The organism is Pseudomonas sp. PDM16, assembly GCF_014851865.1.
GTDB lineage: Bacteria > Pseudomonadota > Gammaproteobacteria > Pseudomonadales > Pseudomonadaceae > Aquipseudomonas.
The window spans coordinates 337539-393847 of record NZ_JACVAM010000005.1 but is presented as its reverse complement, the minus strand read 5'-3'; the positions used below and the strand labels follow the sequence as shown (position 1 = coordinate 393847).

Here is a 56309-nt window from a genome sequence, read left to right as displayed (position 1 = left end):
CGGCGGTGGTCGACCTGGCGGCCATGCGGGCCGCCATGGCCCAGGCCGGTGGTGATCCACAGAAGATCAACCCGCTGTCGCCGGTAGACCTGGTGATCGACCACTCGGTGATGGTCGACAAGTACGCCTCACCCGCCGCTTTCACCCAGAACGTCGACATCGAAATGCAACGCAACGGCGAGCGCTACGCCTTCCTTCGCTGGGGGCAAAACGCCTTCGCCAACTTCAGCGTGGTGCCGCCGGGTACCGGTATCTGCCACCAGGTCAACCTTGAGTACCTGGCGCGCACCGTGTGGACCAAGGATGAAGACGGCGCCACCTTCGCCTTCCCCGACACATTGGTGGGTACCGACTCGCACACCACCATGGTCAACGGCCTCGGCGTGCTCGGCTGGGGCGTGGGCGGCATCGAAGCCGAAGCAGCCATGCTCGGCCAGCCGGTGTCGATGCTGATTCCCGAGGTGATCGGCTTCAAGCTCAGCGGCAAGCTGCGCGAAGGCATCACCGCCACCGACCTGGTGCTCACGGTCACCCAGATGCTGCGCAAGAAAGGCGTGGTGGGCAAATTCGTCGAGTTCTATGGCGACGGCCTGGCCGATCTGCCGCTGGCTGACCGCGCCACCATCGCCAACATGGCCCCGGAATACGGTGCTACCTGCGGCTTCTTCCCCGTAGACGACATCACCCTTGGTTACCTGCGTCTGTCCGGTCGCCCGGAAGACAGCGTGCAGTTGGTGGAGGCCTATGCCAAGACCCAGGGCCTGTGGCGCGTGGCCGGCCACGAACCGGCATTCACTGACAGCCTGGCGCTGGACCTGGGCGAAGTCGAAGCCAGCCTGGCCGGCCCCAAGCGCCCGCAGGACCGCGTACTGCTTTCCAACGTGCCGCACGCCTTCGACGAGCTGACCGACCTGCAGCTCAAGCCGCCAGCCCAGGAGGAAGGCCGCCTGCTCAGCGAGGGTGGCGGTGGCGTGGCCGTCAGCAATGCGGCCCAGGTCGGCGAGGCCGAATACCACTATGAAGGTGTCACCCATCGGCTGCAGCATGGTGCCGTGGTGATCGCCGCCATCACCTCCTGCACCAACACCTCCAACCCGAGCGTGATGATGGCCGCCGGGCTGCTGGCGAAGAAGGCGGTGGAAAAAGGCCTGCAACGCAGGCCCTGGGTGAAGAGCTCACTGGCGCCCGGCTCGAAGGTGGTCACCGAGTACTTCAAGGCTGCCGGGCTGACGCCCTACCTCGACCAACTCGGTTTCGATCTGGTCGGCTATGGCTGCACCACCTGCATCGGCAACTCGGGCCCCCTGCTCGACCCGATCGAAAAGGCCATCCAGCAGAGCGACCTGACGGTGGCCTCGGTGCTCTCCGGCAACCGCAACTTCGAGGGCCGCGTGCACCCGCTGGTGAAGACCAACTGGCTGGCCTCGCCACCGCTGGTAGTGGCCTATGCCCTGGCCGGCAGCGTGCGGGTCAACCTCACAGAGGACCCGCTCGGCACCGGCAAGGATGGCCAGCCGGTGTACCTGCGCGACATATGGCCGAGCCAGCAGGAGATCGCCGAGGCGGTCGCCAAGGTCGATACCGCCATGTTCCGTCGCGAGTATGCCGAAGTGTTCGCCGGTGACGCCCAGTGGCAGGCCATCTCCGTACCCCAGGCGGCCACCTACGAATGGCAAGCGGATTCTACCTACATCCAGCACCCGCCGTTCTTCGAGAACATCGCCGGGGCGCCGCCACATATCGGTGACATCAAAGATGCCCGGGTGCTCGCCCTGCTTGGTGACTCGGTGACCACCGACCACATCTCCCCCGCCGGCAACATCAAGCAGGAAAGCCCTGCCGGCCGTTACCTGAGCGAGCACGGCGTGGCGCCGGTGGACTTCAACTCCTACGGCTCGCGGCGCGGCAACCACGAAGTGATGATGCGCGGCACCTTCGCCAACATCCGCATCCGCAACGAGATGCTCGGCGGCGAGGAAGGTGGCAACACCCTGCACCTGCCCGGTGGCGACAAGCTGGCGATCTACGATGCGGCCATGCGCTACCAGGCCGAGGGTGTGCCGCTGGTGATCTTCGCCGGCAAGGAATACGGCACCGGCTCGTCCCGCGACTGGGCGGCCAAAGGCACCAACCTGCTCGGGGTGAAGGCGGTGATCGCCGAGAGCTTCGAACGCATCCACCGCTCCAACCTGGTGGGCATGGGCGTGCTGCCGCTGCAGTTCAAGAACGGCCAGGATCGCAAGAGCCTGGGCCTCACCGGTCGCGAGAAAGTCGACATCAGCGGCCTGGACAATGTCGAGTTGCGCCCACACATGACCTTGACCCTGGATATCCAGAGCGAGGACGGCAAGCAGCAGAAGGTCGAGGTGCTCTGCCGCATCGACACGCAGAATGAAGTGGAGTACTTCAAAGCCGGCGGCATCCTGCACTACGTGCTGCGCCAGTTGCTCAAGGAATAGCTGCCGGAAGCATGAAAAAGGGGCGCCAGAGGCGCCCCTTTTTCATTACGCAGGCATCGCTTGACGATCAGCCAACCGTGGCCGACTGCACCTGGGTGCGACCGTAAACATCCTCCAGACGCTCGATATCGTCCTCACCCAGATAGCTGCCGGACTGCACCTCGATGATCTCCAGCGGGATCTTGCCGGGGTTGGCCAGACGATGCACCGAGGCAATCGGGATGTAGGTCGACTGGTTCTCGGTGAGCAGGAAGGTCTTGTCGTCACAGGTCACCTGAGCGGTGCCGGACACCACGATCCAGTGCTCGGCGCGGTGGTGGTGCATCTGCAGCGACAGCTGCGCACCTGGGCGCACGGTAATGTGCTTGACCTGGTGGCGATTACCGTTGTCCACCGAGTCATAGCTGCCCCAGGGACGGTAAACAGCGCAGTGACTCTGGGTTTCCTGACGGCCCTGAGCATCCAGGGTGTTGACCAGCTTCTTGACGTCCTGCACAGCGTTCTTGTTGGCGATCATGACCGCGTCCTTGGTCTCGACCACCACCACGTCGTCCATGCCGATCAGGGTCACCAGCTTGGACGTGCCATGCACGAAGCTGTTGTGGCTGCAGTGAGTGACCACGTCGCCCTTGAGCACGTTGCCGTCGCTGTCCTTCTCGTGCACGTCCCACAGCGAAGACCAACTGCCCACATCGTTCCAGCCGGCGGCCAGAGGTACCACGCAGGCGCGGGTAGTCTTCTCCATCACGGCGTAGTCGATGGAGTTGTCCGGGCAGCACTCGAAAGTACCGGCGTCGATGGTCACCACGCCTGCAGCAGACTGGCTGCGCTCCATGGCAAGCACGCAGGTGTCGTAGATATCCGGCTCGTGGCTGCGCAACTCGTCCAGGTAGCGGCTGGCCCGGAACAAGAACATGCCGCTGTTCCAGTAGTAGCCGCCGCTGCGCACGAATTCGGCAGCACGCTCATGGTCCGGCTTCTCGACGAACTGCTGAACGCGGAATGCACCCGGCACTAGGTCATCGCCATCCTCGCTACGCGCTGCCTTGATGTAGCCAAAACCGGTTTCCGGGCTGTTGGCGGGAATGCCGAACAGCACCATCTCTCCCTCCTCGGCGGCGACGCGTGCCAGCTCCAACGCCTTGCGCAGGGCCAGTTCGTCGTCGATCACATGGTCGGCCGGCAGCACCAGCATCAGCTCATCACGCCCCTCGGCGACCATCTGCAGGGCAGCCATGGCCACCGCTGGCGCGGTGTTGCGGCCGAATGGCTCGAGCAACATGCCCTGGGTGGAAACACCTATCTTGTCGAGCTGCTCGTTGACGATGAAGCGGTGCTCGAGGTTGCACACCACGGTAGGCTTCTGCATGCCATCGAAGCTCAGGCGCTGCAGGGTCTGCTGGAACAGGGATAGCTCACCGGTGAGGGCGAGGAACTGCTTGGGGTACATCTTGCGGGACAGCGGCCAGAGGCGCGAGCCGCTACCACCAGAGAGGATTACCGGGATCATGTAGTCATTCTCCATTCAATGTCTCTGTTGTTCCCGTGCCAGGCATTCGCCCGGCCGGGCATGTACATCAGGACCAAACTCAAGGCAGTTGCCCGGAAAACAGCTGGGTCAGGTCACCACCGAGCCGGTAGGTGCTCAGTGGCTCGAGGGAACGCCGCCACGCATCGGTGCCTTTAGAGCACCGGTACAACGCGCAGTAAGGCTCCAGCCAGGCGAACCGGCTGCTCTGCTGCAGATCGACTTCTTGCTGCTCGAAGCCGGTTTTTTCTTGGAATACCTTCGGGTCATTCAGGCCTGCCTCCAGCTTGTGGATCAGGCGCTGCAGCGCACCGTCATCCTCGCCGCGCAGATCCAGGCCATTGGCGTTGGCGAAGGCGGACACCATCAGCAGCGGCGCGACGCTGTAGTTGTGGTAGGACAGCGCACGGGTCTCGCGTACCAGCTCACGTGGCAGGTAACCGTCATCGGTGATCTGATCGACGCCGCGCCGGTACTGCTCAACCGACCAGTCGAACAGATCGCGCCGATCGAGGATCACGGCGCTGGCCATCACCGACCAGGCCGCCCAGTAGTTGTGGTTGTTGCTGCGCTCCTTGGGGTACGCATTCCAGTCGCTCACCACCTTGTCGGCGAGCTTGCCGAACCAGGCCTCCACCTTGCGGCTCTGCTCGGTGTGCGAGGCCAGTGGCTGCGAGGTGGAGAACTTCAGCTGCAGGTAGGCTCCTGCCAGACTGCCCAGTGTCCATTTGCGCACCGACATGCCGGTGTGGTTGTGCTCGTCGTTGAGCAGTGCGCCGGCATCGGCCCAGTTCTCCAGCCAGGCCATGGTGCAGTTCACTTCCTGCGGGCGACCATATTTGAAGTAGCGACCCACCATTCGATTGACGCCCTTCTCCATCTCACGCATGTCATCGGTCAGCTTGAGATAGCGTTTCTCTGCGGCCGGGTTGAGCTTGTCGCGCGCCTTGTCCGAGCCCTGGTACTTGCTGGGGAAATCCAGCGCACCGGTGTAGGCCGGCGGCGGCACTTCGCACTCGCGCGGCTTGCCCTGTGCCTCGGGCGCGGCGCGGTAGTAACCGGTGGGAGCCACCAGCGTCGAAGACCCGCCCGCCCCGCCATTGTCGGTGGGCGAGCAGCCCGCCAGCAGTGCGCTGAGCACTGCGGCGGTCAGGGTCAGACGCCTTGGCATCTCCCCAATCACTCGGCGCCCGCCGGGCGCTGCACCCACACCGGGGTCAGGCTGGAGCCACTGCCGGTAACGTACAGAGCGGCCACTTCGCCACGCTCAAGCACCAGCTGGTTCAGGTCGCTGACCTTCTTGTCACCGGCGAACAGAGCCAGGCGCACCTTGACCGGATTGATTTCACGGTCGCCACGTGCCTTGCCAGCCACGGCCGGGACCACTTCGGTCTTGCCGTCGGCAGTCTTCAGGCTGACCGCGGTGTCGGACAGGTTCTGAATGCGCACCAGAGCCTTCTGACGGTTCTTGAAGGTCGGGTCCTCTACCAGATTCAGCTCACCGCTGGGCATCTGCACCAGGGTGTAGTACTGGTTGGCCTTGAGGTTCACCGGCAAGTTCTTGCCTGCGGCGCTCGCGCTGTAGCTGCCGGCGGGCAGGAAGGAGAAATCACTGCTGGCGCGCGGCGCAACGTCCTTGATGCTGACCGAGCCAAGGCTCAGGTCAAGCTCCGATGAGCCGGCGTTGTAGGCCCGGACGAAGGCCGAGCCGGCCGGCGCGGTCGGGCCGTAAAGGCCGCCTTCGTCGGCATGGGCGCTATTGATTGCGACGCTGAGGCTCAGGCAGCCCAGTCCCAGAGCCAGCTTGCGAAGGGTGGTTTGCATGGTCATCTTCCTTTTGTGGGTACTCATTGGGCCGCCACGGGTTTGGCGGAGCCTTTCACGGCCAGATGCTCGGCCGGTTCCTGGCCGGAGCCCAGCTGGGCCAGCCATTGCGGATCGAATTCACTGAGGTCGCTGGACAGGGTCAGGTAGCGCTCCGGTACCTCCCACAGCACCAGCTTGAGGTCACGGGTTTCTTCCTCCCCCTTGGCCAGCAGGCGCAGCATCGGCACCAGAGGGCCGTGGCCGTCTTCGGCGTAGTTGTAGAGATCGGAGCCCAACGCCTGGCGCAACGCGCCGACGAAGTTCCATTTCGGGTTGGCGCTGTAGCTGGTGCCGACCAGGGCCACCTGCGGGGCGCTGTCGCCGAACAGGTCGTCGCCACCACCCTCGCCACTCTGCTCGGTCAGCCGTTTCTCCAGCGGCTCCTTGGCTGGTTGCATGGCGGCGAAGTACGGGTCCAGCGGCAGGTAGCTCAGCAGGTCTCCCTTATGGGTTTCGCTACCGACCTTGCGGGTGTCGTAGCTCAGCTCACCCTGCTGCCACAGCTTGCGCTGCAGCAGGTCTTCAGCCACGGCGCGGGCGGCCAGCTCGGCGCCCAGCGGGGTCCAGTGGGTATCGGTACGCAGGAACACCAGGCCCTGGGATTTGCCATCCTCGAGCACATCGAACAAATCGGCGCCCTGCAGGCCGAGCTGGTCGAGTCGCTCACGCGCCTGGTCGTACAGCGCCTGCTGTTGGGCTACCGGACGCTGCTCGGCGACGAATTCCGGGTACAAACGCGCTTTGGCCGGCAACAGCACGACCTGCAACTGGATCCCGCGGCGTTGCAATTCGTCGCGAACACCGCTGATCAGCTTCCAGTTGTCCTCAACCTGGTTCGGCTTGATCGCCGGCTTGAACTCCTCACTGGTGAACAGCCAGCCATCACGGCCGATCACCACACCCGGTCGTCCTTCGCCGAACAGCCCATATTCCAGAGCGGCCCAGGCATTGGTGCCGAGCTCCTTGACCGGGAAACCCTTGTCATAGTGCTTCTCGATGGCGTGGGTCAGCTTGCCATTGAGGAAAGTGGTCTCCGACGCTGCCGAGAAGCGAAACAGATTCGGCATGGAGGCCAGCGACAGTGCCACGAGCGTCAGCATGAAGATGCCGCTGTAGAGGATGTGAATGGTGCGCATATCGGCTCCTCCTCAGAACTGGAAATACAGGAAGGGTGAAAAGCTTTGCGCCGACAGTTTCAGGACCGAGGCGACAAACAGCAGCAGGACCAGAATCCGCCCAAGCGCCACCGCATAGGCCGGAGCGACACCGGCGGCTACCGCGGTGGCGCCGCCCAGCGGTGCCAGGGTGCCCTCCTCGCCAGCCTTGGCCTGGGGTGCGCGACTGGCCAGGGGATTGGCGTAGAACTGGCGGATGCCGAAGAAAGCGATCACACCGTAGGCCAGTACCAGGGTGCCGATCTGCAGGCTGGTCAGCTGAGCCAGGGTGAGATCGGACAGACGCCAGTCCGAGAACTCGAACATGGCCGCGTACATGCGCCAGGCGACGTCGAGGTTCTCGGCCCTGAAGATCACCCAGCCAATCACCACCAGCAGGAAGGTGAAGGCCCACTTGAGCGGGTTGATGGTGCGCGGCGCGGCGTCGGTGCCAAGCGCGCGCTCGATGGCCAGCCACATGCCGTGCCACGCCCCCCAGATCACGTAGGTGAAGTTGGCGCCGTGCCACAGGCCGCCGAGGAGCATGGTCAGGAACAGGTTGCGGTATGTGGAGAACGTACTGCCGCGATTGCCGCCCAGGCTGATGTAGAGGTAGTCGCGCAGCCAGGTGGACAGGCTGATGTGCCAGCGCCGCCAGAACTCGGTGATCGACTGGCTGATGTAGGGCTGATTGAAGTTCTCCATGAAGCGGAAGCCCATCATCAGGCCCAGGCCGATGGCCATGCTGCTGTAGCCGGCGAAGTCGAAGTACAGCTGCGCGGTATAGGCCACCGCGCCCAGCCATGCCTCGCCCGTGGTCGGGTCGGACAGCGCGAAGCAATGGTCGGCGATGGGCGCCACGCTGTCGGCGATGAACACCTTCATGATGAAGCCCTGCATGAAGCGCGTGCAGCCCTCGGCGAACTTGTCCACCGTGTGGGTGCGGTGGTTGAACTGGTCCACCAGGTCGCGGAAGCGCAGCACCGGGCCGGCGATCAGGTGCGGGAAGATCGCCACGAAGGCCGCGAAGTCGATCAGGTTATGCGTCGCCGGCGTATCGCCGCGGTACACATCGATGATGTAGCTGATCGACTCGAACACGTAGAACGAGATGCCGATCGGCAACAGGATGTGGGTCAGCACGAAGGGGTCCATGCCGAACGAGCTGACCACCATGTTGAAGCTTTCGACCCCGAAGTTGGCGTACTTGAAGTAGCCCAGCACACAGAGGTCGACCACCACGCCGACTATCAGCCAGCGCTGGGCCTTCTTGGTTCGCACCCCGGCCTCACCGATGCGCAGACCGATCCAGTAGTTGAATACGGTGACGGCGATGAACAGGGTGAGGAAGTCCACCCGCCACCAGGCGTAGAAGATGTAGCTGGCAATCAGCAGCAGCAGATTGCGATGGCGATTCCCGCTCAGGTAATAGAGGCCGAGAAAGAGCGGCAGGAACAGGAACAGGAACACGTTGGACGAGAAAACCATCCTAGCTTCTCCAGAAAAGAGGTTGACCCAGGGCGTGCATCAGTTGCTCGCCACTCGCTGACTGCCGTCGTGGCGGCGGCACACGGTCGCCTCCACGGTGAGCCCTTCGGGCATGTTCTCCGGTGCGTCCACCTCGAGTCCCATCAGGGTCAGGTCGCGCCAGTCGCCTTCATCACGCAGTTCGAAGAGGTAACGACCGCCGGTATCGATGCGGTCGCTCTGCTCCAGGTCGAAGCGCTCCTTACGCCCGCTGAAGTACCAGACGGTGGACTTGGTTTCGTGGATGCTCGGGTCGCTGAAGCGCAGGTCGATCATGTGGTCGGCGCTGCGCAACTCCTTCAGGCCACTGGTACCGTTGAGGAACACCTGGGTGCTGCCCGGCCCCAGCTTGGCCTTGCCGGTGAGCAGTACGGGCTGGCCGGCGCAACCGTTGTCGACCATGGGCACGGCCTGGCGGTAGAAGTCGCGCAGGGACATGTCGTAGTGGGTAGCGAACTCCCAGACGACCACCTTTGGCGGCTTCTTCTGAAACTCCTCGCTGGCCAGCAACTGCAGCATGGCGCTCTCGTAGCCGCCGCCGGTGACCGCCATGTTCAGCACCTGCACGCCGCTGTACTGCTCCAGGTAGCCGGCGAAGTTGTAGGCAACGCCACTGTTACTGGTGCCGACCAACACCACCTCCGGAGTGGACTCGTCGCCGAACAGGCTATCGCCGGAGCTTTCGTCCGCAGGCTCGGTGGCAAAGCGGTCAACGTACTCGGTGTCGTAGGTGTTGTTGCAGATCTTGCCGGCCGCCTCGCCCGAGCTGCCCGGACTGCCGAGGATGCCCACACGTTTGGTGACGAACTCCTTCTTCGGCATGTCGGCGTAGGCAGGTATCTGCTTCAGCACCTCTGCGGTCAGCCTGGCTGCATCCTTGGCGCCACGAGGGGTCCAGTGGTGGTCGTCCTTGAAGAAGAAGTCGGTCTGCTTGCCCTGCTCATCGAACAACGGCGAATAGTCGGCAGCCCAGATACCGGCCTTGCGGAAGTTTTCGATTGTCTTGATGTAGTTGGTTCGGGCGGTTTCGTAATCGAACTTGGCATGCCACTCGGGCGTCAGCTTGTTGCGTACCACCAGCCCCTTGGTGGGTTGGAATACGATCAGCAGCTCGGTACCACGCGCCTTGAGAGCGTCACGAAAACGCTTCAGCTGGGCATACCCTTCGGGCGTGGTGCCGATGTCGGTACGCAAGTCGTTCTTGGTGCGGAACAACCAGCCGTCACGACCGTCGATGAGCGTGCTGTGGAAGTCGAGCTCCTTGGTGTTGTAGCTGCCGGGGTTTGCCGCCGCCGGACACAGGCCATCGATCAGCTCGATCTCGTACTGGGGAAACTGCACTGCCATCGCCGAAGATGCGGACAGCAGCAGACCCAGCGCCAGGCTGCTGCGAGCGCTCAGGGATACTTTCATCGTTTGGCCTCCATGTCCGTGCCGAGGTAGTCGATCAACACGGGTTTGCCCTGCCGCACCATCAGATCGAGGATCTTGTCCTGATAGGGACCGAGAATCCCCGGCAGGGTGATGCCAGCGCTCTTGGTCGGAGAAAGCATCTCCACGCGGTACAACTCCAGACTCAGGGGCGAGTCCACCCCCATCGGCCCGGAGGCGTTGGCGACCAGCTTGCCGCCGACGATCAGCATGGAGATGCTGGTCTCGAAGGGGTCGAGCAGGAGGTCGCGGTCGGTATTGCTGAGATCCTTCACGTGGCCGTAAACACCCAGCTTGCCGTTGGTCACCACCAGGTTCTCGTACAGCTTGACGTTCATGCTGTTGCGGACACGGATGCCGTGGCGCTCGTTGTTGTAGGCCTTGTTGCCCCACAACAGGTTGTTGCCGCTCTCGTAGATGGTCACTCCGTCGGACTTGTTGCGGTACGTCTCGTTGTAGGCGAGGACGTTGTTCACGCTGCTGCGGTCGATGACGATGCCCGAGAGCTGGTTGTCGTATGAGCGGTTATTGAAGATCCAGCTGTCGTTGACCTCGCGAGAGATGATGATCCCGTGCTTCTCGCGAGTGCCGTAGGCGGTGTTCTCGGCGATGATCAGGCGGCGCGAGCGATCATGCGGGTCGATGCCGTAGACCAGGTTATTGCGGTAGGTATTGCCTCGGATGACCACGTCGTCGGCTTCGTAGCAATAGAAGCCGTACCACATGTCATCGAACATGGAGTTGAGCAGCCACCCGGTAGGATGGCCGCGTCCCATCTTCGGGTGCATCGACGGGCTGTACTGGGAGATGGAGAAGCCGTAAGACTTGCTCTTGGTGTAGCCGAGGCTGGAAATCGTCGAGTTGACGATGTAGGTCTCGGTTCCACCCCAGGCATTGATGAACGGACGGAACTCGCCCTTCTTCTCGAACCAGTCCTGCTTGTTCTCGGCCTCGCGCCAGGCGGTAATCCGACTGTCGGTGACGAACAGCTTGCCGTCATTGATGATGAAGGCTCCGCGGTCCTTGGACAGCCGCAGATCCTTGGTTGCCTTGTCCACGTGCAGGGTCGCACCGGGCATCACCACAAGCGGCAGGCGCAACACATAGACGCCCGGCTCGGTCTCGTTGAAATACTTCGGCTGAGCCTTGGCCAGCATGGCGGGCGTGACGTAACCGCCCTCAACCACTATCGCCTGGGGCATGCCGCCCTGGCGCCCCACCCACTCGCGCAGGCGCTCATCGCCACCGGTGAACTCGGTGAGCTGGTCCATACCGATCATGCGTCGCACACCGACGCTTCCCAACGGTTTGCTGACAATCTTCTGCTGCACCGCTTCGGGCGTGAACGGCGTCAGATCCGGCAGTTTCGGAGGATCCATCTTCAGTGGCTCGGCAGGTGCGCTGCTGACCTTGTAGGCCGACGGCGATACCTCGGTGTTGACCGCTTGGGCGGTACTCGCACAAAGCAGCCAGGCGCAGGAGCCGAAAAGCAGTGTTCTGGTTAACTGGGTCATGGATAGTTCCTCAGTAGCGCCAGATCACATCGAGCATGACTCGATGCATGCTGGAGTCGGTACCGCTGGCAAAGGCGTCCCCGGGGAAGAACACGCCACCACGCAGACGAACCAGGGCCGAGTCGGCCTCGACCGCGCCCAGTTCCGAGCGGTCGAAATAACGGGTCAGCACCAGATCGACCTCCTGTCCGAGGTCCTTGTCACCGGGCTCGAGCGGGACGTTGAGGCCGCTGGCGCTGTCCAGGTCCTCATCCACCCGCCAGAAGCGGTGGTAGACAAGGCTGGCGTCGTATTTCCTGTCCATGATCCAGCTACCGAACAGCGAGGCGGCCTGCAGGTTGTTCAGCTCACCTCGATAGGCCTCACCGAAGCGATGCACGGTGGATCGGGTGCCGGTGAAACGGGCGCGGTTGCTCTGCAGATCGGTCTGCATGAACTGCTCGGAATCGTCGCCATCGCCCCCGCCACTGGCACGCGACAGGGTGCCGCCGACACGCCAGTTCTCGTCGATGTTCCAGCGCAGGCCGAGGTCGATGGCCCAGCCGTCGAGGTCCTGGTCGCGACTGCCGACAGCGAGGCGCTCGCCGCTTGCGCTGCTGGTCTGCAATAGCTCGGCATCGCCACGCATCAGGGTGGCAGCGGCCCAGTAGTTGATGGGCGCGGTACTGCGCGGGTTGAAGAAGTCGCCGTTGAGCTCGGCACCGAACCAGGTGATGTCCCCGGTGTAGCGCTTGCTCAGATCGTCGACACGCTCGCCGGGGTTGGCCAGGCTGCCGTTGTCGCGACTGTGGTGCAGTTTCAGCCCTGCCCAGTGGCCTGGGCGCCACTGGGTGGAGATATCACCCATGAAGTGCTGGCGGTCTTCGTCCTGGGGCGCCAGATCGTCGAGGTCGGTACGGTAGTCGCTGAAGCGCTCGGCCACCGCCAGGTGGGCACTGAGCAGCGTGGTGTCGAAGTTCCAGCGCAGCGCCTCGATATTGGTATCCCACCAAAGGCCATCATCGGCACGAACGCGCTGGCGGCCGAAGCGCAGCGACTCGCCTGGGTATGAGGTGATGCCGGAGTAGTCCACCCACAATTCATGCAACGCGAGGAAGTTCTTCTCGCGCTCTCTGCTATCGGTTGCCTCCAGCGTGTCGTTGTTGACCTGAGAGGACTCCAGCACATCGGTTGCGACGAACGCTTCGCCCATCGCATAACCAGACCAGTCGCCGCGCGAGCCGTAGACCCATGGACGGGCACTGGCACCGACACCGTTGAAGTCACCGCCATCGCGGGTCCCCAGGTCCAGGTCCTCTATGGACTGGGCGGTAAGCTTGAAATTGATGCCGTAGTCGAAGCTCGAAGCCTCGTCGGCCCGCACACCATTGACGGTCAGGGTTCCGCCGGCCGCAATGATGAGACTGAGTAGCGATCTGCTGAGGGTCATAGCATGTCCCGTGCCTGATTATTTGGGGTGTGCTGCGTCAACTGCTGGCCATTTCTGGCGGACTTTTCCTGGGCCACCATGGCCCGGACCCGCTCGAGATCACCCGGCTGCAGACGCGGGGTCATCCGCTCCATCCACATGTCGGCCTGGGGCATGCCCTGCTCCTTGGCCAGGGTGGCGAAGCCGTAGGCGTACACCGGGTTGATACGAATGCCGCGGCCGTCGCCGAACAGCTGGGCCAGGGCCACGTCAGCCTGGGGGTTGCCTTCGCGAGCTGCGATCAACAGCTGCTCCAGAGCCTTGTCCGCATGGACCTGGCCCAACTTGCCCTCGCGGTACAGGCGGGCCAGGATGATCCGTGCCTTGGGCTCGCGCGGGATGGCGGTCAGCAGGTACTGCTCGGCCTTGGCCGGCTCGGCCGGCACCAGCTGGCCGTTGAGGTAGATCTGACCGAGAGCGATGGCGGCGCGGCTGGAGCCCGCCTCCACGCCCTTCTCCAGGTACTCCACCACCTGCTCGCTCTCTCCCAGCTGCGGGTTGTTGCGCGTCAGATCGGCGAGGCCGGCCCAGGCATCCGGCCATTGCGGCGCGATGGCTTCGTAGAGCTGCTTGGCCTCCTCCGGTCGAGGCTGTCCGGAGCCCTCACCCGCCAGCGCACGTGCTACCGAGTTCACTTGGTTAGGGGCGACACGCTGCGAGGAGAAATCACTCTCGATGCGCGAGACCAGCTCCTGGACCGCCTCTTCATCGCCCTGGATGCGGTACACGGTGGCCAACTCGACGTAGCAGTCGCTGACCTCCGACAGCCAGGCCTCACAGGACGAGCGGATCTCGTCCAGATGAGCCTCGTAGTCGCCGCGAGCGCGATAGAGCATCACCCAGCCCAATCGTGCCTGGGGCATGCCGCGGGCTTGCCATTCGGTCAGCTGCCGCTCCACGGCGGCCAAATCCGCGGTCTGCGGGTCCTCCAGCTGCAGCCGCACCATCGCCAGGAGGACACTCTGATCCCCGCTGGCAACGCTTTCCCGAAGCAGCTCTACTGCCTCCTGTCGCTCGGCTGGTGTGGCATCTGGCTTATTCACCAGCCATTTGCCGAGCTTGACCCTGGCAATCGGAGAGTCTGTCGCGGCGCGCCGGTAGATGGCCTCTCCTTCCGCTTGGCGGGCCGCATCGGGCTGCTGCACCAGCACATCTGCAAGACCCAACTCGGCATCGGTATATCCCAATTCGGCCAGCGGACGGAAGTTCTCTTCCGCTACCTTCAGGTCGCCGCCAGTCCTGGCCTGCTTGGCCAGTTCCAGATCGGGCAGCTGTGCGCAGCCAGCAGCGGCCAGGCACAGCGTGATCGCAGACAGCCGGGCGTTCATTCGCCGGCCGCCACGCTGGTTTCGCTGGTCAGCGAAGCAGGCAGAATCCGGCTCGCCAACACCTCACCTTCCTTGACCAGTCGGTTGTCGAAGACATTGCCGAATGGGCGGATGCGAACATCGACGGGGCGTTTGGCCAATTCGGTGGCCAGCGGCTGGTCCGGCTGGATCATCACCCGGATATCCGAGGCCAGGCCGCCGTCCTGAAGCGCCAGGGTGGCGATATGGCCGGCACGCTCCTCCTTCTCGCCCGCTACGATGAACGTCACTGCGGTGCCCGGCTGCAGTTCGTTGAAGGCTCGGTATGGGAAGCGCGCCTCAACGGTAGCGATGCTGTCTACCGGCGACATCAGGAACACCGCGGAGCCCTTGCCGGCGGTCTGCCCATCGCCGACCAGTTGCGCGGTCACCCTGCAGTCGCACGGGCTGGTCAGCGTGCCCTGGAAGGTCTTGCCGAACAGACGCTGAAGGTTGTCTTCGGTCAGGTCCTCCGTGGGCAGCACGCCCTTGAGCACATCCATCATGTTCGACGAGAAGGTGCCGACCGGAGCGCCCTTGGCCACGGTATCGCCAACCTTGACCAGCGCCTGTACGGCACCCTCGCGAGGCAACGAGACCTGTTGTCCGGGCACTGCGACCTGAGCGGAGTCGGCATGAGTGATGAAATAGATGTCGTAAAGCTGATAGGCCACGTAACCGGCGGCGACCACCCCGACCATGAACAGGCCGAAGCTTAGGCTGACAGCACGCATACGCCCGAACAGGCCGGCCGGTGCGGCGTCACCGCCCTTGCGCGCCTTGGTGAAATTGTCGCGCTGCAGAGTGCTGATCAGGTCGCCGACGTTGATCAGTTCGCCACTGAGGAAAGAACTGATCATGTAGCGCAGCGCCGCCTGCTCGCGCGGGCGCAGGTGATGGAATTCGCAGCCAGCGCGCTTGCCTCCCTCCAGCGAGCGCACCTGGAACTCCACGTCCATGGCGAAGCCGATACCCTCGACCTCGAACATCAGCTTGCCGCGGCAGTACTGGTTCTCCCTGAGCAGATTGTTGCCCGGATGGAAGGAGAACCCGCCTACCGACAGGTCGAGCAGCGGAGCCTCCAGCTCCTGTCCTTGCGGGCTGACGTAGCGGATCTTCGCTGGCAGCTTTAGGCGCGCGTACTGGCGCTGAGCTTCGGCTTCATGAACCACGTTGCTGTTGATGCTGGGGCTGATCACTGCGCTCATGTTCGTTCCTTTTGCAATCGAGAGTTCTGAGAGGTATTCGCGGGGCGCCGCTCACACCATCCACATAAGGGTGGCGACGAAGACGCTGCCGGCAGAGAAGGTCATTGCCCGCGACGACCAGGTGTTGAACCAGCGCTGGAAGCTGGCGAGATCGCGGTTGAGCTTGGTCTTCTGGCGCGTCCAGGACTGCTGGTCCAGGCGGAAGAACACGTACACCTTCACCAGTGCGCCGACGATCTGGTTGTAATAGAGGATCAATGGATAGGCCGGGCCGATGCTGTGCCCCGATGCCAGCAGGAGCAGGGTCAGAATCAACCGGGTGAGGCCGATCCACAGCAGGTAGATCAGCAGGTAGGCAAAGCCGTACTTGATGCTGGCAATGATCGCCACCGAGGGTCCGAGCAGGCTGGTCCACATGGACACCCGCTGATCCAGCAGCACTACGCTGGTGAAGGCACCGAGGCGCCGGATGCCCAGGCCAAGCGCGCGGGAGTTCTGCCGCAGGTTGTTGCCATACCAGCGGAACATCAGCTTGCGGCTGGCCTTGATGAAGCTCTTCTCCGGCGGGTGCTCGACCGTGTTGATCGAAGCATCCGGCACGTAGAAGGTGTCGTACCCCAGGCGCATCAGGCTATACCAGCTGGACTTGTCGTCGCCGGTCAGGAACTTGAAGCGACCCAGGCGCCAGTGTTCGAGGTGGTCGCTCTCAACGTCCGAGATGAAACCGGGGTCGATCACCACTTCAGCGCGGAATACCGACATGCGCCCGGTCAGGGTCAGCACCCGCTTGGAGAGCGCCATCGAACACATGTTGATGTGTCTCTGAGCGAAGCGCAGCTTGTGCCACTCCTGCATGACGTAACTACCGCGAACCTCGCAGAACTCATTGGTGGTGAGCCCACCGAGATTCTCGAACAGGGTGAAGTACGGCGCGGTCTGCCGTATCACGCCGGAAGTGAGCACAGTGTCGCCATCCACCACCGCCACCACGGCACGGTTGTCCGGCTGATGCCGGGAGATGGCGCGAAAGCCCTGGGCCAGGCCATCGCGCTTGCCGGTCCCTGGAATCCTCACAATGTCCAGGCGCACGCGCTCCGGCGGATCCAGGCGGGCCCAGAGGTTCTTGACCAGCAGCTCGTCGGACAGCTCGACGATCGAACACGCCACGGTGCTCGGGTAGCCACATTCGATCGCCTCCTGGATCACCGAGCGGTAGACAGCCGCGGTGGTCAGGGCATCGATGCGAAAGCTGGTGACCAGCAGATAGACATGGGAAGGATCGGCCGCCTCACCCAGCCGGCGCGCCTTGCGCCGATAGTGCGGATAAACGATGTAGAGAAAGATGAGGCCGCGAACGTAATGGATCGCGCCCATGGAGTAACGCCAGATACCCACTACGCCAAGCAGTAGCAGGAAGTCCGTGGACTCCGGATCGAAGATGCTGTGTGGCAGCAGCAAGGCCATGCCACCCAACACCGACAAATAGAACAGCCAGCCAGCGCCGTTGCGCAAGCTTCCCTGAAGACTTTCCATGGATGCCAACCCCGTTTGGATTACCGCTCTGCAACGGGGGCGTCTTTGTTGTTGTTGTAACGCCCTGTGCACGTTTACCTGCAGCAGTTCGCTACCAGCAGAGGCCCTCTTTGACCTCGTCGCTGCGCTGGTGCATGAACCCGACCAGGTCGATCAGCTTCTTGCCGGGCGGCAGCTGCTGGACCACGGTCTCGAACAGCTCGTCGCCATTGCCGAGCACGATCACGTCCGCATCCGCGACCACCTGATTGAGGTCGGCCCGCAGCAGCGATGAAACGTGGGGGATCTTCGACTCGATGTAGTCACGGTTCGCACCATGGACACGGGCGTACTCGACATTGCGATCGAAGATCTTCAGGTCGAAGCCCTTGCCGATCAGCATCTCGGCCAGCTCGACCAAGGGGCTTTCACGGAGGTCATCGGTGCCGGCCTTGAAGCTCAGGCCGAGCAGCGCAACGCTGCGTTTGTCCTGGCTGGCGATGAGGTTGTAGGCGTTGCGCACCTGGGCCTCGTTGCTCGGCATCAGCGCGCTGATCAGCGGCGAGTCGACGTCCAGCTGGGTGGCGCGATAGCTCAGCGCGCGCACGTCCTTGGGCAGGCAGGAGCCACCGAAGGCGAAGCCTGGGCGCATGTAGTACTTGGACAGGTTGAGTTTGTGATCCTGACAGATCACTTCCATCACCTCACGGCCATCGACACCTACCGCCTTGGCGATGTTGCCGATCTCGTTGGCGAAGGTGATCTTGGTGGCGTGCCAGACGTTGCAGGTGTACTTGATCATCTCGGCGACCTCGACAGTCTTGCGGATGATCGGGGCGTCCAGCTCGCTGTAGATCTCCTCCAGCAGATCACCGGAAGTCTTGTCCAGCTCGCCGATCACGGTCATGGCCGGGAAATCGTAGTCCTTGATGGCCGTGCTCTCGCGCAGGAACTCGGGGTTCACCGCTACGCCGAAGTCCTTGCCGGCCTTGAGACCGGAGTACTTCTCCAGGGTCGGGATCACTACGTTGCGCAGGGTACCCGGCAATACGGTACTGCGGACCACCACGGTGTGGCGACTGGATTTCTCCGGGAGAACCTTGCCGATCTGCTGGCAGACCTCCTCGATGTAGGACACATCGAGATCCCCATTGCGCTTGCTCGGCGTCGGTGGCGCCAGGAAGGAAATGTCGGTATTTCGTACCGCCTCGCGCACATCCAGCGTGCCTCGCAGGTTGCCACTGGCGACACCTTTCTGCAGCAGCTCTTCCAGCCCGGGCTCCACGATCGGCGACTTGCCGTCGTTGATCAGATTGATCTTCAGAGGCGAGATGTCCACCCCGATGATCTGGTGCCCTCTGGCTGACAGGCACCCCGCACACACCGCACCCACATAGCCCAGCCCAAAGATGCTGATTCGCATTGGACGATCTCCTCCTTGCGTTAATCGAGGCGACAGCCCCATGGCTGACGCCCACTTCGCGACGAGACCGGACAACAGGTAATGCAATTTCCACTGGTCTCTGTTACCGCTTCGGCTGTTTGTCCGCTCCCGTAAAAGTGCTACAGGAAGTTCAATCAGCCTCGAGCAAAACAGATGCCACGCGAAACAACAAAGTTCCATGGCGGGCAGTAGGAAAGTTAAATATCTGAAAACAGTGATCTAGTTTTCATATTTCGACCCTCTAGAAGCGAAACATGCCATTACTTTGACAGCAGTTCGAACTGAAGGCTCTGGAGCGCAGATTACAAGGGAATTCTAGAAAGCCAAACCTAGTTTTCGATATCGACTCAAGAACTAGAAATGCAATTAGCATAACATCACAAGTTCTATCGCCATTTTTATGGCGCCATAAAATATATCAACCAGCTACCAAGTAAGCGAAGCGGCAAATTGCCATGCTTATTTATAAGGAGCGTGCAGCGACATAACTTCCACCCATAAGTTTCATACTTACTTAAAACCAGATTCACTAAATTCAACCTGCATGGGGTAAAAATACTTATCCATATGGACAGGTTATCCCCTAAACTTCCGCGCCTTTCGGCCGAAGAGCTAGGCATAGCCCTCTAGAACAAGAAGCGACCCGCATGAGAAACAACCAGCCCGTCACGCAGCGTGAGCGCACATTTCCCGACCAGCAGCGCCTGATTTCCACCACCGATCTGAAAGGCCAGATCACGTATTGCAACCAGGCGTTCATCGACATCAGCGGGTTCGCGCGCGAGGAGTTGATGCGAGCGCCGCACAACCTCGTGCGTCATCCCGACGTGCCTCCTGCGGTGTTCGATCATATGTGGCGCACCCTGAAGACGGGGCGCCCGTGGATGGGGGTGGTCAAGAACAGGTGCAAGAGCGGTGACCACTATTGGGTCAATGCCTATGTCACTCCGATGCTCGAGAAGGGCCAGGTGGTGGGCTACGAATCGGTGCGGGTCAGGCCTACTGCCGAGCAGGTGAAGCGTGCCGAGGCGCTCTATCAGCGAATCAACACCGGCAAGCAGGCCATTCCCGCCACTGATCGCTGGCTCCCGGTACTACAGGCCTGGTTGCCATTCATTCTGATCAGCCAGATCGGCTTCATGATCGGCCACTGGTTCGGCTCTACCTGGGGCTTCCTGCTCGCCGCCCTCCTCTCCGTACCGCTTGGACTGGCCGGCCTGAGCTGGCAGACCCGCGGTATCAAGCGCCTGCTGCGCCTGGCGGAACAGACCACATCGGACCCACTGATCGCGCAGATGTACACCGATAGCAGAGGCTCGGAGGCCAGGCTGGAGATGGCCATGCTCAGCCAGGAGGCGCGGCTGAAAACCTGCCTCACCCGCCTGCAGGACACAGCCGAACGCCTGGCCAGCCAGGCGAAGCACGCCGATCATCTGGCCCATAGCAGCTCCGCAGGCCTGGAGCGCCAGAGAGTGGAGACGGAGCAGGTGGTAACTGCCATCAACGAGATGGCCGCCACGACACTGGAGGTGGCCAACAACGTCGCCCGCACAGCAATCGCCACCCAGGAGGCCAACCGCCTGACCGGAGAAGGTCGCCAGGTCACCTCGGAAACCCGCGAGGCCATCCAGCGCCTCTCCGTTTCGGTGGGCGAGACAGGCGAAACCGTTTCGCGCCTGGCCCAGGACAGCAACGAAATAGGCGGCGTGGTCGATGTGATCAAGGGGATCGCCGACCAGACCAACCTGCTCGCTCTCAACGCGGCCATCGAGGCCGCCCGAGCCGGCGAAATGGGACGAGGCTTCGCCGTGGTAGCGGACGAAGTGCGCTCGTTGGCTCAGCGCACCGCCGAATCCACGGAGCAGATCCATTCATTGATCGCCAAGCTGCAGCGTACTGCCGAAGAAGCCGTGATGACCATGGAGATAGGCCGCAAGCAGGCCGACGAAGGGGTTGAGCATGTGCTGCAGGCCGACCAGGCATTGCAAGGCATCAGCGAGGCAGTGGGCAACATAGCGGACATGGCCAATCAGATCGCCGCCGCCGCCGAGCAGCAGAGCGCCGTGGCGGACGAGATCAACCAGAACATCACCACCATTGCCCAGTTGGCCGACCAGACCTCGAGCGAGGCCCAGGATACCGCCCTGCTCAGCGAGCAGCTCACCTCCACTGCTCAGGATCAGTATTCCCTGGTTGAACGCTTCAACCGCTGATCACTCGATTGCTGCCACCAGCCTCACGTGAGGCCGGTGGCGTTGATCTGGTGTATCGCTAGGCGCGGCCAAGGAAATCCATTTTTCCCACCTCCAGGCCGTTGTGGCGCAGGATGGCGTAGGCCGTGGTGATGTGAAAATAGAAGTTGGGTAACACGAAGTGCAGCAGGTAGTCCTGGCCACTGAATTTCAGCTCGCTACCCGGCACCTTGAGGGTGATCTCACGCCCCTCCCCGCTGGCGACCTGTTCGGGCGTCAGGGTCTTGATGAAATCCAGGGTCTTGGTAATGCGCGCCTGCAACTCGGCGAAGCTGCTTTCGGTATCCGCAAAGCTCGGCACGTCCACACCAGCCAGGCGTGCGACGCAGCCCTTGGCTGCATCGCTGGCGATCTGCACCTGGCGGGTCAGAGGATGCATGTCCGGCGCCAGTCGCGCGTTCAACAGCACACCTTGGTCGATCTTTCTGGCATCGGCGTAGGCAGCGGCCTTGTCGAGGATGGCTGACAGGTTACCGAACATGCGTACGAACTGAGGCACCGAGGCCTGGTAGAGGGAAAGCGACATCGGGAACTCCTTGGAAGAAGAGGCAGCACGACTCTGCTAGGGTAGCCGCGGTCCTGCCGGAGAGATGAAACCAGATGACCAATGAACAGATCGCCGCGTATTGCCTGAGCCTGCCCGGCGCCCGCGAGGATCTCAAATGGGGCAGCAACCGGGTGTTCTCAATAGCGGGCAATAAAATGTTCGCCATCCTCGACTTCATGGGCCAGCGGCTGGCCTTCAAGGTCGAGCCCGAGTTGTTTCTTGGCTATGTCGATCGCCCGGGTATCCACCCCGCCCCGTATCTGGCGCGCGCGCACTGGATCAGCATGGCACCACCCCTCCCCCTCGGAGAGGCGGAACTACGTGAACTGCTGAAGTGCTCGCATCAGTTGGTGGTACGCAAGCTGCCGAAGATTCGTCAGGTGGGATTGCTGCTCGACTAGAGCGGCAACAGATGACCAAGATAACGTCCGCCCAGCGCCAACTGGTCGATCCAGAATGCCTGGTGCAGCGCAACGATGGCCCAGAACACCAGCTGGAAGGAGGCCTTGCGCGTCTTGTGGCGGAACATCTGCTGCGCCACCAGCGCGCCAGGCCAGCCGCCCACCAGCTCGGCAATGTGCAAGCTGTTCTCCGGCGTTCGCCAACGGCCATTCTGCGCGGATCGCTTGTCCAGCCAGTACTGGCAGAAACTGAACAGGCTGACCAGCGGATAGGCCAGCAGCACCCAGAACACACCCTGCCCGAGCAGCGTCAGGCTACCCCAGGCCGGCAGCACACAGAGCACCAACAGTACCAGCAGCTTGATCGGTAGAGCCCCAGTGCCTGATTCAGTGCGGCCGGCTCGCCCTGCCTGGCGCGACCTGCCCATGTCGACCGGCCTGATGGTAGTGGTCGCCTTGTAGCGAATCCCCGGACGGCCCGCAGCGGCCCCTACATGACGCATGTGCTGGGCACGAGGCCTGCCCTGGGCATCGCTGCCGGCGACATAGATCACCACATCACCAGCCTTCGGGCGCTCCTGACCGCGCACGGAAGAGATATGCACGAATAGCGGCTCGCCACCGCCGTCCGGCTGGATGAGGCCAAATCCCTTGCCGTCGTTCCATTTCTTCAGGACGCCGCGCTTCTCCATGTCAGCCCTGAGCGCTGCTCCAGTCGATCAGGTGGAACTGCCAGGTCGCCAGGATCAGCAGGCCGAAAGCGATGCGATACCAGGCAAACACCGCGTAGCTATGGTTGGCGATGAACTTCAGCAGGCCACGTACGGCGATCATGGCGAAAATGAAGGAAATCACGAAGCCCAGGGCAAACACTGGCAGATCGCCAGGCTGGAACAGGTCGCGGTACTTGTAGCCGGAATACACCGCGGCACCAACCATCGTCGGCATGGCCAGGAAGAACGAGAACTCGGTAGCCGCCCGGCGAGATAGGCCGAACAGCAGGCCGCCGATGATGGTAGAGGCCGAACGCGAGGTGCCGGGAATCATGGCCAGACACTGGGCGAAACCAATCTTCAGCGCCTCCTTCCATGTCATGTCGTCCACTTCCTCGACAGTGATCTCGTGCTTGCGCTGCTCGGCCCAGAGCATCACCACACCACCGACCACCAGCGCAGCTGCCACCGTGATCGGGTTGAACAGGTACTCATGGATCAGGTCGGCGAACGCCACGCCGATCACCACGGCCGGCAGGAACGCAATCAGCAGGTTGGCCGTGAACCGTTGAGCCTGGCGCTGGCGCGGCACGTTGAATACGGTGATGAGTATCTTGCGGCGATACTCCCACACCACCGCCAGGATGGCGCCGAGCTGAATGATGATGTTGAAGGCCATCGCCCGCTCGCCACCGAAACCGAGCAGGTCGGCAACGATAATCTGGTGACCGGTACTGGAAACTGGCAGAAACTCTGTCAGGCCCTCCACGATGCCCAGAATCAGTACCTGCAGGGCTGTCCACAAATCCATGAAACACCTCGAACTGGCCTTTTCGCCGAATCGGCCGATAACCGGATTGACGCCTGATCACAGACGGAAAACGGCGGGCATGCTACCAGATAGCCCCCGGCCATGCTTCCTTGCCAACGGCTGATGGCGCAACGCCTAAAATGGCAGTTAGCTAGTACACGGCAATCCATAACAAGAACCCGGAGTCGCCCCCATGAGCAGTCTGCGAACCCTCCCCATCAGCCGCCGCCTGTGGCTGATCCTGCTTTCCTCCATCGTCATGCTACTGGTCCTGGCAGGCCTCATGCTTCGCCAGACACACACCGACCTGTACCAGGCCAAGGCCCTGAAAACCCAGCACGTCGTGGAAAGCACCATGGGCGTGATCAAGCACTTCCATGCCCTGGAAGTCGCTGGCCTTTCCCGGGAAGAGGCGCAGAAGCAGGCCATGGAGGTAATTCGTGGCTTGCGCTACGACAAGGACGACTACTTCTGGATCAACGACATGACCCCAGTGATGGTCATGCACCCGACCAACCCCAAGCTGGAGGGCCAGAATCTGTCCGGCCTGAAGGACCCGGACGGCAAATTCCTGTTCAACGACATGGTCGCCCTGGCAAAGAAGAACAGCTCGGGGCAGGTCGACTATCGCTGGCCGAAACCGGGCTCGGAAGATCCCGTACCGAAAATCTCCTATATCGAGCTGTTCCAGCCCTGGGGCTGGATACTCGGCTCAGGCATCTACGTCGATGACGTGCAGGCGGAGTTCCGCGCCCAGGCCATGCAAGTGCTCGCCATCCTCACCGTCATCGCCCTGCTGCTGGCGGCCCTGGTCATCCTTATCACCCGCAGTATTGCCCGCCCGCTCGACGAGGCGGTCAGCGCCATGGCCAACATCGCCAGCGGCGAGGCGGATCTGACCCGACGCCTGGACAGCCAGGGCCGTGACGAACTGAGCGCCCTCAGTGAGCACTTCAACGCCTTCACCGGCAAGCTGCGTGGCGTGATCGGCGAATCACTGCAGGCGGCTGGCAGCCTTAACGATGCGTCTCAGTCCCTGGGGGAAACCGCCGGCAACGCCCAGCAGCACAGCCAGCAGCAATCGCAGCAGATGGAATTGGTCGCCACCGCCATCAACGAGGTCTCCTACGCCGTACAGGACGTGGCGAAGAACGCCGAGCATGCCTCCAACGAGGTGCGCCAGGCCGAAGAGCAGGCCTCGCAGGGCCAGCAGAACATCGACAACAGCCTGCGTCAGATCGACCACCTGTCCGAGACCATCGACAAGGCCGTCCAGGTGATTCAGAACCTGGCGCAGGAGAGCACCCAGATCGGCACCGTGCTGGAAGTCATCCGCTCCATCGCCGAGCAGACCAACCTGCTGGCACTGAACGCGGCCATCGAGGCGGCACGCGCCGGCGAGCAGGGCCGTGGCTTTGCCGTGGTCGCCGACGAGGTGCGCATGCTGGCCCAGCGAACCCAGCAATCCACGGCAGAGATCCATAGCATGATCGAGCGCCTGCAGAGCAACTCGGAAGCCGCGGTCAAGGTGATCAATGCCAGCAGCCAGGCCTCGCAGCAGACCGTCGACCTGGCTCGCCAGGCTGGCGAAAGCCTCAGCCAGATTGCCAGTTCCCTACGTAACCTGACGGGACTCAATGCCTCGATCGCCAGCGCAACCCTGCAGCAGTCGCATGTGGTGGACGATATCAATCACAATGTCACCCAGGCGGCTACGCTGGCGCATGAGAACGCCCTGGCGGCCGACCACTCGAGCGAGGCCAGCCAGCATCTCGGCCAGCTCGCCGGACAGCTGAACCGTCTATTGGGCCAATTCCGTGTATGAGGTGTGAATGAGCAGCATGGAGCATCAGGAGGTCAACCTCGGCCAGCAGCAGAACCAGGACCTGATCTGGGACCTGGACAGCATCGCTCGCCGCGAGCTGGCCGAACGCTTCATCAAGTTGTTCGAGAATCGCCTGTGCGTCTACTCGGAGTCGACCCGCCAGCTGTACACCAACTACAACCTGCACTTCCCCACCGACTACGGGCGCAAGATGGTGGTCCTGCCCAACCCCTACGCCTTTCACGACACCCTGCACGGCATCGATCCGATCGCCGTGCGCAAGACTGGCCTCTGCGTCTTGCCGGGAGCAGTACTGGGCAAACCGGGCCTGTTGCTGACGACACAGACGACGGAAGGTGGCCCGGCACCAAGGACCATGCCATTCAAGCAGGCCCTGGCACAGATCATCAGCAATCAGAAGAAGATCAACGATGTGTTCCTGCCGATCCTGATGAAGGGCGACCTGCGCGAGTTCGACCAGAAGATGCCCTACATCCACCTGCATCGCCTGCAGGTGCATAAGCTCACCCTGCTGTCATCGTTCGAACGTGACGACATCCAGCAGACCATCACCCGCAAGCTGCTGATGCTCTATCGCCAGGCTGGAGAGCTCGGTTGCTGATCGCCAGCGACCCTGCCCTGGCCTTACTCCGCCGACACTGACATTCTCCTTCAGCTTTCCAAGCGAGCCGGCTTGCCAGCGCAGCCGTGGATTGGCATAAACGTACCCAATAAAAAATAACCACAGGGATGTTGATGTTATGCGCCTCATACGCCGTGCCCTGATCGTCCTGCTGTTGCTGGTTCTCGCAGTCCTCGCGGTTGCCCTCTACTACATCGCCCGCCCCAACCTTCCGGTGTTCGACAAGCCGCAACAGGTGAACTACCTCGGCCAATGGGACGAGAAATCCCGCCAGACCTACTACTACACGCCCCAGGGCACCACGGTGAAAGGTCTGCACTACGACTGGTTCACCGCCCTAGAGCTGCCCTTCTCCAAGGACAAGTTCGCCAACCCGGATTATCTGGCTCGCTTCGGCTTCCTCACCGACCCGCAGCAGAAACCCAGCGAGCTGAACCCCGGCAACCTGCCGGTAGGCTTCGCTCGCCATCCGGACGAAGAAACCGGCATCCAGTACCTCGATATCAGCTGCGCGGCCTGCCACACCGGCGAGCTGCGCTACAAAGGCCAGGCCGTGCGCATCGACGGCGGCGCGGCCCTGCATTCGCTGGCCTCCACCGTGCCCACGCTCAAGGGCGGCAGCTTCGGCCAGGCCCTGGGCATGAGCATGGCGCTCACCTACTACAACCCGATCAAGTTCAATCGCTTCGCCAAGACCGTGCTGGGCGACAACTACGAGCAGGGCAAGAGCCAGCTGCGCGAGGACTTCAAGGCCGTGCTCGACCGCCTGCTCGGCACCGCCTATAACGACTGGCACCGTGGCCTCTACCCGACCGAGGAGGGCTTCGGCCGTACCGACGCCTTCGGTCGCATCGCCAACAGCGTGTTTGGCGACGCCATCGACGAGAGCAACTATCGGGTGGCCAATGCCCCGGTGAGCTACCCACAGGTGTGGGATATCTGGAAGTTCGACTGGGTGCAGTGGAACGGCTCGGCCATGCAGCCCATGGCGCGCAACATCGGCGAGGCACTCGGTGTCGGCGCCACCCTGCATCTGTTCGACGAGAACGGCGGCGAGATGCCGGAGGGCGAACGTTACCCGTCCAGCGTGCGCCTGCACGACCTGTACACCCTGGAGGAAACCCTCAAGCAACTGAAACCGCCGACCTGGCCGGAAGACATCTTCGGCAAGGTCGATCTGAAGCTCGCCAGCCAGGGCCGCGCCCTGTTCGCCGAGAACTGCGCTTACTGCCACGCCCCTGTCGATGTGCCGCGTGATCAGCGCCTGGCACCGGCACGCGATCCGGAATGGCACCTGCGTATCGTGCCGACCCGCATCATCGGCACCGACTCGACCACCGCCGACAACATCGCCGACCATCGCTTCGACATCCGCAAGCTGGGCTGGCAGAAAGAAGAACTGGCCAAGCTGGACGTGAAGCTGTTCGGCTCCAGCCTGGAAGAAGTGGATTTTGCCAGCATCTCCAGCGCCAAAGGCCTGGCCTATGTCACCGCGTACGTGGAAGACCGTGCCTACCGCGACGCTGGCATTCAGCCGCGCGAGCGCTGGCGCATGGACGGCTATGGCCTGGCCATCGGCGTGCAGGAAAAGCGCGGCTACAAAGCACGACCGCTGCACGGCATCTGGGCCACTCCACCCTTCCTGCACAACGGCTCGGTGCCCAACCTGTTCCAGCTACTGTCACCCGTGGTCGAGCGTGATCGCCAGTTCTGGGTTGGCAACTTCGAGTACGACCCGCAACGCGCCGGCTTCCTCACTGGCGAATTCAAGGGAGGATTCCTGTTCGATACCAGCGTCGCCGGCAACGGCAACCGTGGCCATGAATTCCGCGACGGCTGCCGTAACGAGGGGGTGATCGGCCGCTACCTGGAGCCGGAGGAGCGCTATGCGCTGATCGAATACCTCAAGGTGATGGGCGACGAACGCCTGGAAAGCCAGCTCACGCCGACCGAAAGCCGGCCGTGGACACCCGGTCCCAACTGCCAGAACAACAATTAAGGAACCGCCACCATGCTCAAACGCTTCTGGCTCTGGCTCGGCCGCCTGATCGGCAAGCTGCTGCTCGCTCTCCTCGTCGTGGGTGGTCTCGGCTGGGGTTTCGGCGCGGCTTACTACGCCTGGAAGTTCTCCGGCCCCGTGTCGGCCGAAGAAGAAATCCCCAAGGATGAGGCAGCCCTGACCCAGGGCATCATCGAGGACGCCATCCGCATCGTCGAACAGCACCGCGACAACACCCGTGTGCTGCGTGACGCCCATGCCAAAGCCCATGGCTGCGTGAAGGCAGAACTGACGGTGCTGCAGAATCTGACGCCTGAACTGCGCCACGGCGTACTGGCCGAACCGGGCAAGACCTGGCAGGCCTGGATGCGCCTGTCCAACGGCAACGCCTACCCGCAGTTCGACAGCGCCCGCGATGCCCGTGGCATGGCGGTCAAGCTGCTCGACGTCCCTGGAGAAAAACTGCTCAGCAGCAAGGCCACCGCCGCCAACCAGGACTTCGTGATGTTCAACCATCCAGTGTTCTTCGTACGCGACGTCGCCGAGTACAAGCAGAACTTCGCCGCGCAGGCCAGCGGCCAGAAGGTGCAGGCCTTCTTCCCCAGCCTGGACCCGCGCACCTGGGAAATCCGCCACCTGATCATCGCCCTGAAGACATTGGCTCCAGCCCCGGAGAGCCCGGTGGCCGCCACCTACAACTCCATCGCACCCTTCAAGCTCGGCCCACACAACATCAAGTACCGGGTGATCCCCGATCCGCAGAGTTGCCCGCCCTACGAGCTGCCGGAGCAGAACACTGCCCTGCCCAACTTCCTGCGCAACGCCCTGTACCAGCAGCTGTCGCTTGACCGAGCCCCAGCCTGCTTCGCCCTGCAGGTGCAGCGGCAAGACCCGAACTACTACATGCCCATCGAAGACACCAGCGTGCAGTGGAGCGAGGACATCTCGCCGTTCGAGACGGTGGCGACCATCCATGTACCGGCTCAGGATTTCGACAGTCGCGAGCAGAACCTGACCTGCGACAACCTCTCCTTCAACCCCTGGCACGCCCTGCCGGAACATCGCCCCATCGGTGGCATCAACCGCCTGCGCAAGGCGGTGTACGAAGCCGTCAGCGTCTACCGCCACCAGCGCAACGACGCCCAGCAGGCGCACTGAAACGCCAAGGCCGCCCTCTGGCGGCCTTGTTCTTTATGGCAGGCGATGAGATCAGGCGGCCTCGGGCAACCCGCAGATCTGTGCTCGCCAGCGCCACTCGCAGACGGCCAACGCCCCCACGAACAGAGCCTCGCCGATCAGGTGAGCCAGGGCCAATGGCGCAGCATGTCCGGCGAAGCGCAGGGCCAGCGCTAGACACATGCCCATCCACAGGGTGTTGCCGATGATCAGGACATATAGCAGTGCTCTCGGCCGCTTTCGGCGTATGGCCAGCGAACCCGCATAGCCGGCGTAGAGCAGATTGACCGCGCCGATGAACAGCAGCAGCCCGTGTGGCAGGCGGTACAGCTCGCTCAGCCAGCTGGCGAGCAGCAGTACGAAGAAGCCAGCGCTGGCCGCAGCGGCGGAGTCGATCCATAACAGATGGCGAGCAATGGGCACCGTGGGCCCTCGTTGTGGCCGAAGACAGGCCTAGCCTAGCAGGCGCATGGCGCCTGCACCGACCGCAGCCCCGAAACATTATCCGCGCGCTCGGCGCGGCCCCATGACCAGCCAGTTGAACAACCCGAGCAACGGAAACAGCACCAGCAGCGCCACCCAGAGCATCTTCTGCGGGCGCCGGCTGGCGCTGCCCTGCACATGCCACAGCGCCCAAGCAGTCAGGAGCAGGTAAAGCAGCGCAGGCGCGCCGTAGAACAGCCAGTCCGGCAGATCCATCACCATTGCAGCCACGGTCACTCTCCCAGTCTATTTCTCTCTAGGAAGAGGTTTTCGCGCATCAGGTTCCCTTCTCTCGACTTGCAGAGGCCCGACGCGGACGGATAACATGCGAATGATTCTTATCTGAGACTGCGCGATCTGCGCCACCAGGGATAGTCGTCGATGTCCGCAGACGCTCCTCCGCTCCAGCAGGCACTCCACAGGCTGTACAGCGATCACCACGGCTGGCTGTTCATCTGGCTGCGGCGCAAGCTGGGTTGTGCGCACAACGCAGCGGACCTGGCGCAGGACACCTTCGTGCGCATTATTGCCTCGCGCGATGCACTCGCCGCCATGCGCGAGCCGAGAGCCTATCTGGCGACCACCGCCAAACGCCTGATCATCGACCGCAGCCGCAGGCGCCAGCTGGAAGAAGCCTACCTGCACGAATTGACACTGACCGCCGCAGTGCTGGCCGAGGCAGGATTCCGCTCACCGGCGCAGATTCACGAGACCCTCGAAGCACTGGAGCAGATCGCCTTCGTGCTCGAGGGCCTGAGCGAAAAGGCTCACCAGATATTCCTCATGTACTTCCTGGAGGACTGCAACCAGGCCGAAATTGCCCGCCGCCAGGGAATTTCCGAGCGCATGGTGCGCAAGTACCTGACCCAGGCCCTGGCTCACTGCAGCCAGGCACTGGACGTCTGAAGATGAGCTCCATCCACGAACAGGCCGCCGATTGGCTGCTGCGCCTCGACGAAGACCAGCCCAGCGATACGGAGCACGCCCGCTTCGAGGCCTGGTGCAAGGCCGATCCACGCCACGCCGAAGCCGTGGAGCGCATGCGTGGATTCGTCGGCCAGCTGCAGGGCCTGCGCGATCAACGTGCCCCGGCCCATGCCGCCCTGAACGCGGCCTTCGCCAGTCGCCGCCTGCCGCGGGGAAAACGCGGCGCCAGCGCCTTGCTGCTGGCACTGGCGTTATTCCTGCCCGCGGCCCTGGCGTGGCGCGGCCTGGAGACCGGCCACCTGATGGCGGATCTCGACACCGCACCCGGACAGTGGCGCAGCCAGGTGCTCAGCGACCAGTCACACATCACCCTGGGCGGCAATAGCGCCCTGGATGTGCGTTTCGACACAGAGCAGCGGCGCATTAACCTGCTGCGTGGCGAGGTGCTGGTAGAGGTGGCTCATGACGCCGCCCGCCCATTCATCGTCGCCACCGAACAAGGCGAGATTCGCGCCCTCGGTACTCGCTTCGTGGTCCGTAACGAGGGCGACTCCACCCTGCTGCTGATGCTCGAATCGCGAGTGGCCGCCCACGGCAGCCGCAATCCCGCCATTACCCAGATCCAGGCGGGACAGCAGGCGCGCATTCTGCTGGATGGCGTCGAGCCTCTGCCTGGCATCGACAATGCCATGGTCGAGGATGCCTGGCGCAACCGCCAACTGGTGATACAGGACCAGCCGCTGGCCCTGGTGCTCGACGAGTTGGCACGCCAGCGCCAAGGCTACCTGCACTATGACGCCGAGGAACTGGCGGACCTGCGTATCTCTGCCGTGCTACCGCTCGATGACAGCGAGCGTGCTCTGCAGCTGATCGGCGAGGCGCTGCCGATCCAGGTTCGACAGGTCACGCCCTGGCTACTGCTGGTCGAGCGCCACTGAAAAACCTTCGGGTGGTTCCGCATTGCCCGAGTGGTCCGTCAAGGAAGGAGCCAATACGAAAACAGGAAGCTCCTTCGACATGACCATGAAGTCCTCGCGCCTCAACCGGGCACCAGTCGCCCTGGCCCTCCAGCTGGCCTGCGCCAGCATCGCCTGTGTCCTGCCCGTCATACCGGCCATGGCCCAGGAGGCAGCCAACCGTCACTATGACATTCCTGCCGGCCCGCTGGGCGCAGCCCTCAACCGTTTCGCCCAACAGGCAGGAGTCGCCCTGGTGTTCCAGGAGCAAAACGTCAGCGGCCTCGGCAGCCAGGGACTGCAGGGTAGCTACGGCATCGATGAAGGCTTCGCCCGCCTGCTGCAAGGCAGCGGCTTCGCCGCCCAGCGCAGTGGCAGCGGCTACGTGCTAAAGGTCGTGCCGGCAGGCGCCAGCTCGCTGGAGCTGGCGCCGACCAGCGTAACCGGGCTGGTCCTGGGTGCGACTACCGAGGGCACCGGCTCCTACACCACTGGTGCCACGGCAACCGCGACCAAGCTGCCGCTGTCGATCCGCGAGACCCCGCAATCGGTCAGTGTGATCACCAGCCAACGCATCCGCGACCAGGACATGAACAGTCTCGAAGACGTGCTGGCCGAGGCGCCAGGCGTTCTCTACAAGAAGAAGAGCACCTCCTCCGACGAAGAGGTCGGCATCTTTTCCCGCGGCATGAAGATCGAAACCTTCCAGGTCGACGGTATCCCGACCATCTTCGAACCGTCGATGAGCAACCAGTCCAACGACATGGCCGTCTACGACAGGGTCGAGATCGTGCGCGGCTCCACCGGCCTGCTCAGCGGTACCGGTAACCCCTCGGCCACCATCAACATGGTGCGCAAACGCCCGACTCGCGAGGCGCAGGCGTCGATCCAGGGCACCGTCGGCTCGTGGGACAACTACCGCACCGAGTTCGATGTCTCCGGCCCCATGACCGAAACCGGCAACGTGCGTGGCCGCCTGGTTGGCGCCTACCAGACCGCCAACTCGTTCATCGACCGCCTGAGCACCGAACGCCAGGTCGCCTACGGGATCATCGAGGCGGACCTGACCGAACGCGACACCGTCAGCCTCGGCATCGACTACCAGGTGCGCAACTGTGACGCCTGCGCCTATTTCGGCTTCCCGGCGTTCTACAGCAATGGCGAGCGCACTGACTTCAAGCGCTCGTTCAACTCCGCGGCCGACTGGAGCTACGCCGACCGCCAACGCACCTCGATCTTCGCCACCTACGAGCACCGTTTCGACAACGACTGGCTGGCCAAAGTGGCCTACACCAACATGCGCGACGACAACGATGTCGAGTACGGCTGGTTCAGCAGCTACGGCTACCCGGACGAGCAGACCGGCGCAGGCAGCAACCTGTTCATGGCCAAATGGCCGAGCAGGCCGGAGCAGAACTCGGTCGATGCCTATGCGACCGGCCCCTTCAGCCTGTTCGGTCGCGAGCACGAACTGGTGGTCGGCGTCAGCGCCAGCAAGTACCGTAGCAACACCGGGGCCTACCCGCTGTGGTACGACTACAGCGGCAGCGGCTGGGCCCCGGCGATCCCCAACGTCCACGACTGGCACGGCGACATCGAGAAGCCGCCACTGGATCGCCAGGGCGATATCGAATACGCCCAGCGCCAGTACGCCGGCTACACCTCCGCCCGCTTCAAGCCGACCGACGATCTGTCGCTGATCCTCGGCGCGCGGGTCAGCTACTACAAGGTCGAGCAGTCGCAGATCTATTACGGCGACCCCACCGATTATGCCCCCGGCGACGGCAAGAAGCAGGAGAACGGCGAGGTCACGCCCTATGCCGGCCTGGTCTACGACCTGGACCAGCACCACTCGGTCTATGCCAGCTACACCAGCATCTTCAAGCCGCAGTCGAGCAAGACTCCGGAAGGCTCGTTCCTCGATCCGACCGAAGGCGACAGCTATGAAGTCGGGGCCAAGGGCGAGTACTACGACGGCCGCCTCAACATCACCGGCGCGCTGTTCGAGTCCAAGGTCAGCAACTACCCGGTTGGCACCGGCATTTACTTCGACAATGGCGAGGAAGCAGTACAGGCCGCCGACCTCAAGGTACGCGGCGTGGAGCTGGAGGTCGGCGGCGAGTTGCTGCCAGGCTGGCAGGTGCAGGCTGGCTACAGCCACGTGAACACCTATTACCCGCAAGGCGTTGACGTCAACGTGGGCTTCCCGCGCAACAGCATCAAGCTGTTCACCACCTACAACCTGCAGGGCGAGCTGAACCGCCTGACCCTGGGCGGCGGTGTGCGCTGGGAGAGCGAAACCAGCTATGGCAACACCGAGGTCATCCCCGGCACCACGCTGGAAGCCACGCAGGGCAGCTACGCCATCGTCGACCTGCTGGCACGCTACCGCTTCGACGAGCACTTCACCGGCACGGTCAACGTCAACAACCTGTTCGACAAGGAGTACTACGCCAGTACCAGCGTCTACAGCGACCTGTATGGCGAGCCGCGCAGCCTGAGCGCCACCCTGCGCTGGGAATACTGAAAGAAGTCGGTCGCCGCAGCCTGTGGCGACCGGCCACCCATCAGAAACGCGTCAGATCAATCACCGCGAAGCTGGCCACCGTGTCGTGCCCCACCAGGTACCCTCCTTCACGGGCCAGACCGATGGTCTGCATCCCCGCTTGCTGGGCTGCGTCCAGCTCCTCGACGACATCGGAAAGGAACAGGATCTCGTCGCCCGGCACGCCGATGGCCTCGGCGATGTTGAGGTAGGAGCGGGCCTCACGCTTGGGGCCGCTGGCGGTGTCGAAATAGCCGTCGAACAACGAACTCAGGTCGCCGGCAACGGAGCAGCCGAAGAGCAGCTGCTGGGCCTGCACCGAGCCGGAGGAGTACACGTACAGGGCATAGCCTTCCTCGTGCCAGCGCCTGAGCGCCTCCACTGCGTCCGGGTAGACGTGGCCCTTGAGCTGGCCTGCCTCGTAGCCCTGCTTCCAGACCATGCCCTGCAGGGTCTTGAGTGGCGTTGCCTTGCGATCTTCGACGATCCACTGCAGCAGTATTTCGATGACCTGGATCAGGTCCGCCCCCGCCTCGCCGCTCTCGGCGCGCACCGCATCCAGCTGCGCGGCCACGGCCGGTTCCTGCGCATGCTCGAGGACGAACTGCGGCAGATGCTCGAAGGCATAGGGGAACAGCACGTCGAAGACGAAGCTCACCGCGCTGGTGGTGCCTTCGATGTCGGTGAGGATGGCCCTGATCGGCATGGACTTCAGTCTTCCAGGCGCGGGAAGCGGCTGGCGATGTCGTCGCCGGTGAAGCTGGCGACCCAGCCCTCGGGATTGTTGAACAGGCGAATGGCCACGAAGTGCGGGAACTCGCCCATGTCGAACCAGTGGCGGGTGCCGGCCGGCACCGAGATCAGGTCGTTCTTCTCGCACAGCACGGCGTACACGTAGTCATCGATGTGCAGGGTGAACAGGCCACGGCCGGCGACGAAGAAGCGCACCTCGTCCTCGCCATGCTGGTGCTCGTCGAGGAACTTGGCGCGCAGCTCGTCCTTCTGCGGATGCTTGCGGTCCAGGCTGATCACGTCGACGGTGACGTAGCCACGCTCTGCCTTGAGCTGGTCGATCTGCGCACGGTAGGCGGCGATCACCTCGTCCTGGCTGGCACCCGGTTGGATCGGTGCCGCGGCCTGCCAGCGCTCGAAGCGCACGCCGACCTCGCCCATAGTGGCGGCGATGTCCTCGGCATGGGTCAGCACCTTGTTCGGCACGTCAGGGCTGGACTGATGGTAAACGGTCAGGCTGCTCATTGCATTTCCTCTACGGGATTCTCAGCGCTGCAGGGCGCGTACTTTCAGTTCGCACTCGAACAGGAATTCGAAGGCCTCGACCTGGCGCAGGCAGTCGGCGATGGTCGCGCCCCAGGTGTACAGGCCGTGGCCACGGATCAGATAGCCGACGCAATCGGAGCGCTCGTCCAGCCAAGGCTGCACCTTGGCGGCCAGGCGGGCGATGTCCTGATCATTGTCGAAGATGGGCACCAGCACCTGGCTCTCGTGGGTATCAATGCCGGCGAAGGCCTTCTGCAGCTCATAGTCGGCGAACACCAGGGAGTCGGCCAGGGTCAGGCGCGACAGTACGGTGGCGTTGACCGAATGGGTGTGCAGCACGGCGCCGATCGCAGGCTTCCAGCGGTACAGCTGGGTGTGCAGCAGGGTCTCGGCCGAGGGCTTCTTGCCTGGCTCCAGGCTGTTGCCGTCGAGGTCGGTGGCCAGCACATCGTCCTCGCCCAGCTCGCCCTTGTGCTTACCGGAGACGGTCAGCAGCGCCTGGTCGGCCGCCAGGCGCGCCGAGTAGTTGCTACTGGTGGCCGGCGACCAGCCTCGGCCATACAGGAAGCGCCCGGCCTCGATGATCTGGCGGGTCAGTTGTTCACGGTTCATGCCCGCTCCTCATGCAAACGGATGGCAATGATAAAGGCCGCAGCCAGGGCGACCAAGCTGGCGATGGCGAAGGTCCAGCTCGGGCCCAGGTCGACCCAGCTGTAGCCGGCGTACAGCGCGCCCAGGGCGCCGCCGGTGCCGGCCAGCGCCGCGTACAGCGCCTGGCCCTGGCCCTGCTGGTTGGGCCCGAAGCTGCGCTGGACGAAATGGATGGCCGCCGCATGGAAGCTGCCGAAGGTGGCGGCGTGCAGCAATTGGGCGAACAGCAGCACGCCCAGGTGATCGGCCAGGTTGCCCAGCAGCAACCAGCGCAGCGCCGCCAGCAGGAAGCTGGCCGCCAGCACCCAGCGCACCGAGAAGCGTGTGAGGATGCGCGCCATGAACAGGAACAGCACGATCTCCGCCACCACGCCCAGCGCCCACATCTGACCGATGAAGCCGCGCTCATAGCCGAGTTGTTCCAGGTGCAAGGTGAGGAAGGTGTAGTACGGGCCATGCGACAGCTGCATCAGGCACACGCAGAGGAAGAAGGCCGGCACACCAGGGCGCAGCAGCTGGGCGAGGAAACCACCCTCGCCGCCCTGCCCGGCCCGCGCCTGCGGCACGGCGTTGGGCACCCACAGGGTGCCGACCAGAATGCCGGCGAGGATCAGCACCACCATGACCGGGAACAGCCCCGGACTGAAGCGCTGGAACAGCGCGCCCAGACCGATCACCGCGACGATAAAGCCGATCGAGCCCCACAGGCGGATCTGCGAGTAGCGCGCAGTCTGCTCCTGCAGATGCGCCAGGGTGATCACCTCGAACTGCGGCAGCACCGCGTGCCAGAAGAACGCGTGCAGCGCCATCACCAGGGCCAGCCAGGCGTAGCTCTGGTCGACGAAGATCAGGGCGAAGCTGAGCAGCGTGCACAGCGCGCCGAAGCGCACGATGCGCAGGCGCTGGCCGCTGCGGTCACCCAGCCAGCCCCACAGGTTGGGCGCCAGGCAGCGCATCAGCATGGGAATGGCCACCAGCTCGCCGATGCGTGCCGGCGAGAAGCCCAGGTGCTGGAAATACAGCGGCAGGAAGGGCGCGGTGGCGCCCAGCATGGCGAAGTAGAAGAAGTAGAACGCGGACAGCCGCCAGTACGGCAGCGGCTGGCCGGTCACAGCTGCGGCAGTACCGGGGTGTTGACCCGCACGTCGGCGTTCTGTGCGCGGTGGCGCAGCAGGTGGTCGAGCAGCACGATGGCCATCATCGCCTCGGCGATCGGCGTGGCGCGGATGCCGACGCAGGGGTCGTGGCGACCCTTGGTGATCACGTCCACCGGGTTGCCGTCGACGTCGATGGAGCGGCCCGGCGTGGTGATGCTGGAGGTTGGTTTGAGCGCCAGGTGGGCGACGATCGGCTGGCCGCTGGAGATGCCACCGAGGATGCCGCCGGCGTTGTTGCTAAGGAAACCTTCTGGGGTCAGCTCGTCGCGGTGCTCGGTGCCGCGCTGGGCCACCGAGGCGAAACCGGCGCCGATTTCCACACCCTTAACCGCGTTGATGCTCATCAGCGCGTGGGCCAGATCGGCGTCCAGGCGGTCGAAGATCGGCTCGCCCAGGCCCGGCATCACGCCTTCGGCGACCACGGTGATCTTCGCACCGACGGAATCCTGGTCACGGCGCAACTGGTCCATGTAGGCCTCCAGCTCCGGCACCTTGTCCGGGTCGGGGCTGAAGAAGGCGTTCTGCTCGACACTGTCCCAGGTCTTGAACGGAATCTCGATCGGGCCCAGCTGGCTCATGTAGCCACGCACCTGGATGCCCAGACCGGCCAGCACCTTCTTCGCCACAGCGCCGGCGGCGACACGCATGGCGGTCTCGCGGGCCGAGCTGCGGCCGCCGCCACGGTAGTCGCGGATGCCGTACTTGTGGTGGTAGGTGTAGTCGGCGTGGGCCGGGCGGAACAGATCCTTGATCGCCGAGTAGTCCTTGGACTTCTGATCTGTATTGCGGATCAGCAGGCCGATCGGGCAGCCAGTGGTCTTGCCCTCGAATACCCCGGAGAGGATTTCGACTTCGTCGTCTTCCTGGCGCTGGGTAGTATGGCGGCTGGTGCCCGGCTTACGGCGGTCGAGGTCGCGCTGCAGGTCTTCCAGGGACAGCTCGATGCCCGGCGGGCAACCGTCGACGATGGCGACCAGGGCCGGGCCATGGCTCTCGCCAGCGGTGGTGACGGTGAACAGCTTGCCGTAGGTGTTGCCGGACATGCAGGGCGCTCCGCGAAATCTGCCTCGAACAAAGGTCGGCGAGTATACCGCCGGTGCCCGGCCAGTTCACCTGCGAAGGAATGCAGATACGGGCAAATGGCAGTTAGCCAGCCTGCAGTTGCGCCGAAACTTGCCGATAATGCCTGTATGCACGCCCAAGGACGCCGAGATGAGCGAAGCCGACGCCCAACAACCCGAAGAACAGACCGAACAGCCAGCACAGCCCCACCCCTGGGAAGGGCTGGATGCGGAGCACTGGCAATTGCTGCGCCTGGCGCCACTGCCGACCGACCGCGATACCGGCGTGCGCCCACTACGCTTCGTTCGTCTGGGGCGCGTTGAGCGGCACAGCAATGAGCAGAGCCTGCTGCGGTTGACAGTCGATGTTCCCGGCCAGCGCCGGCGTCGCGAGCAGAATCTGCTTGAGGTCTGGGCAGACCATCGCAGCCGCGAAGTACGCTTCGGCTCCGAGAAAGGGCTGCAGATCGACCCGATAAACCGTGGCCTGGGTCGTTTTCTGCTCGCCCAGGGCATCGCCTGGGCTCGTCAGCGCTGGGGCAGCTACACGGTCGAAAGCGGCTCGCTGTCGGTGAAGGATGTGCTCAGCGAAGACGCACGTCTGCGTCGCGATCACTTCCTGCGCATCCAGGGTTTCGAGGTCACCTATCAGGATCTGGCACAGGTCAAGGCCAGCTATGCCGCCAGCAGGGTCAGCGTACTCAACCCGGAGTGGGACAAGGAAAAAGTCCAGGTCATCGATCTGCTCGACTGCGGCGCGATGCTGCAACAGGCCGACCAGAACCTGCACGAACAACAGGTCAAGATCACCAAGCTGGAACGCCGCGTCGACGTACTCAAGCGTGAGGACAGCGGCCTGCGTTTCACCATCGCCTGCCTGGTAGCACTGGCGCTGTTCCAGGCCGGCCTACTGATCTGGATCGCCACGCGCTGACTCGATCTGCTGCGCGTCGTTCGCGGCGCCGAAACGGGCCAGCGGCGCGACCCTCCGGGCTGCTCATGTGCAACCGTTAACTCCGCATCCGCGCTCCGCTGGCTCGCCTGCACTTCCCTGTGGGCCAGCCTTCGGCTGTTACTCCCACTGAGCTGTTGCGCCCTGCCCCCCGGTTCGCGAGATCGACGATCCTGGGATTCGGATCAGCCGTTGAGGCGCGAGCGGAACAGCCGTTGGTATTCACGGCATTGAGCCGCTGCCAGCAGGAACACGCCGTGGCCACCCTGCTCGAACTCCAGCCAGGTGAAATCCACCTCCGGGTACAGCGCCTCGACATGCACCTGGCTGTTGCCTACCTCGACGATCAGCACACCTTTCTCGGTCAGGTGATCGGCGGCCTCCGCCAGCATGCGCCGGACCAGATCAAGACCATCATCGCCACAGGCCAGGCCCAGCTCCGGCTCATGCTGGTACTCGGCCGGCATTTCGGCGAAGTCTTCGGCATCCACATACGGTGGATTGGAGACAATCAGGTCGAAGCGCTGCCCTGGCAGGCCCTCGAAGCCATCGCCCTGCACGGTGTAGACCCGTTCCTCCAGGCTATGGCGCTCGATGTTCTGGTTCGCCACCTCCAGGGCATCGAAAGACAGATCGCCCAACACCACCTCGGACTCGGGGAAGGCATAGGCGCAGGCGATGCCGATGCACCCTGAGCCGGTGCACAGGTCGAGGATGCGCATGGGCTCTGCCGGCAGCCAGGGCTCGAATCCCGCGCCGATCAACTCGGCGATCGGAGAGCGCGGCACCAGGACACGCTCGTCGACCATGAAGGGCAGCCCGCAGAACCAGGCCTCCCCCAGCAGGTAAGCTGTCGGCACGCGTTCCTCGACGCGTCGACGAATCAGCTCCAGTACATGCTGCTGCTCATCCTCCTCCAAACGACAGTCCAAGTAGCTGTCGGCCGTCTCGAACGGCAGATGCAAAGCCCCCAATACCAGTTGGCGGGCATCATCCCAGGCATTGTCGGTGCCGTGGCCGAAGAACAGGTCGGCTGCGTGGAAACGGCTGACAGCCCAGCGGATATGGTCGCGCACGGTGCGCAGGCGGGATGGAGACACGGTCATTACCTCAAAAAACGATGCGCGATTCTAACAGGCCACCGCTGCCACCGTGGTGACTAGCCCTCCTCGCAGGTAAGCGCCCATGGCGCGGTCGCACGAATAATCACCCGCTCCGAGGCTTCGCCCAGCAAGCGAATCGGCACAAAAGGTTCACAGATCGCGCTGGCGAGCAGAGAATAGACGCATCGCTGTTATGAGGAGCCCTCCCATGTCCGATCCGAAAACCCTGTTCCAACTGCTCGGACGCGGTTATGCCCCTGCCACTCTCGGCAAGGCTACCCTGCTGGTCATCGATGCGCAGGAGGAATACCGCAGTGGTGCACTCCAGCTTCCCGATATCGAAGCGGCTATCGCCGAGATCGCCACACTGATGAATGCCGCACGCAATCTAGGCGCACCGGTGGCACATGTTCGCCACCTGGGCATTCCCGGCGGTCTGCTCGACCCGCAAGGCCCCCGCGGCTACTTCATCGAAGGTCTGTCGCCCCTGCCCGGCGAACCTGTGGTGGAGAAGCGCCTGCCGAACGCCTTCGCTGGCACCGATCTGCATGAGCGCTTGCAGCAGCTCGGCCATCTGGATCTGATCATCTGCGGTTTCATGACCCATTCCAGCGTGAGCACCACCGTGCGCGCGGCCAAGGATTATGGATATCGCTGCACCCTGGTGGACGCCGCTTGCGCTACCCGCGACCTGCCCTACGACGGCGAGCTGATTCCGGCTCGCGCGCTGCACCGCATGACCCTGGCGGCGCTTGCCGACAACTACGCGATGGTAGTACCGCAGGCTCGGGCACTGATCTAGCCGAAGACTCGACTGGAACCCCACAAGGACAGCGCCGGTCATAGCGCCGATAGCTCAGGAGGAAGAATCGGGATGAAGTTGTCCGACGATGGTTTTGATGCACGCCGCCTGCGGCCTCGCGGCGCCGGCGGATGGCGATGGCGCTGCCTGGGAGCCCTGGCGGCGCTTTGCGCAGCGTTTGGGGTAATGCTCAGCATGGCTGGCGCAGCCACCTTGCTTGGTCGCCCTTCGGCGATGGGGCCAATGAACGACAGCATCGGCTCGGCTATTGCTCTGGTGTTGTTCGGCCTGTTTCTACTGTGGGGCGGCGTGTATGTCTGGCGTCGCTGCCGTCGGCGTCTGCGGCGGCGCTATAGCGATGACCTGAGTATGTCCCCGCATTTGCTGAAAAAGCACGACTGAAGCCGCTAAAATCGCCTCTCCCGTGGAGGCCCTTAATGCAAGACGACGATTTTTCCCTGTTTCAGTCCGCCGTGCGTGGCGTCAAGCCGATCAACCATGATCGTGCGGATACCGGCAAGCCCAAGGCCGACCGCCAACGCATCAACACGCTGCGCCAGGCCGCAACGGTCAAGGCCGAAGCAACCAGGGTGGACGGCCTTTCCGATCAGTTCGTCATTGATGTGGGCGCAGAGGACGAGCTGTATTGGGCACGAGACGGCGTACAGGATGGTCAGATGCGCAAGCTCAAGGCGGGCCAGGTGCCCTTCGAAGGGAGCCTCGACCTGCACGGAATGACCGTTGAAAAAGCACGCGAAACCCTCTGGAGCTTCTTCGACGAAGCCGCCCGCATGGAAGTACGCTGCGCACGCGTGACCCACGGTAAAGCGGTACGTACCGATGGCAAGCGCCCCATGATCAAGAGCCACGTCAATACCTGGCTGCGCCAGCACCCGCAGGTGCTAGGCTTCACCTCCTGCCTGCCCCGGCACGGTGGCACTGGCGCCGTATATGTACTGCTCAAGCGCACTATGCTCGAGGGCAGAGACGAATTCTGATCAATCGATAAACGTGGCGAACGGCCATCAGCCAACCCGCGCCAGCAATAGCGGGCCGCCAAACCACTCCAGATGAAAGCCGATCAGGCCGCACGAACCGTAGTAATCGAACACTACCCGCCACTCGCCCAGCGCCGACCCTGCATGCATCACAGGCGCTCGCCACCGACGCGCACATGCTCGGATCATGACGGCCAGTGCCAGCGGGCATCGTCCAGGCGACCATGCACTTCGCCTGCACGTGGCAGTTGCCCTCTCCCTCTACAAACACCCTGAACCGGTTGGCACCCTCGCAGAGGCCGGGTTGCTGGTATCGTCGGCAAAACGCATAATGAGATTTATTTTCAATAACACGTAGCACCAAGGAGTATCGGTGCCTCACGCCCTTCCCTCTCCGCGTCGCCAGGAACTGCACGAGCTCTACGTCGATCATCACGCCTGGCTGCTGAACTGGCTACACCAGCGCCTGCAGCATCGCGAGACAGCCGCAGACCTGATGCAGGACACATTCCTCCAACTGATCGGCCGCCCTCCTGTCATCAGTGAGCTGAGGCAGCCCAGAGCCTGGCTGACGACCGTGGCCAAGGGACTGATGGTCGATCGCGTACGCCGGCAACGCCTTGAGCGGGCCTACCTCGAAGCGCTGGCGAGCCAGCCTGAGGCAACCGAGGTATCCCCCGAAGATCGCCTGCTACTGCTCGAAACACTGATACGTATCGATGCCCTGCTCGATGGTCTGCCATCGAAGGTACGCAACGCCTACCTGCTCTCGCGTCTGGAAGGCATGCCCTACCGCGACATCGCCACCCGGCTGGGGACGAGCCTGAGTTCGGTCGAAAAGTACATGGCCACCGCCATGCGCCACTGCTACCAGGCCCGCTGGTCATGAGCACGGCGCACTGGAGTGACGACGAACTGGAACAGGCCATCACCTGGCTGGTCCGCTTGCGCTCCGGAGAAGCCCCCGACGAGACCTGGCAGGAGTGCACCAGCTGGCGAACCGCCAGCCCCGCTCACGAAGCGGCCTGGCAGGCTCTGCTGGCCAGCGAGGAGTTGTTCGAGCTAGCCCCGCCACAGGCCCGGATCGCACAACTGGCCCTGCAGGACCGCACTCGCAGCAAGATCTCCAGGCGCCAGACCCTCAAGCTCCTGGGCCTGGTCGGTGCAAGCGCAGGGGCCGGCTGGCTGGCACTGGGCACGCCGACAGGAACAAGCGAATTCGCCACAACCGTCGGCCAACGAAGCAGCTTTTCGCTGGCCGAACATACCCACCTCTGGCTGAACACGGACAGCTCGGCAGACCGGCAGGTGGATTCGCAGCCTCCCCGTATCCTGCTGCAGCGTGGTCAGATCCAGGTGGCTCATCATGCTCCGACACTTCCCGCGCTGCAGGTGCGCAGCGGAGAGTTGCTGCTGGAAACGCGCAGCGCACGCTTCGACCTGCACCAACAGGGCAAGCTCCATCGTCTGGCCATTCTGGACGGTACGGTCGAAGTGCGGACAGCCCACCAGCCCATGTCCCGCCTTACGGTAGGGCAGGAATGGCAGATCAGCACCAGCGGTCTCCATCCCGTGTCGGATGGCGTGCTGATACCCGGCACCTGGGTTCAGGGGCAACTGGTCGTCAAACGCATCCCGCTAGCCCAGCTGGTTGCCGAACTGGCGCGCTACCGTAACGGCTGGTTGCTGTGCTCGGGCGACGTCGCCGAGCTGCCGGTCTCCGGCGTTTTCCAGCTGGACGATATCGAACGGTCACTTGATGCCCTGAGCGCCTCCCTGCCGGTAAAGACCCAGCGCCTGTCCAGTCTATGGACGCGCATCGTACCTGCCTGAAAACTTCCGTCACTCCATTACGGGTTTCGCTCAGCTCTTCGACATTAGAGAAAACCACTGTCTCGTCGAAGGAGCTTCTTGTCCATGCATCACCGCAAACATCACCTCGCGCTCGCCCTGCAAGCCGCCCTCGCAGGGAGTGGCCTGGGCCTACCCGCCATGAGCGCCTGGGCCGAGCCCGCAGTCATCGCCTATGACCTGCCGAGGTCGACTCTGGAAGAGTCCCTGAGCCGACTCGCCCAGCAGGCAGGCATCACCCTGCCACTGGATCCGGCACTGCTCGCAGGCAAGCAGGCCCCCACTCTGAATGGCGAATACAACGTCAGGCAGGCTCTGGATCGCCTGCTGCAGGACAGCGGACTGAAAGCCCGACAAATCGACGAACGCATCTGGGCTCTGGAACCGATCAAGAATGCCACGTTCAATCTGGAGAACATGGTCATCACCGCCAGCCAGACTCATCACAATGAACTCACTGCCCCCGCCAGCGTCAGCGTGATCGGCCACGAGCAGCTGCAACAGATGCAGGCCCTGGATCTCGGCGAGGCGGTAGCCAAGGTACCTGGGGTCAATGTCACCGCCTCCTCCACCTACGGCCGCCACAAGATCAAGATGCGCGGCCTCGACTCCGACTACACCCTTCTGTTGGTCAACGGTCGCCGCATCAACTCACGCGATGCCCTGACCAGCGCCTATGCCAACGATTTCGATCTTTCGGCCATTCCCCTGAGCGCAGTAGAACGGATCGAAGTCATCCGGGGCCCGATGTCCTCCCTGTACGGTGCCGATGCGATGGGCGGTGTGATCAACGTGATTCTGCTCCGCCCCGGCAATCGGGCCGAAGGAACGATTAGCTACAGCTACCAGCACACGCCGTCGGGCGAAGGCGGCGACATTCATAGCAGCTCGATGTACGCCAGCGGGCCGTTAATCGAAGATCGCCTGCTCGGCAACCTGGTGCTCAACGGCAGCGACCAGGCCGCCTGGAAATCCAGCATGACCACCAACGACCGCGCCCATGCCCGGGAGCAACGGCAGAACTGGGCGCTCATGTCCAACCTCACATGGCTGCTCAACGACACCCAAGAGCTGGAACTGGACTTCAGCGCCCGCAACGATCAGCGCGACGGCGTGTGGAACAACTCCAACGTCAGCTTCCCGCGCAACCAGCAGGAAATGGAACGCTACACCTTCGGTCTGACGCATAACGCACAACTACAGAATGCCAGCACCCGCCTGCGCTACTACCACGAGCAAGTGAACCTGGACGACGACTCGCAACTGACTACTACGTTGCGCGGCATGGTCGGTGACGTCCGGCAGCGCAACCAGACGCTGGATGGCCAGATCAGCGGCGATCTCGGAAACCACCTGCTCACCGCGGGGGCCGAGTACCGCCACACCTTGCTCGAACACAATCAGAACCTCAACGGCGAGGAGGCCACGGACTTCCAGCGCGCACTCTACGTGCAAGATGAAATCGGCCTGGGCGACCTGCGCCTGACCCTCGGCAGCCGCCTGGACGACCACAAGTCATTCGGCTCCGAGTTCAGCCCACGCGCCTACGCCGTCTATTCGCTGACCGACGAGTGGGTGATCAAGGGCGGAGTGGGCAAGGCATTCAAGGCCCCGAGCATCAGCCAGTCTGATCCAAGCTACGCCATCGCCGCCTGCCGGGGTCGCTGCGTGGTCGCCGGCAACCCGGACCTGAAGCCGGAAACGGCGACGTCCTATGAAATAGGTACCCTGTACCAGGGAGAACACCTCGAACTCGGTGCCAACCTGTTCTACAACGATATCGAAGACATGATTCTGGCCGACGGCTGGCGGGCCGGGCACATGCCGTCCGTACTGACCTACTACAACATCAGTAGCGCCCGTACCCGCGGCGTCGAGCTGTTCTCCAAGACCCAACTGGCAGATGGCCTGGGGCTGTCCGTCAACTACACCCTGACCGAGGCAGAGGATCGAGACACCGGCGGCGACCTGCGCCAGGTACCACGACATACAGGCAATATCGACCTGAGCTGGCAGGCCTCCCCACGCTGGCAGGCTCAGTTGGGCTATCAATACATCGGCAGCCAGCTGCTGCGCAACACCATCAGCAACAGGGATGTAGACAGCGGCGCCTATCACCTGGTCAACCTGGGCACCCAGTACCAGTTGACCCCACAACTGAGCCTCAACGGCGGGATGAAGAATCTTGGCGACGCCAAGCGTGATTCGGCCGCGCGCGACAGCGACTACATAGAACAGAGCCGGACCCTTTACGCAGGCTTCACCCTAGCGTTCTGAACCGCCATCGGCAGAAGCAAGTGGCAAAGGCGCAAATGCCGATGTCACTCGCTGCCATTGCTCGGGGTACAAAAAAGCCGGCCACGAAGGCCGGCTATTCTTTTTCGGGCGCCCGGCCAGAAAGGCCATGACTCCACGGATTGGTGCCCGAGGCCGGGGTCGAACCGGCACGACGGTTAAGTCGGGGGATTTTCTTACCACTTCGACTTTCGCCGCCAGCCAAGGACTGTTCGTGGTCTGGAGCACGCCTTCACCTTAGCCCGGAAGCCTTAGGTGCCCGCCGTCTGCTCTCTACACCTTCCCGGGCTCGTCGAGTCCGGGCTTGGCTCGGCGTTGGCTCGAATGCCAGGGCATCCAGGGCGTTCGCCGAATTTGACGGGCGTCACCTCGGAGGTTTCCCTCTGAGGGCTCAAATTGCTTTCAAGTCCCCTGTGTCTACCGATTTCACCACTCGGGCGTCTGGATCAGACTGGAGCGACATACATCACACCCGGTGCACGCTGACACCGAGCTGCTAGAGAGGCCCGTAATCGGGGCCGTGTAGCGAGGGCAGGACTATATACATCCAGCACCAGCCGGGCAAGGCTCCAAGAGCGGAACAAACCGACGCATATCAATGACGTACGAGCGATCGATGCCAACTGGCCGGGGAACGCAGCCCATCGGCTGGCAAAGATGAGGCACTGAGGGATGATTGCTGCAGGCGGCTCTCGTCGACCGATGCGCCGCCATCCTTAGCGGCACCGCGGAATCGTCCACCGCACCGCGCAACTCCTTTTCGTGCTCTAGGGGAGCGTGCTGGCCCACCCGAAAAGGACCTGCGCGAGCGGTAACGACCGCAAACATTGACCCACCGAGGCCGCAGGAGTTCGGGAGAGATATCGGAAATGACACAATTGAAAATTGATTGACGGTACCAGCCAAGCCGCAACCAGCCTGGTCAGGGTGCTAGAAATCGCCGCCGAACAGTCGGAGACCATCAACGAAAAGGCCCAGCGAAGCTGGGCCTGACCTGTAAACGCCCCGAGCCTTGGGGCAAGCGCACTGGCGCTAGTAATACTGAGTCTAGCTGGGCCTATGGCAAATGCCAGTATTAGAACTAGAGGCTCAGTTCGCGATTGGACGCTTTGAGGAACTCGCGCTTGAGGTCTTCGTAGGTATGTACAGCCGGGAACTGCGGGAATTCGCGAATCACGTTTTCCGGCGCATGGAACAGGATGCCCGCGTGTGCCTCGCTGAGCATGGTGGTGTCGTTGTACGAGTCGCCAGCAGCGATAACGCGGTAGTAGAGGCTCTTGAAGGCGATCACCGACTGGCGCTTGGGGTCCTTCTGGCGCAGCTGATAGCTCACCACTCGATCAGTCTCGTCGGTGATCAGCTTGTGGCACAGCAGAGCCGGGAAGCCCAGTTGGCGCATCAGCGGCTGGGAGAACTCGTAGAAAGTGTCGGACAGGATCACAACCTGGAAGCGCTCGCGCAGCCAGTCGACAAACTCCACAGCACCTTCCAGCGGCTTGAGAGTAGCGATCACTTCCTGAATATCTTTCAGCTTCAGGCCGTGCTCATCGAGGATGCGCAGGCGCTGCTTCATCAGCACGTCGTAGTCGGGAATATCGCGGGTGGTGGCCTTGAGCGCGTCGATACCGGTTTTTTCGGCGAAGGCGATCCAGATTTCTGGAACCAGTACACCTTCGAGGTCGAGGCAGGCGATTTCCACGGGCGTCTCCTAAATGCGATGGGCTGTCGAGGGCCGGCACTCTAGCAGCATGGCCGGGCGCCGGTAAACCGGGCCGCGCCGGTGGTTGAGGTGGTCTCAGACTGGTAACATCCTCGCCCCTGAATTCACTGCCCACAGGACCGCTCAGATGACGTTCGATCTGGCCGCTATCAACACCGAACTCGGAAAAGACGCCGAAAAACTCGTGGAATGGGCCCTGGGCCTGGGCAAGACGGCGATCTGCACCACCAACTTCCGCCCCTTCGAGGCGGTCATCCTGCACATGGTCACGCGCGTCAAACCAGATATCCAGGTGATCTGGATGGATAACGGCTATAACACCGAAGCGACCTACAAATTCGCCGATGAAGTGAGCAAGCAGCTCAACCTCAACCTCAAGACCTACCTGCCGCTGCGCTCGCGCGCCCACCGCGAGGCCATCGACGGCCCAGTACCGGGCCTGGACGATCCACGCCACGCCGCCTTCACCGAGGAGGTCAAACTGGAGCCTTTCGCCCGAGCCCTGCGCGAAGCGGCACCAGAAGTCTGGTTCACTGCACTGCGTGCCAGCGATACCGCCGTGCGTGCACAGATGGACCCGGTGAGCGTCAACCCAGACGGCCTGATCAAAGTCGCTCCGCTGCTGCACTGGAGCTCCAAGGAGCTGTACGAATATCTGGTGAAGCACAACTTGCCGAACAACTTCGATTACTTCGACCCAACCAAGGGCGAAGATAATCGCGAGTGCGGCCTGCACATCAGCCATTGATCTCGCAGAATGAAAAAGGGCGCCCGAAGGCGCCCTTTTTCATTCCTACAAGAATCAGTGCACGGGCAGCTCGACACCGTCAAACAGCTCGTCCAGCTCGGCCTTGGTGTGGCACTGCACGGCCTTGGCCAGTACATCGCGGGTCAGGTGGGGAGCAAACTTCTCGATGAAGTCGCACATGAAGCCACGCAGGAAGGTGCCGCGACGGAAACCGATCTTGGTGATGCTGGACTCGAACAGCTCGCTGGCATCAAGGATCACCAGGTCGTTGTCGAGCTTCGTGTCCACCGCCATGCGCGCCACGATGCCGACGCCCAGACCCAGACGCACGTAGGTCTTGATCACGTCGGCGTCCGCCGCCGTGAATACCACCTTGGGCGTCAGACCTTTATGGCTGAAGGCCTCGTCCAGTTTGGAGCGACCGGTGAAGCCGAACACATAGGTGACGATCGGATGCTCGGCCAGCGCTTCCAGGGTCAGCTTCGGCAGCTTGGTCAGCGGATGGCCTTGGGGCACGATCACGCAACGGTTCCAGCGGTAGCAGGGCATCATCACCAGATCGTTGAACAGTTCCAGGCCTTCGGTGGCGATGGCGAAGTCTACGGTGCCGTCGGCCGCCATTTCGGCGATCTGCGTCGGCGAACCCTGATGCATGTGCAAAGCCACTTCCGGGTACTGTTTGATGAATCCGCTGATCACCGGCGGCAGCGCATAGCGCGCCTGGGTATGGGTGGTGGCGATGGACAGTGTGCCCTTCTTCTCGTTGGAGAATTCCTGGGCGATCTGCTTGATGCTCTCCACCTTGCGCAGGATTTCCCCGGCGGTGGTGATAATACGCTCGCCTGCTGGCGTGACACGGGTCAGATGCTTGCCACTACGTGCGAAGACTTCGACTCCCAGCTCATCCTCCAGCAAGCGGATCTGCTTGCTGATGCCGGGCTGCGAGGTGTAGAGGCTCTGCGCAGTAGCAGAGACATTGAGGTCATGATGCGCCACTTCCCAGATGTAGCGCAGTTGCTGCAGCTTCATAGAAATCCCTCAAAGCAGATAGACGCCGCCCGAATTGCCAACGCAGCGATATAACCATATTAACGGTTTAGAGATTAAAACTAGACGATTTTTTGAGTCTTGCATGCCGTTCGTCTAACGGTTAGCGATAAGGACCGCTAACGGTGCTGCAGCATCGGCACCAGATAGACAGGCGTTTCAGCCAATTGCAGCAGTCGCGCAGCTGTCCTGCCCAGAGGAATATCCTGCGCTGCGCCATGGCTGTGACTGCCTACGACCAACAGATCGACCCCGAGTTTCCGGGCCTCGTCGAGAATCACCTGAGCCGGGTCCCCCTGTGCCACCCGCACGCTGCGGACGATCTGCATATCCTGCTGGGTCTCGCCCATTTCATCGCGAAAGCCTTCGAGCACGCGCTGCTCGATGCTGGCCATCACAGTGGTAAGACCCTTGCTACGCAACTCCTGCAGGGTCTTTTCATCCAGATAGGTGTTAAGCACCGATTCGGCGAACAAGCCCAGCGGCTCGACGGCGTGCACCACATGCAACTCGGCCTGAAACGCCTTGGCCAATGACAAGGCGTGCTGAAGCACATAGGGCGCATAGAGCCCTAGGTCGGTGGCGTAGAGAATGGAGCGAATCATGCGGCCTCCCTGACTTCCTGCTAGGGCCAATCTGAGCTTAGCAGCGCCAATAGACGACTGACTCAAGCGACATCACGCCGACGAAACCGTCACTCCGATGAGCTGAGGAAACGCAGGGTCTGATAGAGCATGCGCATCCTCGGCAATTCACAGCCAGCCAAATCGGCAGCCGCAAGCGGAGCAGCATAGATGGCATCCAGCTCCAGAGGCCGGCGATGCTTGAAGTCGTGATGCATGCTGGGCAGGTAATCCGGCATCTGCTCGGTCACGGCCAACAACTTTTCTGCGTACCCATCAGGCAGGTGATACCCGCAGGATGCCGCTCCATGCACTACTTCCTGCATCAGCGCCAGAATCAGCGCACGGCTGTCGGCACTGGCCATAAGTCGTGTAGTGCCCGCATCCAACAGAACCGAGAGACCGTTGTACGGTACATTCCATACCAGCTTCTGCCAGCGAGCCTGCTGGAGGTCTGCCATGGCGGTCGACTCGAGCCCTGCGGAACGAAACAGCGAAGCCCCCTCCTCGACCACCGCCCGACGCTCGTCGGCAGTCGAAACCGGCCCGGAGTGATAACCCAGATTCACGGCGCCCAACGCCTGGTGCTCAATCACGCCCGGCGCTGCCCGATGTGTACAAATAAAGCAGAGTCCACCCAGCAGATGCAGCGAGTCCGGTAGCAGCGGCCGCAACTGGTCCTCGACGGCAAGGCCATTTTGCAGCAGAACCACCCTGGCACCCGGCGCACCCACCCGGGCAATGATCGGGGCCAGTTCGGCGTTGCTGGTCGTCTTGGCCCCCACCAGCAGCCACTCGCAGGAAGGCATGTCCTCGGCTCTGTTCCAGGCCTGCACGGGATGGACATACAATTCACCATACACCGCACTGTTCAGACTAAGTCCGCGCTGCGCCACTACCGAGTATTCGCTACGCAGAAGAAAATGCACATCATGGCCAGCCCTGGCCAGCATCAGACCGTAGAAGCCGCCAATAGCACCGGTTCCGATTATGCCAATACGTTGACGCATCAAGGTAACTCCTCGGGGGAACGATCTATTGCCTGCTGAAGCCCTGCAGAAAGCCCGGATCGATCAAGCGGGCATTGCAAACTGCCAAGGAAATGGCCGTCACGGACCAGAAACAGGCTAGGCAGGTGAAAAACCTCATAACGCTGCACCAGGCCGCCATTGGTGCCTGCATCCACCCAGCACAACCGGTCTATGGAAAGATTCATTACAGGCAATTTGCGACGAGTCCAACGACAACTGGCACAACCTGTGCTGGTGAATATCAACAAGGAGGTGCCTGGCAGCTCCAGTAACCGGCGGTCGGCGTCCAGATCCGTCAGCTCCAGGCTAGGCACTATACTGTTTTCGACTGATGGCAAAAGGATGGCATCCGGAGTAGTCACAATGCGTCGTTTTTTACGTCACCCTAGCGACATGCCGGTTGAACTCGTTCAACGCAAGCACGCCTTCCTGCCACGGCAACGGCTGAACAATATCAGCCTAGGCGGGGTGGCCTGCAATTCCACCAAAGGCTTCCGCAAAGGCACAGCAGTGGAGCTACGCATCCCGGTTCTCGGCGAGCAGGCCCGCTATCCCGGTGTTGTGGCCTGGTGCCGCAAGCAGGCGGAGCACTATCTGGTCGGCATTGCCTTCATCGACGAAGACACCCTATTTCGCGCACGCATGGTCGAGCAGGTATGCCAGATAGAGCATTATCGCCACCAGCGCGAGCAGGAGTTGGGCACGGTGCTGGAGGTGGAAGCTGTCGCTCGCGAGTGGATCGCAATGCATGCTGCCGAGTTCCCCAGCACGCAAATCCACTGACTCCGGCCGCTTGCGCCCATTGTCTAGCCGGCCTCGAACGCGTTAAGGTGCCTGTCCCCCGCTGCGCCCCATGATTCCGCCTGAAGAGGCGCTCGGCTCCCGTGACCTGACGAGTACCACGATGGCTGATTTACCGATTGACGATCTTAACGTTTCATCCAATGAAACCCTGATCACCCCGGCGCAGCTCAAGCGCGAAATCCCCCTCACCGAAGCCGCCCAGCGTACCGTTGCCAACGGCCGCCAGGTCGTTCGCGACATTCTCGATGGCAAGGATCATCGCCTGTTCGTGGTGGTCGGCCCCTGCTCCATCCACGATATCAAGGCCGCCCACGAATATGCCGAGCGCCTCAAGGTATTGGCCGCCGAGGTTTCCGACAGCCTGTTCCTGGTCATGCGCGTGTATTTCGAGAAGCCGCGCACCACGGTCGGCTGGAAAGGCCTGATCAACGACCCATACCTGGATGACTCGTTCAAGATCCAAGATGGCCTGCACATCGGCCGCCAGCTCCTGCGCGACCTGGCCGAGATGGGCCTGCCGACCGCCACCGAGGCGCTCGACCCGATTTCCCCGCAGTACCTGCAGGACCTGATCAGCTGGTCGGCCATCGGCGCCCGCACCACTGAATCCCAGACCCACCGTGAAATGGCCTCGGGCCTGTCCTCGGCAGTGGGCTTCAAGAACGGCACTGACGGCGGTCTGACCGTAGCGATCAACGCCCTGCAGTCGGTCTCCAGCCCGCACCGTTTCCTCGGCATCAACCAGGAAGGCGGCGTATCGATCGTCACCACCAAAGGCAACGCTTACGGTCATGTGGTGTTGCGCGGTGGCAACGGTAAACCCAACTATGACTCGGTCAGCGTCGCCATCTGCGAACAGGAACTGGCCAAAGCCAAGATCAGCCCGAACATCATGGTCGACTGCAGCCACGCCAACTCCAACAAGGACCCTGCTCTGCAGCCGCTGGTCATGGAGAACGTGGCCAACCAGATTCTCGAAGGCAACAACTCCATTGTGGGCCTGATGGTGGAGAGCCACTTGGGCTGGGGCAGCCAGTCGATCCCGAAGAACCTGTGCGATCTCAAGTACGGTGTTTCAATTACCGATGCTTGCATCGACTGGGACACTACCGAGAAGACCCTGCTCAGCATGCACGCCAAGCTCAAGGACGTACTGCCGAAACGTCAGCGCAGCAGCTGATCACGGTAGAAATAAAAACGCCGGGCAATGCCCGGCGTTTTTATTTCGGAAAACTCAGTGCTTGAGCTGCTGGCGCTGGCGCCGCTCCAGATAGCGCTCGACGTAGGAACAGGAAGGAATCACCGTGTAGCCCATGGACTCGGCGAACACCAGCGCCTCTTCAGTCAACGCAGCAGCAATACCGCGACCACGCAGAGCGTTTGGAACGAAGGTACGGTAGATGTCGAGCGTCTGCTTGCCCAGATCCATATAGGCCAGATAGGCGCGGTGGCCGTCGATTACAGCCTCGAATTGATGACCCGCCTGGTCATGGTGGATGGACAACCCTTCGCTCATTTCATCTCCCCAGTAGACGTTGTAACAACCTTTACCTTATCCGATCTTTTACGGTTGGAGAAATACCTATCTCTGCAACCTACCCCTCCAGAACACGCGGTAGAACATGCTTCGCCTGCACACGCCTAACCGATTGAAGCGCACTGATCAGCAACGCTCCGCAACCGACTGCCTATTGAGTCAATGCATCGACTCATAGTTGATCATAAAAAACCGAAACAATGGGGGGGGCAGCCAGAGAAACTACGACAAGAACAGCACATCGAAGTTGCCTGAATATACCTGTTTCACAAATAGCTTCTGGCGATAGGCTAAAGATGCTGCAGAAACGATGAAACTGTATGTTTTTTAAACAAAAAACGCGGGTGGCAACGATTTTTTTCTCCATAGCTAGCGCCACTCGTTTTACTTACACAGAGTAACGGGTAGTATGTGGCTCGGCTAATTTCCCAAGCTCGGGGAATTGCTTTTCATGGAAAGTCCACCTTAAGGGGAACACGATGAACAACGTTCTGAAATTCTCTGCTCTGGCCCTGGCCGCCGTTCTGGCTACCGGTTGCAGCAGCGTATCCAAAGAAACCGAAGCCCGTCTGACCGCTACCGAAGACGCCGCTGCTCGCGCTCAGGCTCGTGCTGACGAAGCCTACCGCAAAGCCGACGAAGCTCTGGCCGCTGCTCAGAAGGCTCAGCAAACTGCTGACGAAGCCAACGAGCGCGCTCTGCGCATGCTGGAAAAAGCCAGCCGCAAGTAATTCTTGCGAAGGCTTTGAAAAAGCCGATCCGGGTTACCGGGTCGGCTTTTTTATTGACCACCCTCAAGCAAAGATCCGTTGTAACTTCTCAACAGACCTTTGTACTCGATTAGAAAGTTAGCGCTTCACCGTGATTTGCAATCGCCTCGTCAGGAGTGGCGATCTCGATTGGAATTCCATCTTCCGAAGCCACCACCTCTCGGACCATCTCCCAGTCCAGACGCATGCTGCCGCCCATCGCTTCGTTCTTCAGTAGCGCATTGATCACTGCAGTATGCTTGTCCACCACCGACGGCTCACCCTCATCCGTAAGCGGCGCATGTGCCTCGAGGTACACCTTGCCGCCACTGAAGCCGAACTTGTAAGGCTCGTTGATGATTCGAACCGAGGTACCCACAGGCGCCATCTTCGCCAGCTCGAGCACGTTGTTGTTCAACATGCGGAAGCAGCCATGGCTGACGCGCATCCCGATGCCGAACTTCTTGTTCGAGCCATGGATGAGGTAGCCAGGAGTACCCAGCGTGAACTTGAAAGGTCCCAGCGGATTATCCGGGCCGGGCGGCACATAGGCTGGCAACGGGTCGCCATCGGCAGCATGTTCTGCGCGAATGGATGCCGGCGGAGTCCAACCCGGATTCGGCGTCTTCGCCGTCACCGTCGTGTGGGCGATAGGAGAGCCCCAGCCTTCACGACCGATTCCCAGCGGGAACGTGTGCACGACGTTCTGCCCTTTCGGAAAGTAGTACATGCGGTATTCGGCCAGATTGATCACGATGCCCTCGCGAGGCCCCGGCGGCAGGATGTAGCGAGTTGGCAGAATGATCTCGCTACCCTCACCCGGAAGCCAAGGATCCACACCCGGATTGGCGGCAACCATTTCCAGATAGCCCAGATCGCTGGCAGTGGCGATATCGGCGAAGGTGTCCTCGTACCTGGCCTTGATCACCTGGACCTGGCCAACAATATCCTCGCCAGGAGGCGGCAGAGGCAATTCAAGCGCAGCGGCGGGGCCGACGACTGCCAGGCTGGCAAGGCTCAGCGAGCGAGCAAGCGACAACATCCTTTAATCCTTGGGGTGAATGGCTGATGAGTGAGGTCGGGAATTGTACACGGGCCGTCACGCGGCCGGGAGCCATCAGGCACCGGACCAGGGAAGCCGCTCACCGCGCCGCTGCGCATCCAGGGCATCACGGCAAACGGGGCAAAGGCGTCTGTCACGCAGGCCTGCCTTGGTCACCGAGCGCATGACGGGCAGCGCCGGCAACAATCCGCCACACAATGTACGGTCTGCAAAACCGCCCAGCTCCAGCTGTCTGGCCACCAGATGCACCTTCGCCTCGCGGCAGGCAAACAGGTCGAGCTGTTCATCTGGCACGATCAACTGATAGGCATACAGGGACCAGGCGGGACGCGGCATTCAGGGCTCCGGAGCGGGGTCGCCACGATAGCCGAAAGCCAGCAGACGGGGAAGGCTCAGAGCAACGGTTCCAGCGTCGGCCAGACGTTCTCCAGCATCTTCGGCTGACCAGCCACCGCCGGGTGAATGCCATCCGCCTGCATCATGCCCGGCACACCACCCACTCCTTCCAGCAGGAACGGCACCAACGGTACCTGTTTGTCCGCGGCAACATCCGCAAACACCTGAGCAAAGGACTGAATATAACGCTGGCCATAGTTCGGCGGCAGACGCATGCCCAGCAACAGCACGCCAGCACCCGAAGCCTTGGAGGCATCCACCATACGGGCAAGATTCTGTTGCAATTGCGCAGGAGGCTGCCCCCGAAGACCATCATTGCCACCCAGCTCGATAATCACCAACTGCGGCTGATGCTGTGAAAGCAGCGCCGGCAGGCGCGCCAAGCCACCCGAACTGGTGTCGCCACTGATCGAGGCGTTCACCACCTGATGCTCGAAACCACCCTCTTCCAGGCGATTCTGCAGCAATGCAACCCAACCCTGTCGGGTATCCAGTCCCAAACCGGCGCTGATACTATCGCCGACGACCAGGACGGTGCCGGCCAGTGCGCCCTGTGCCCACAGCAACAGTGTCAGCGCACCGCTCATCCACAATGCACGCATCGGACTCTCCATGAGCGCAAGCATTCTTACTGCGCGGCACCTTAGCAAAGTGGTACCCAGCACGGAAGGCGAACTGGCCATCCTCCACGACCTCTCCCTCGAGCTG

The 56309-nt window shown here is 62.4% G+C and carries 55 protein-coding genes and 1 pseudogene (2 of these 56 cut by a window edge); 23 read left to right on the top strand and 33 right to left on the bottom strand.

Translation table 11 applies throughout. The features are described 5' to 3' along the window. A protein-coding gene (acnA, locus tag IB234_RS19000) for an aconitate hydratase AcnA (RefSeq protein WP_192320834.1) crosses the window boundary here: on the top strand, window positions 1-2459 show its 3' portion. Its footprint begins 283 nt before the window's first position; 2459 of the gene's 2742 nt are visible here — the last part of the coding sequence; the start codon falls outside the window, past its left edge; its stop codon occupies window positions 2457-2459. A gap of 67 nt (window positions 2460-2526) precedes the next feature. Here the strand turns inward: acnA and IB234_RS18995 are convergent, their stop codons facing one another. The 12 genes from IB234_RS18995 to IB234_RS18940 all read right to left on the bottom strand — a co-directional run bounded on the left by IB234_RS18995 (window position 2527) and on the right by IB234_RS18940 (window position 18436). After that, window positions 2527-3969, bottom strand: coding sequence for a mannose-1-phosphate guanylyltransferase/mannose-6-phosphate isomerase (locus tag IB234_RS18995; RefSeq protein ID WP_192321038.1), 1443 nt, complete (start codon window positions 3967-3969; stop codon window positions 2527-2529). Between the two features lie 79 nt (window positions 3970-4048). Next, window positions 4049-5146 carry a mannuronate-specific alginate lyase gene (locus IB234_RS18990; protein WP_412547931.1) on the bottom strand — a complete coding sequence of 366 codons (1098 nt, stop codon included), beginning with the start codon at window positions 5144-5146 and terminating at the stop codon, window positions 4049-4051. 20 nt (window positions 5147-5166) lie between these two features. Further along, window positions 5167-5817: an alginate O-acetyltransferase AlgF gene (locus tag IB234_RS18985; protein ID WP_192320830.1), complete on the bottom strand. Its 651-nt coding sequence runs from the start codon at window positions 5815-5817 to the stop codon at window positions 5167-5169. 17 nt (window positions 5818-5834) lie between these two features. Then, entirely contained in the window at window positions 5835-6989 is a 1155-nt protein-coding gene (locus tag IB234_RS18980) for an alginate O-acetyltransferase (RefSeq protein WP_192320828.1), read from the bottom strand. A 12-nt stretch (window positions 6990-7001) separates the two neighbouring features. Beyond that, window positions 7002-8495, bottom strand: coding sequence for an MBOAT family O-acyltransferase (locus tag IB234_RS18975; RefSeq protein ID WP_192320826.1), 1494 nt, complete (start codon window positions 8493-8495; stop codon window positions 7002-7004). 39 nt (window positions 8496-8534) lie between these two features. Next, complete coding sequence (locus tag IB234_RS18970) at window positions 8535-9947, bottom strand: alginate O-acetyltransferase (protein WP_192320824.1); 1413 nt, start codon at window positions 9945-9947, stop codon at window positions 8535-8537. Next, window positions 9944-11479 (bottom strand): mannuronan 5-epimerase AlgG, encoded by a 1536-nt coding sequence (gene algG, locus IB234_RS18965; protein ID WP_192320822.1) that lies wholly within the window; start codon window positions 11477-11479, stop codon window positions 9944-9946. Before algG ends, IB234_RS18970 begins: the two co-directional genes overlap by 4 nt. 10 nt (window positions 11480-11489) lie before the next feature. Then, window positions 11490-12908, bottom strand: a complete 1419-nt coding sequence (locus IB234_RS18960) for an alginate export family protein (protein ID WP_192320820.1) — start codon at window positions 12906-12908, stop codon at window positions 11490-11492. Beyond that, complete coding sequence (locus tag IB234_RS18955) at window positions 12905-14275, bottom strand: alginate biosynthesis protein AlgK (RefSeq protein WP_192320818.1); 1371 nt, start codon at window positions 14273-14275, stop codon at window positions 12905-12907. Before IB234_RS18955 ends, IB234_RS18960 begins: the two co-directional genes overlap by 4 nt. Next, window positions 14272-15501, bottom strand: a complete 1230-nt coding sequence (locus IB234_RS18950; protein ID WP_225580680.1) for a PilZ domain-containing protein — start codon at window positions 15499-15501, stop codon at window positions 14272-14274. The genes IB234_RS18955 and IB234_RS18950 overlap by 4 nt, the downstream gene beginning before the upstream one ends. 51 nt (window positions 15502-15552) lie before the next feature. Next, on the bottom strand, window positions 15553-17034 hold the full coding sequence (locus tag IB234_RS18945) for a glycosyltransferase family 2 protein (protein WP_192320816.1): 1482 nt from the start codon (window positions 17032-17034) through the stop codon (window positions 15553-15555). A 91-nt stretch (window positions 17035-17125) separates the two neighbouring features. Further along, window positions 17126-18436 (bottom strand): nucleotide sugar dehydrogenase, encoded by a 1311-nt coding sequence (locus IB234_RS18940; RefSeq protein ID WP_192320814.1) that lies wholly within the window; start codon window positions 18434-18436, stop codon window positions 17126-17128. A 668-nt stretch (window positions 18437-19104) separates the two neighbouring features. Between IB234_RS18940 and IB234_RS18935 the strand changes: the two genes are divergently transcribed. Continuing rightward, window positions 19105-20670: a methyl-accepting chemotaxis protein gene (locus IB234_RS18935; RefSeq protein ID WP_192320812.1), complete on the top strand. Its 1566-nt coding sequence runs from the start codon at window positions 19105-19107 to the stop codon at window positions 20668-20670. A 58-nt stretch (window positions 20671-20728) separates the two neighbouring features. On the opposite strand, the gene IB234_RS18930 is transcribed toward IB234_RS18935, so the two are convergent. After that, a complete protein-coding gene (locus IB234_RS18930; RefSeq protein WP_192320810.1) occupies window positions 20729-21235 on the bottom strand; it encodes a DUF1993 family protein in 507 nt (168 codons plus the stop codon). Window positions 21236-21309: 74 nt separating this feature from the next. Here IB234_RS18930 and IB234_RS18925 point away from each other — a divergent pair, with 74 nt between their 5' ends. Continuing rightward, window positions 21310-21657: an MmcQ/YjbR family DNA-binding protein gene (locus IB234_RS18925; RefSeq protein ID WP_192320808.1), complete on the top strand. Its 348-nt coding sequence runs from the start codon at window positions 21310-21312 to the stop codon at window positions 21655-21657. Here the strand turns inward: IB234_RS18925 and IB234_RS18920 are convergent. Further along, on the bottom strand, window positions 21654-22349 hold the full coding sequence (locus IB234_RS18920) for a DUF1294 domain-containing protein (protein WP_192320805.1): 696 nt from the start codon (window positions 22347-22349) through the stop codon (window positions 21654-21656). The two genes, IB234_RS18925 and IB234_RS18920, sit on opposite strands and share 4 nt — an antisense overlap. Before the next feature lies 1 nt (window position 22350). After that, window positions 22351-23181, bottom strand: coding sequence for an undecaprenyl-diphosphate phosphatase (locus IB234_RS18915; protein WP_192320803.1), 831 nt, complete (start codon window positions 23179-23181; stop codon window positions 22351-22353). A 193-nt stretch (window positions 23182-23374) separates the two neighbouring features. Here IB234_RS18915 and IB234_RS24470 point away from each other — a divergent pair. From IB234_RS24470 to IB234_RS18895, 5 genes and pseudogenes are all read left to right on the top strand, one after another. After that, a pseudogene (locus tag IB234_RS24470) lies at window positions 23375-24148 on the top strand (cache domain-containing protein); the annotation flags it as partial. 123 nt (window positions 24149-24271) lie between these two features. Beyond that, the gene (locus tag IB234_RS24465) at window positions 24272-25006 is read left to right on the top strand and encodes a methyl-accepting chemotaxis protein (protein ID WP_412547930.1); all 735 of its coding nucleotides are present in this window, start codon (window positions 24272-24274) and stop codon (window positions 25004-25006) included. 7 nt (window positions 25007-25013) lie between these two features. Beyond that, window positions 25014-25628: a hypothetical protein gene (locus IB234_RS18905; protein ID WP_225580679.1), complete on the top strand. Its 615-nt coding sequence runs from the start codon at window positions 25014-25016 to the stop codon at window positions 25626-25628. A gap of 139 nt (window positions 25629-25767) precedes the next feature. Next, window positions 25768-27648, top strand: a complete 1881-nt coding sequence (locus IB234_RS18900) for a di-heme-cytochrome C peroxidase (RefSeq protein WP_192320799.1) — start codon at window positions 25768-25770, stop codon at window positions 27646-27648. A gap of 12 nt (window positions 27649-27660) precedes the next feature. Beyond that, the gene (locus tag IB234_RS18895; RefSeq protein ID WP_192320797.1) at window positions 27661-28806 is read left to right on the top strand and encodes a catalase family protein; all 1146 of its coding nucleotides are present in this window, start codon (window positions 27661-27663) and stop codon (window positions 28804-28806) included. A gap of 51 nt (window positions 28807-28857) precedes the next feature. Here the strand turns inward: IB234_RS18895 and IB234_RS18890 are convergent, their stop codons facing one another. After that, the gene (locus IB234_RS18890; RefSeq protein ID WP_318652053.1) at window positions 28858-29247 is read right to left on the bottom strand and encodes a hypothetical protein; all 390 of its coding nucleotides are present in this window, start codon (window positions 29245-29247) and stop codon (window positions 28858-28860) included. 78 nt (window positions 29248-29325) lie between these two features. Beyond that, window positions 29326-29529, bottom strand: coding sequence for a PLDc N-terminal domain-containing protein (locus IB234_RS18885; protein ID WP_225580705.1), 204 nt, complete (start codon window positions 29527-29529; stop codon window positions 29326-29328). Between the two features lie 159 nt (window positions 29530-29688). On the opposite strand from IB234_RS18885, the gene IB234_RS18880 reads away from it, so the two are divergent. From IB234_RS18880 to IB234_RS18870, 3 genes are all read left to right on the top strand, one after another. Beyond that, a complete protein-coding gene (locus IB234_RS18880) occupies window positions 29689-30213 on the top strand; it encodes a sigma-70 family RNA polymerase sigma factor (RefSeq protein WP_192320793.1) in 525 nt (174 codons plus the stop codon). Between the two features lie 2 nt (window positions 30214-30215). Further along, window positions 30216-31172: a FecR family protein gene (locus tag IB234_RS18875; protein ID WP_192320791.1), complete on the top strand. Its 957-nt coding sequence runs from the start codon at window positions 30216-30218 to the stop codon at window positions 31170-31172. Between the two features lie 79 nt (window positions 31173-31251). Further along, window positions 31252-33717: a TonB-dependent siderophore receptor gene (locus IB234_RS18870; RefSeq protein WP_192320789.1), complete on the top strand. Its 2466-nt coding sequence runs from the start codon at window positions 31252-31254 to the stop codon at window positions 33715-33717. A 40-nt stretch (window positions 33718-33757) separates the two neighbouring features. On the opposite strand, the gene mtnC is transcribed toward IB234_RS18870, so the two are convergent. From mtnC to aroC, 5 genes are read right to left on the bottom strand one after another with little or no spacing between them, the layout of a single operon-like run. Beyond that, window positions 33758-34441 carry an acireductone synthase gene (gene mtnC / locus IB234_RS18865; RefSeq protein WP_192320786.1) on the bottom strand — a complete coding sequence of 228 codons (684 nt, stop codon included), beginning with the start codon at window positions 34439-34441 and terminating at the stop codon, window positions 33758-33760. Window positions 34442-34446: 5 nt separating this feature from the next. Beyond that, on the bottom strand, window positions 34447-34992 hold the full coding sequence (locus tag IB234_RS18860) for a 1,2-dihydroxy-3-keto-5-methylthiopentene dioxygenase (RefSeq protein WP_192320783.1): 546 nt from the start codon (window positions 34990-34992) through the stop codon (window positions 34447-34449). Window positions 34993-35013: 21 nt separating this feature from the next. Next, complete coding sequence (locus IB234_RS18855; RefSeq protein WP_192320780.1) at window positions 35014-35625, bottom strand: methylthioribulose 1-phosphate dehydratase; 612 nt, start codon at window positions 35623-35625, stop codon at window positions 35014-35016. Then, the gene (locus tag IB234_RS18850) at window positions 35622-36776 is read right to left on the bottom strand and encodes an MFS transporter (RefSeq protein WP_318652052.1); all 1155 of its coding nucleotides are present in this window, start codon (window positions 36774-36776) and stop codon (window positions 35622-35624) included. The genes IB234_RS18855 and IB234_RS18850 overlap by 4 nt, the downstream gene beginning before the upstream one ends. Continuing rightward, complete coding sequence (gene aroC / locus IB234_RS18845) at window positions 36773-37864, bottom strand: chorismate synthase (RefSeq protein WP_192320778.1); 1092 nt, start codon at window positions 37862-37864, stop codon at window positions 36773-36775. Before aroC ends, IB234_RS18850 begins: the two co-directional genes overlap by 4 nt. Window positions 37865-38033: 169 nt before the next feature. Here aroC and IB234_RS18840 point away from each other — a divergent pair, with 169 nt between their 5' ends. Further along, complete coding sequence (locus tag IB234_RS18840; protein ID WP_192320776.1) at window positions 38034-38816, top strand: hypothetical protein; 783 nt, start codon at window positions 38034-38036, stop codon at window positions 38814-38816. A gap of 203 nt (window positions 38817-39019) precedes the next feature. On the opposite strand, the gene prmB is transcribed toward IB234_RS18840, so the two are convergent. Then, window positions 39020-39934, bottom strand: coding sequence for a 50S ribosomal protein L3 N(5)-glutamine methyltransferase (gene prmB, locus IB234_RS18835; protein WP_192320774.1), 915 nt, complete (start codon window positions 39932-39934; stop codon window positions 39020-39022). Window positions 39935-40145: 211 nt separating this feature from the next. Between prmB and IB234_RS18830 the strand changes: the two genes are divergently transcribed. From IB234_RS18830 to IB234_RS18820, 3 genes are all read left to right on the top strand, one after another. Continuing rightward, a complete protein-coding gene (locus IB234_RS18830) occupies window positions 40146-40739 on the top strand; it encodes a cysteine hydrolase family protein (RefSeq protein WP_192320772.1) in 594 nt (197 codons plus the stop codon). Window positions 40740-40811: 72 nt separating this feature from the next. Beyond that, entirely contained in the window at window positions 40812-41141 is a 330-nt protein-coding gene (locus IB234_RS18825; RefSeq protein ID WP_192320769.1) for a hypothetical protein, read from the top strand. A gap of 35 nt (window positions 41142-41176) precedes the next feature. Further along, complete coding sequence (locus tag IB234_RS18820; protein WP_192320767.1) at window positions 41177-41737, top strand: Smr/MutS family protein; 561 nt, start codon at window positions 41177-41179, stop codon at window positions 41735-41737. A 27-nt stretch (window positions 41738-41764) separates the two neighbouring features. On the opposite strand, the gene IB234_RS24180 is transcribed toward IB234_RS18820, so the two are convergent. Then, window positions 41765-41887 (bottom strand): hypothetical protein, encoded by a 123-nt coding sequence (locus tag IB234_RS24180; RefSeq protein WP_263864202.1) that lies wholly within the window; start codon window positions 41885-41887, stop codon window positions 41765-41767. A 223-nt stretch (window positions 41888-42110) separates the two neighbouring features. Here IB234_RS24180 and IB234_RS18815 point away from each other — a divergent pair, with 223 nt between their 5' ends. The 3 genes from IB234_RS18815 (at window position 42111) to IB234_RS18805 (ending at window position 45865) form a co-directional block, all read left to right on the top strand. Then, the gene (locus tag IB234_RS18815) at window positions 42111-42626 is read left to right on the top strand and encodes a sigma-70 family RNA polymerase sigma factor (RefSeq protein WP_192320765.1); all 516 of its coding nucleotides are present in this window, start codon (window positions 42111-42113) and stop codon (window positions 42624-42626) included. Continuing rightward, a complete protein-coding gene (locus IB234_RS18810; RefSeq protein WP_192320763.1) occupies window positions 42623-43570 on the top strand; it encodes a DUF4880 domain-containing protein in 948 nt (315 codons plus the stop codon). The genes IB234_RS18815 and IB234_RS18810 overlap by 4 nt, the downstream gene beginning before the upstream one ends. Before the next feature lie 84 nt (window positions 43571-43654). Beyond that, a complete protein-coding gene (locus IB234_RS18805) occupies window positions 43655-45865 on the top strand; it encodes a TonB-dependent receptor (protein ID WP_192320761.1) in 2211 nt (736 codons plus the stop codon). A 1099-nt stretch (window positions 45866-46964) separates the two neighbouring features. Here the strand turns inward: IB234_RS18805 and thrH are convergent. Beyond that, window positions 46965-47582: a bifunctional phosphoserine phosphatase/homoserine phosphotransferase ThrH gene (thrH, locus tag IB234_RS18800; RefSeq protein WP_192320759.1), complete on the bottom strand. Its 618-nt coding sequence runs from the start codon at window positions 47580-47582 to the stop codon at window positions 46965-46967. Between the two features lie 148 nt (window positions 47583-47730). Here thrH and IB234_RS18795 point away from each other — a divergent pair, with 148 nt between their 5' ends. After that, complete coding sequence (locus IB234_RS18795) at window positions 47731-48351, top strand: phosphoadenosine phosphosulfate reductase family protein (RefSeq protein WP_192320757.1); 621 nt, start codon at window positions 47731-47733, stop codon at window positions 48349-48351. A 54-nt stretch (window positions 48352-48405) separates the two neighbouring features. Here IB234_RS18795 and cysB read toward each other — a convergent pair whose 3' ends face one another. The 4 genes from cysB to IB234_RS18775 form a co-directional block, all read right to left on the bottom strand. Further along, window positions 48406-49380, bottom strand: coding sequence for an HTH-type transcriptional regulator CysB (gene cysB, locus IB234_RS18790; protein WP_137973036.1), 975 nt, complete (start codon window positions 49378-49380; stop codon window positions 48406-48408). 137 nt (window positions 49381-49517) lie between these two features. Next, a complete protein-coding gene (locus tag IB234_RS18785) occupies window positions 49518-50003 on the bottom strand; it encodes a universal stress protein (RefSeq protein WP_192320754.1) in 486 nt (161 codons plus the stop codon). A gap of 89 nt (window positions 50004-50092) precedes the next feature. Continuing rightward, window positions 50093-51031 carry a putative 2-dehydropantoate 2-reductase gene (locus IB234_RS18780; RefSeq protein WP_192320752.1) on the bottom strand — a complete coding sequence of 313 codons (939 nt, stop codon included), beginning with the start codon at window positions 51029-51031 and terminating at the stop codon, window positions 50093-50095. Then, on the bottom strand, window positions 51031-51414 hold the full coding sequence (locus IB234_RS18775) for a thioredoxin (RefSeq protein WP_318652051.1): 384 nt from the start codon (window positions 51412-51414) through the stop codon (window positions 51031-51033). Before IB234_RS18775 ends, IB234_RS18780 begins: the two co-directional genes overlap by 1 nt. Before the next feature lies 1 nt (window position 51415). Between IB234_RS18775 and IB234_RS18770 the strand changes: the two genes are divergently transcribed. Continuing rightward, the gene (locus IB234_RS18770; RefSeq protein WP_192320750.1) at window positions 51416-51835 is read left to right on the top strand and encodes a PilZ domain-containing protein; all 420 of its coding nucleotides are present in this window, start codon (window positions 51416-51418) and stop codon (window positions 51833-51835) included. A 121-nt stretch (window positions 51836-51956) separates the two neighbouring features. Beyond that, complete coding sequence (locus IB234_RS18765) at window positions 51957-53036, top strand: 3-deoxy-7-phosphoheptulonate synthase (protein WP_192320748.1); 1080 nt, start codon at window positions 51957-51959, stop codon at window positions 53034-53036. 54 nt (window positions 53037-53090) lie between these two features. On the opposite strand, the gene IB234_RS18760 is transcribed toward IB234_RS18765, so the two are convergent. Beyond that, window positions 53091-53372 (bottom strand): GNAT family N-acetyltransferase, encoded by a 282-nt coding sequence (locus IB234_RS18760; protein ID WP_192320746.1) that lies wholly within the window; start codon window positions 53370-53372, stop codon window positions 53091-53093. A 500-nt stretch (window positions 53373-53872) separates the two neighbouring features. Between IB234_RS18760 and oprI the strand changes: the two genes are divergently transcribed. Then, window positions 53873-54124 carry an outer membrane lipoprotei OprI gene (gene oprI / locus IB234_RS18755; RefSeq protein WP_003448337.1) on the top strand — a complete coding sequence of 84 codons (252 nt, stop codon included), beginning with the start codon at window positions 53873-53875 and terminating at the stop codon, window positions 54122-54124. 109 nt (window positions 54125-54233) lie between these two features. Here oprI and IB234_RS18750 read toward each other — a convergent pair whose 3' ends face one another. The 3 genes from IB234_RS18750 to IB234_RS18740 form a co-directional block, all read right to left on the bottom strand. Next, on the bottom strand, window positions 54234-55184 hold the full coding sequence (locus tag IB234_RS18750) for a L,D-transpeptidase family protein (protein WP_192320744.1): 951 nt from the start codon (window positions 55182-55184) through the stop codon (window positions 54234-54236). Between the two features lie 75 nt (window positions 55185-55259). Next, entirely contained in the window at window positions 55260-55541 is a 282-nt protein-coding gene (locus IB234_RS18745; RefSeq protein ID WP_192320742.1) for a hypothetical protein, read from the bottom strand. Window positions 55542-55597: 56 nt separating this feature from the next. Beyond that, window positions 55598-56203, bottom strand: a complete 606-nt coding sequence (locus IB234_RS18740) for an arylesterase (protein WP_192320740.1) — start codon at window positions 56201-56203, stop codon at window positions 55598-55600. Between the two features lie 10 nt (window positions 56204-56213). Between IB234_RS18740 and IB234_RS18735 the strand changes: the two genes are divergently transcribed. Next, a protein-coding gene (locus IB234_RS18735) for an ABC transporter ATP-binding protein (protein WP_192320738.1) crosses the window boundary here: on the top strand, window positions 56214-56309 show its 5' end (the start). It continues 588 nt past the right edge of the window; the window shows 96 of its 684 coding nt (coding positions 1-96); its start codon is at window positions 56214-56216; its stop codon lies beyond the right edge, outside the window.

Excerpts from the sequence above, each read along its gene's own strand:
- IB234_RS18765 (WP_192320748.1), top strand. The coding sequence starts at position 51,957 with ATGGCTGATTTACCGATTGACGATCTTAACGTTTCATCCAATGAAACC.
- IB234_RS18760 (WP_192320746.1), bottom strand. The coding sequence starts at position 53,372 with ATGAGCGAAGGGTTGTCCATCCACCATGACCAGGCGGGTCATCAATTC.
- IB234_RS18925 (WP_192320808.1), top strand. The coding sequence starts at position 21,310 with ATGACCAATGAACAGATCGCCGCGTATTGCCTGAGCCTGCCCGGCGCC.
- IB234_RS18880 (WP_192320793.1), top strand. The coding sequence starts at position 29,689 with ATGTCCGCAGACGCTCCTCCGCTCCAGCAGGCACTCCACAGGCTGTAC.
- IB234_RS18930 (WP_192320810.1), bottom strand. The coding sequence starts at position 21,235 with ATGTCGCTTTCCCTCTACCAGGCCTCGGTGCCTCAGTTCGTACGCATG.
- IB234_RS18840 (WP_192320776.1), top strand. The coding sequence starts at position 38,034 with ATGAGCGAAGCCGACGCCCAACAACCCGAAGAACAGACCGAACAGCCA.
- aroC (WP_192320778.1), bottom strand. The coding sequence starts at position 37,864 with ATGTCCGGCAACACCTACGGCAAGCTGTTCACCGTCACCACCGCTGGC.
- IB234_RS18970 (WP_192320824.1), bottom strand. The coding sequence starts at position 9,947 with ATGAAAGTATCCCTGAGCGCTCGCAGCAGCCTGGCGCTGGGTCTGCTG.
- IB234_RS18870 (WP_192320789.1), top strand. The coding sequence starts at position 31,252 with ATGACCATGAAGTCCTCGCGCCTCAACCGGGCACCAGTCGCCCTGGCC.
- IB234_RS18955 (WP_192320818.1), bottom strand. The coding sequence starts at position 14,275 with ATGAACGCCCGGCTGTCTGCGATCACGCTGTGCCTGGCCGCTGCTGGC.
- IB234_RS18875 (WP_192320791.1), top strand. The coding sequence starts at position 30,216 with ATGAGCTCCATCCACGAACAGGCCGCCGATTGGCTGCTGCGCCTCGAC.
- mtnC (WP_192320786.1), bottom strand. The coding sequence starts at position 34,441 with ATGCCGATCAGGGCCATCCTCACCGACATCGAAGGCACCACCAGCGCG.
- IB234_RS18780 (WP_192320752.1), bottom strand. The coding sequence starts at position 51,031 with ATGCGTCAACGTATTGGCATAATCGGAACCGGTGCTATTGGCGGCTTC.
- IB234_RS18915 (WP_192320803.1), bottom strand. The coding sequence starts at position 23,181 with ATGGATTTGTGGACAGCCCTGCAGGTACTGATTCTGGGCATCGTGGAG.
- oprI (WP_003448337.1), top strand. The coding sequence starts at position 53,873 with ATGAACAACGTTCTGAAATTCTCTGCTCTGGCCCTGGCCGCCGTTCTG.
- IB234_RS18810 (WP_192320763.1), top strand. The coding sequence starts at position 42,623 with ATGAGCACGGCGCACTGGAGTGACGACGAACTGGAACAGGCCATCACC.
- IB234_RS18945 (WP_192320816.1), bottom strand. The coding sequence starts at position 17,034 with ATGGAAAGTCTTCAGGGAAGCTTGCGCAACGGCGCTGGCTGGCTGTTC.
- IB234_RS18745 (WP_192320742.1), bottom strand. The coding sequence starts at position 55,541 with ATGCCGCGTCCCGCCTGGTCCCTGTATGCCTATCAGTTGATCGTGCCA.
- IB234_RS18860 (WP_192320783.1), bottom strand. The coding sequence starts at position 34,992 with ATGAGCAGCCTGACCGTTTACCATCAGTCCAGCCCTGACGTGCCGAAC.
- IB234_RS18980 (WP_192320828.1), bottom strand. The coding sequence starts at position 6,989 with ATGCGCACCATTCACATCCTCTACAGCGGCATCTTCATGCTGACGCTC.
- IB234_RS18885 (WP_225580705.1), bottom strand. The coding sequence starts at position 29,529 with ATGGTGATGGATCTGCCGGACTGGCTGTTCTACGGCGCGCCTGCGCTG.
- IB234_RS18770 (WP_192320750.1), top strand. The coding sequence starts at position 51,416 with ATGCGTCGTTTTTTACGTCACCCTAGCGACATGCCGGTTGAACTCGTT.
- IB234_RS18740 (WP_192320740.1), bottom strand. The coding sequence starts at position 56,203 with ATGCGTGCATTGTGGATGAGCGGTGCGCTGACACTGTTGCTGTGGGCA.
- IB234_RS18960 (WP_192320820.1), bottom strand. The coding sequence starts at position 12,908 with ATGACCCTCAGCAGATCGCTACTCAGTCTCATCATTGCGGCCGGCGGA.
- IB234_RS18825 (WP_192320769.1), top strand. The coding sequence starts at position 40,812 with ATGAAGTTGTCCGACGATGGTTTTGATGCACGCCGCCTGCGGCCTCGC.
- IB234_RS18795 (WP_192320757.1), top strand. The coding sequence starts at position 47,731 with ATGACGTTCGATCTGGCCGCTATCAACACCGAACTCGGAAAAGACGCC.
- IB234_RS18940 (WP_192320814.1), bottom strand. The coding sequence starts at position 18,436 with ATGCGAATCAGCATCTTTGGGCTGGGCTATGTGGGTGCGGTGTGTGCG.
- IB234_RS18995 (WP_192321038.1), bottom strand. The coding sequence starts at position 3,969 with ATGATCCCGGTAATCCTCTCTGGTGGTAGCGGCTCGCGCCTCTGGCCG.
- IB234_RS18855 (WP_192320780.1), bottom strand. The coding sequence starts at position 35,625 with ATGAACCGTGAACAACTGACCCGCCAGATCATCGAGGCCGGGCGCTTC.
- IB234_RS24465 (WP_412547930.1), top strand. The coding sequence starts at position 24,272 with ATGGAATTGGTCGCCACCGCCATCAACGAGGTCTCCTACGCCGTACAG.
- IB234_RS18805 (WP_192320761.1), top strand. The coding sequence starts at position 43,655 with ATGCATCACCGCAAACATCACCTCGCGCTCGCCCTGCAAGCCGCCCTC.
- IB234_RS18900 (WP_192320799.1), top strand. The coding sequence starts at position 25,768 with ATGCGCCTCATACGCCGTGCCCTGATCGTCCTGCTGTTGCTGGTTCTC.
- cysB (WP_137973036.1), bottom strand. The coding sequence starts at position 49,380 with ATGAAGCTGCAGCAACTGCGCTACATCTGGGAAGTGGCGCATCATGAC.
- IB234_RS18785 (WP_192320754.1), bottom strand. The coding sequence starts at position 50,003 with ATGATTCGCTCCATTCTCTACGCCACCGACCTAGGGCTCTATGCGCCC.
- IB234_RS18935 (WP_192320812.1), top strand. The coding sequence starts at position 19,105 with ATGAGAAACAACCAGCCCGTCACGCAGCGTGAGCGCACATTTCCCGAC.
- IB234_RS18905 (WP_225580679.1), top strand. The coding sequence starts at position 25,014 with ATGAGCAGCATGGAGCATCAGGAGGTCAACCTCGGCCAGCAGCAGAAC.
- IB234_RS18895 (WP_192320797.1), top strand. The coding sequence starts at position 27,661 with ATGCTCAAACGCTTCTGGCTCTGGCTCGGCCGCCTGATCGGCAAGCTG.
- IB234_RS18750 (WP_192320744.1), bottom strand. The coding sequence starts at position 55,184 with ATGTTGTCGCTTGCTCGCTCGCTGAGCCTTGCCAGCCTGGCAGTCGTC.
- IB234_RS24180 (WP_263864202.1), bottom strand. The coding sequence starts at position 41,887 with ATGCATGCAGGGTCGGCGCTGGGCGAGTGGCGGGTAGTGTTCGATTAC.
- IB234_RS18950 (WP_225580680.1), bottom strand. The coding sequence starts at position 15,501 with ATGAGCGCAGTGATCAGCCCCAGCATCAACAGCAACGTGGTTCATGAA.
- IB234_RS18830 (WP_192320772.1), top strand. The coding sequence starts at position 40,146 with ATGTCCGATCCGAAAACCCTGTTCCAACTGCTCGGACGCGGTTATGCC.
- algG (WP_192320822.1), bottom strand. The coding sequence starts at position 11,479 with ATGACCCAGTTAACCAGAACACTGCTTTTCGGCTCCTGCGCCTGGCTG.
- IB234_RS18985 (WP_192320830.1), bottom strand. The coding sequence starts at position 5,817 with ATGACCATGCAAACCACCCTTCGCAAGCTGGCTCTGGGACTGGGCTGC.
- IB234_RS18975 (WP_192320826.1), bottom strand. The coding sequence starts at position 8,495 with ATGGTTTTCTCGTCCAACGTGTTCCTGTTCCTGTTCCTGCCGCTCTTT.
- IB234_RS18820 (WP_192320767.1), top strand. The coding sequence starts at position 41,177 with ATGCAAGACGACGATTTTTCCCTGTTTCAGTCCGCCGTGCGTGGCGTC.
- IB234_RS18920 (WP_192320805.1), bottom strand. The coding sequence starts at position 22,349 with ATGGAGAAGCGCGGCGTCCTGAAGAAATGGAACGACGGCAAGGGATTT.